Source organism: Neobacillus niacini (genome assembly GCF_019749295.1).
Lineage (GTDB): Bacteria > Bacillota > Bacilli > Bacillales > Cytobacillaceae > Neobacillus > Neobacillus niacini_D.
Genome location: NZ_JACWFG010000024.1, coordinates 1 through 57671, shown reverse-complemented (window position 1 = coordinate 57671; position 57671 = coordinate 1). Strand labels below are relative to the sequence as shown.

The window sequence follows — 57671 nt, the reverse complement described above, 5'->3', positions numbered from 1 at the left end:
CAATCCTGGTTTCTTCATTTCCTTTCTTAATAGGAAAAGAATAATAAGTAGTGCTAGAGTAAAGCTGAAAATTAACCAATAGGGAACAACATGCCCTTGATTCAGCCCTAAATATCCAAAGAGAAACATCAGCCCGGGAATACCGATTAGGCTTGATAGCTGCATTGCAATATAGACAATTAAAATAATCCAATATTCTCTTTTCAAATTGTTTTTCTCCTTTAGAAAGCCTTCATAAATATTCTAACCTATTCTCCATTCTACTAATAAAAGTAAGGTTGTTTCAATTTTAAAGATTATCTTTAAAAACTATGTATATTCTTGCGGGCAAACCGCATACTTGTAAGGTTGTAAAAAATTTTAAAAAAGTTAGCTTGATACTTGCAAATTTTATAAGCATTTATTATGATAATAATTGTGTTAGCACTCAAGTTAAGAGAGTGCTAATAAGTCAGAATTACATATCTATTTGAGGAGGTTGTTTGATTTGTTAAGACCACTAGGTGATCGTATTGTCATTGAGCTTGTTGAATCAGAAGAAAAAACTGCAAGCGGTATCGTTTTACCGGACTCTGCTAAGGAAAAGCCTCAAGAAGGAAGAGTTGTTGCCGTAGGTACTGGTCGTGTGCTTGAAAGTGGCGAACGCGTTGCTCTTGAAGTTTCTGTAGGCGATCGTATTATCTTCTCAAAATACTCTGGTACAGAAGTGAAGTTTGAAGGAAATGAATATTTAATTTTACGTGAAAACGATATCCTTGCTGTTGTAGGCGAATAAGGATTTTTTAAAATCAATCATTAGTCTAAAAAATACGAGGAGGTTTTTTGAACATGGCTAAAGAAATTAAATTTAGTGAAGATGCACGCCGCGCAATGCTACGTGGAGTTGATGCATTAGCAGATACAGTAAAAGTTACACTTGGACCTAAAGGACGTAACGTCGTTCTTGAGAAAAAATTTGGTTCACCACTTATCACAAATGATGGTGTAACCATTGCAAAAGAAATCGAATTAGAAGATGCATTCGAAAACATGGGTGCTAAACTAGTTGCTGAAGTTGCAAGCAAAACAAATGATGTTGCTGGTGACGGTACTACAACTGCAACTGTTCTTGCTCAAGCGATGATTCGTGAAGGCTTAAAGAACGTAACTGCTGGTGCAAACCCAATGGGTATCCGTAAGGGTATTGAAAAAGCAGTTAACGTAGCGGTTGAAGGATTAAAAGCAATTTCTAAACCAATCGAAGGCAAAGAGTCTATCGCACAAGTTGCTGCTATTTCTTCTGATGATAAAGAAGTAGGTCAATTAATTGCTGAGGCTATGGAGCGCGTTGGTAATGATGGTGTTATCACTATTGAAGAATCAAAAGGCTTCACAACTGAGTTAGATGTAGTAGAAGGTATGCAATTTGACCGTGGATACACATCTGCTTACATGGTAACAAACACAGACAAAATGGAAGCTGTATTAGAAAATCCATATGTCTTAATTACTGACAAGAAAATCTCAAGCATCCAGGAAATCCTTCCTGTTCTTGAGCAAGTTGTTCAACAAAGCAAGCCGTTGTTATTAATTGCTGAAGATATCGAAGGTGAAGCACTTTCTACTTTAGTATTAAACAAACTTCGCGGAACATTCAATGCAGTTGCTGTTAAAGCTCCTGGCTTTGGTGACCGTCGTAAGGCAATGCTTGAAGATATCGCTGCTTTAACTGGCGGTGAAGTAATCACTGAAGAGCTTGGCCGTGAATTGAAAACTGCAACAATCGCATCTTTAGGACGCGCTTCTAAGATCGTTGTTACAAAAGAAAACACAACAATCGTAGAAGGTGCAGGAGATACAGCTGCAATCGCTTCTCGTGTAAACCAAATCCGTGTTCAATTAGAAGAAACTACTTCTGAATTTGACCGTGAAAAATTACAAGAGCGTCTAGCGAAATTAGCTGGCGGTGTAGCAGTAATCAAAGTTGGTGCTGCAACTGAAACTGAATTAAAAGAGCGCAAACTTCGCATCGAAGACGCTTTAAACGCAACTCGTGCTGCGGTTGAAGAAGGTATCGTATCCGGTGGTGGTGTTGCCCTTCTTAACGTATACAACAAAGTGGCTGAAATTCAAGCTGAAGGCGATGTAGCTACCGGTATTAACATCGTGTTACGTGCGATTGAAGAGCCTGTACGTACAATCGCTCACAATGCTGGTCTTGAAGGATCTGTAATTGTTGACCGCTTAAAGCGCGAAGCAGTTGGAACAGGCTTCAACGCTGCTAGCGGTGAGTGGGTAAACATGATCGAAGCTGGTATCGTTGACCCAACTAAAGTAACTCGTTCAGCACTTCAAAACGCTGCATCTGTAGCGGCTATGTTCTTAACAACTGAAGCAGTTGTTGCTGACAAGCCAGAACCAGCTGGTCAAGGCGGCATGCCTGACATGAGCGGTATGGGTGGAATGGGCGGCATGATGTAATCTGCCCCAAATATAAAAAAAGAAGCTTTTCAAAAGTTCACTGAACTTTTGGGAGGCTTCTTTTTTTATTTCTTGTGATAGTCCAATTATCCCGATAAGGAGTGTGAAAACCGGCCCTATTCGTCCACGCGTGTATCATTTTTTAATTTTTTTAAATATTGTAAAAAAATCCAGCGTATGTTAATTTATTTGTATGTTAGGTTACCTTACATCATATGTTATATAAAGTGCAACTTGAGGTATATTGAAGGAAGGGGTGAAATAAATGAAGCTTACTTCGCGGGAAATGGAGAAATTGATGGTGGTTGTAGCTGCTGATTTAGCACGACGCAGGCAAAAACGAGGATTGAAGCTTAATTATCCAGAGGCAATAGCTATTATTACATATGAAGTCCTTGAGGGTGCGCGAGATGGAAAGACGGTAGCTCAGTTAATGCAGTATGGTGCCACGATATTATCAAGGGAAGATGTAATGGTGGGTGTTCCTGAAATGATTCATGATATTCAGGTGGAGGCAACTTTTCCGGATGGGACAAAGCTTGTGACGGTGCATGACCCAATTCGGTAATAAGAGGAGGAGTAGTGAATGATTCCTGGTGAGTATGTGTTGAAAAAAGAAGTGATTGTATGCAACGCAAATAAACAATCGAAGAAAATTCAAGTTCTCAATAGAGGAGACCGTCCGATTCAAATAGGATCGCATTTTCATTTCTTTGAAGTCAATTCAGGTTTACACTTTGACCGTGAACAAGCCTTTGGAATGCACATTAATATTCCTGCAGGTACTGCTGTACGTTTTGAGCCTGGAGATCAAAAGGAGGTAGAGCTTGTTCCGTTTTCAGGCGAACAAAAGGTCTACGGTTTAAATAACAAAACAAATGGTCCTGTAGGAAAAGAGGTAGAATAATGAGCTTTAAAATGTCCAGAAAGCAGTATGCTGATATGTTTGGTCCAACAGTCGGGGATGCCGTCCGTTTGGCGGATACTGAACTATTTATTGAGATCGAAAAAGATTATACAACATATGGAGACGAAGTGAAGTTTGGCGGGGGCAAGGTTATCCGGGATGGAATGGGGCAGCATCCCTTAGCAACTAGTGCCGAGAGTGTCGATTTAGTATTCACCAATGCCATTATTCTCGATTATACAGGCATTTATAAAGCTGATATTGGTGTGAAGGATGGTTATATTGCTGCTATTGGTAAAGCGGGAAACCCATTATTGATGGACAATGTTGATATTGTTATTGGTGCTTCTACTGAAGTAATCGCTGCAGAGGGAAAAATAGTAACTGCGGGTGGGATTGATGCCCATATTCATTTCATTGCTCCTCAGCAGATTGAGACTGCCCTTTCCTCTGGGATTACGACAATGTTAGGTGGAGGTACAGGTCCTGCAACAGGAACAAATGCAACAACTTGTACACCGGGACCATGGAATATCCATGGGATGCTTCTTGCTGCAGAAGAATATCCTATGAATCTAGGATTCTTAGGAAAGGGAAATTCTTCAGATGAAAAACCTCTTATTGAACAGGTAGAAGCAGGAGCTATTGGCTTAAAGCTTCATGAAGATTGGGGAACAACTGCCGCAACGATTGATACTAGTTTAAAAGTAGCGGATCGATTTGATATTCAAGTTGCTATCCACACAGACACCTTAAATGAAGGAGGGTTTGTGGAAGATACCTTAGCTGCTATTGATGGCCGTGTTATCCATACATACCATACTGAGGGTGCTGGAGGTGGGCATGCTCCAGATATTATTAAAGCAGCTGGATATTCTAATATTCTTCCTTCCTCTACAAATCCAACCCGTCCATTTACAGTAAACACACTTGAAGAACACCTAGATATGCTGATGGTTTGTCATCACTTGGATCCGAGTGTTCCGGAGGACGTTGCCTTTGCGGATTCAAGAATTAGAAAGGAAACAATTGCGGCTGAAGATATATTACACGACCTAGGTGTGTTCAGTATGATTTCATCAGACTCGCAGGCGATGGGGCGTGTGGGTGAGGTGATTTCCCGTACATGGCAAACAGCGGATAAAATGAAGAAGCAACGAGGCAAGCTGCAAGAGGACCTCACAGTAGGAGATAACTTTCGGGTAAAAAGATATATTGCCAAATACACCATTAACCCAGCCATTGTACATGGTATTTCGGAATATGTGGGATCTGTGGAGGCTGGTAAATTTGCAGATTTAGTTGTATGGGACCCTGCATTTTTTGGGGTGAAACCAGATCTTATTCTAAAAGGCGGGATGATTGCGCATAGTATAATGGGTGATCCAAACGCGAGTATTCCTACTCCTCAGCCTGTCTTATATCGCCCGATGTTTGCAAGTCATGGAAGCTTGAAATATCGAACATCCATAACGTTCGTTTCTAAGGCTGCATATGAAAACGGCGTTCATAAGAAGTTAGGACTTCAAAAAGAAATTAAGTGTGTTTCAGGAATCCGGAAAATATCAAAAAAATCAATGGTATTTAATGATGCAACACCAAATATTGAAGTTGATCCGCAAACATACGAAGTTCGTGTGGACGGGGAATTGATTACATGTGAACCAGCTGAGGTTGTTCCAATGGCCCAGCGTTATTTCTTATTTTGAGGTGAAGGATATGATAATTGAAAAAGTGCTAGGTAATGTCTCGACGATTGAAAAAAGAACTTCACATGTTGAACGTGTTTATTTGGAAAGTGATTTATTGGTCAAAAGAATCCAGCGTGTAATTACAGACCATGGGAGAGAAATTGGAATTCGTCTAAAGGATAATAAAGATTTGGCTGATGGTGATATTCTTCATATGGATGAAAAAAATATGATTGTTATTTCGGTGAAAGAGGATGATGTGTTAGTGATTATGCCAACTTCGATTGGACAAATGGGTGATATTGCACATCAGTTAGGAAATCGCCATCTTCCAGCCCAATTTGAAGGTGATGAAATGTTGGTTCAGTATGATTACCTTGTCGAGGAATTACTTAGACAGGGAAAGGTGCCTTATAAACGAGAGAATAGAAAAGTAGGTCAGGCGTTTCGTCATATAGGACATAGTCATGGATAATGATTTAATTCCTTTACTACAATTATGTGATTCTAATTTTCCTTCTGGGGCATTTTCGCACTCATTTGGATTAGAAACATATATCCAAGAACAAGTTATTGTAGATAAGGAAAGCTTTAAAACTGCCATTTCTACCTTTGTTGATAAACAATTAGTCTTCTCAGATGGACTTGCTTGCAGACTATCCTATGAAATCTTGGAATCTAGCAGAGGTATGAATGAGCTGCTCGAAATTGATCGCCTATTGTATGTGTCGAGTCTTGCGAAGGAAACAAGAGAGGGTAATCGCAGGATTGGGGAACGAATGGCGAAGCTGTGTATGGAATTATACTCTTCAACTACCTTAGGGGAGTATCTCCATTTTATAAAAAATAAACAGGGCTACGGTCATTCGGCACTTGTGTTTGCGTTTGTTGCACATCACTTGCAGATTGATAAGGAGAAAATTCTTTCAGCATACCTATTTGCCTCTGTGTCATCACTTATTCAAAATGCAGTTCGAGGTGTGCCGCTAGGTCAAACAGATGGTCAAAAGCTATTGGTCGAAATGCAGGTAAAGATTCACGAGGCCAAAAATAGAATTATGAAGCTAACAAAGGATGATTTAGGTGCGGTAAGCCCGGGTTTAGAAATTGCGCAAATGCGTCATGAGAGGCTGCCTGTACGATTATTTATGTCTTAATTAAAACTTATGAAGGAGAGCTGCAGATGGAACCGATACGAATTGGAGTTGGTGGTCCTGTTGGGGCCGGTAAAACAATGCTAGTCGAAAGATTAACGCGGGCATTAAATGAAGAGCTTAGTATGGCGGTTGTTACAAATGATATTTATACAAAAGAAGATGCAAATTTTTTAATTAAAAATGGAGTATTGCCTGAGGACCGTGTTATTGGTGTGGAAACTGGAGGATGCCCTCATACAGCTATTCGTGAAGATGCATCTATGAACTTTGCGGCCATTGATGAGCTAACAGAACTGCATCGGGATTTAGAATTGATTTTTGTGGAAAGTGGTGGTGATAATTTAGCTGCAACCTTTAGTCCGGAGTTGGTCGACTTTTCCATATATATCATCGATGTTGCCCAAGGGGAAAAAATCCCTAGAAAAGGAGGGCAGGGAATGATTAAATCAGATTTATTTATTATAAATAAGATTGATTTAGCTCCATATGTGGGGGCGAGTCTAGAGATTATGGAAAGCGATACGATTGCTGCGAGAGGGGAAAAGGCATATATCTTCACGAATTTGAAGGATGGAACGGGTTTAGATAAGGTAATTGATTGGATTAAAAAGAATGCATTATTAATGGGATTAGGTTCATGAGCTACACAGGAGTTTTAGATCTTTTCGCCTCTAAAAAGAATGAAAAAACGATTATCTCATCGTGCTATTATGAGGGTGCCTTAAAAATAGCACGTCCAATCTACCTTGAGGAAGATTCGCCTTCTATCTATCTCATTCATGTTGGTGGAGGGTATGTTAATGGAGATTCTTATTTCACTCAAATACAGGTAGATGACAATGCTCATCTCCTAGTTACTACACAATCGTCAACGAAGGTTTATAAAACTCCTACAGAACCTGTACGTCAGCAAACAAAAATAAAACTGGGATTTGGAAGTATACTAGAGTACATTCCAGATCCTTTGATTGCGTATGAAGACGCTCGTTTTATACAAGAAACAGAGGTTGAGATAGAACGTGATTCATGTTTTTTTTATAGCGATATCATTACTCCTGGCTGGGCAAAAGATGGGAGTTTTTTTAAATATGAATGGATTCGGTCCAAACTTAAGATTTATAGAGATGGACAGCTCGTGTTATTTGATCATCTTTTTTTAGAACCTGATCCTCAAATGAACGGAATCATGCAAATGGAAGGATATACCCATATAGGTACATTCATTCTTATTCATGAGCAGGTGAATAAAAAGTTTTTAGATATGCTTTATTCTCACCTTATTGAAACCTTTCCCAATGTTCATTTAGGATTATCAGCATTACCTGATCAAGGGGGGATTCTGCGATTATTAGCAAATCATTCTGGAATCATTGAAGCAATCATAGCAGAAGCCCAGACATATAGCAGGCGCGTGTTATTAAATAAAGAATCCATTCTTTGGAGGAAGTATTAGAAATTAACAGAGAATGCTTAAAATAGGTTGTAAGATAAAGCACTTGTTGTCTAATTAGGCATCAAGTGTTTTTTTGATTTTGGTAAAACCAAAAACCATGTCACATTACCTTACATGTTAGTGGAACATCATTTGCAGTGTTGTTATTATTTAGTTGTCAGAAAATTTTACATATTTAAATGGGGGGTTAAAAAAATGAAAGTAAAACCGTTTTATCTTTTTTTACTAATGGTAGCTTTTACAACGATCATTGCAGCGTGTTCAGGAGGTAATGGTGCATCCACCCCGGAAGAGGGAAGCTCTGGATCAACAGAAGGTACGTCTGGTTCAGATGATGAAGATGTGATTGAAGTAGGAATCCTACATTCTTTAAGTGGAACCATGGCGATCAGTGAAACATCTGTACATGATGCAGAATTATTAGCAATAAACGAAATTAATGCAAACGGAGGCGTTTTAGGTAAGCAAATTAAGCCAGTTATTGAGGATGGCGCATCAGATTGGCCAACATTTGCAGAGAAAGCGAAGAAATTATTACAGCAAGATAAGGTTGCAGCCATATTTGGGGGCTGGACGTCTGCGAGTCGTAAAGCAATGCTTCCGGTGGTAGAAGAAAGTAATGGGTTACTATGGTATCCAGTTCAATATGAAGGAATGGAAAGCTCTCCGAATATCTTTTACACTGGTGCTGCGCCAAACCAACAAATTGTTCCTGCTGTAGATTGGTTACTAGAAAATCGTGGTACAAAGTTTTACTTATTAGGATCAGATTATGTATTCCCAAGAACAGCAAATGCAGCAATTAAAGCACAACTTGAAGATGCGGGTGCAGATTTAGTTGGTGAGGAATATACACCACTCGGGCATACAGACTATAACACAGTCATTGCGAAAATAAAAAGTGAAAAACCAGATGTGATTTTCAATACGTTAAATGGTGATAGTAATGTTGCATTCTTTAAACAATTAAAGGATGCAGGTATTACGTCAGAAGATATTACTGTGCTTTCAGTTAGTGTAGCTGAAGAAGAAGTCCGAGGTATTGGTGCAGATGTTATTGCAGGTCATTTAACGAGCTGGAACTACTATCAAACTACTGAAACTCCTGAAAACAGTGAGTTTGTCGAAGCCTACAAAGCAGCTTATGGAGAAGATCGTGTAACAGCAGATCCAATTGAAGCAGGTTATTTTGGTGTTTATTTATGGGCTGCTGCAGTAGAAAAAGCTGGAACAACTGATGTGGATGCTGTAAAAGAAGCTGCTAAGGAATTAGAATTCCAGGCACCAGGTGGTCTTGTAAAGGTTGATGGTGAAAACCAGCATGTTTATAAGACAGTAAGAATTGGTGAGGTACAGGGTGATGGACAAATTAAAGAGCTATGGAATTCAGGTGAACCGGTAAAACCAGATCCATTCCTAAAGGGATTTGATTGGGCAAGCGGGTTAGCTGAAAGCTTAGGACAGTAGTCATTTTTACTAATGGCTTTTACAGCCCTTTATAATTAAATTAGGTAGAGGTTTGATTAGCCTCTATCTACTTTTTTTCTTTTTCGATTATAAAAGAATAATTGTTTGATATTTACGATACTCGTTTTGTAGAAAGGAGCAAGGATATGAGTGGTACAATATTAACTCTTTTCAATGGATTAAGCCTTGGTTCCATTTTATTATTAATTGCTCTAGGGCTTGCTGTTACCTTCGGATTAATGAAGGTTATTAACATGGCTCATGGAGAGTTAATTATGATTGGAGCATATGTAACATATGTGATTCAATCCCTTTTTTTAAAGTATGTTCCAGAATCATTTTTTGATCTTTACTTTTTGTTATCCATACCTATCGCCTTTTTAATTGCTGCAGGATTTGGCATTTTACTAGAAGTATCGTTGATTCGATTTTTATATAAACGTCCATTAGATAGCTTACTGGCAACATATGGTGTTGGTTTAATGCTTCAACAATTAGCAAGATCGATTTTTGGTGCGCCTAATGTTGGTGTACAGAGTCCTGGCTTTTTAAATGGAGGACTTACGATAGGTAATCTTGTTTTACCATACTCACGCATTTTTATTTTAAGTCTTTCAATTTTATGTCTTGTTGCTATTTTTCTTTATTTTTATCGGACGGCGAATGGCAGAAGAGTTCGTGCTGTTATGCAAAATAGACAAATGGCAGAATGCTTAGGTGTTCAAACAAGAAGGGTCGATTTAGGGACTTTTGCGATTGGCTCAGGCTTTGCTGGCATTGCAGGCTGTGCCTTAACCTTATTAGGTCCAATTGGTCCAACAATTGGGACCTATTATATTATCGATGCTTTTATGGTAGTAGTCGTTGGCGGAGTTGGTGCTCTTATAGGAGCAGTGGTTGGTGCATTTGGAATTGGATTTTTCAATACCATCTTTGAATTTTTCACTTCAGCAACAATCGGGAAAGTACTGGTATTTATGCTAATTATCGCATTTTTACAATGGAGACCATCTGGACTTGTAAGTTCTCGATCAAGAGCACTTGACGAATAGATAAGGAGCGGTGACTTTATGGGGAAAATAATGAATCAATCGATATTTAATAAAAAAAATCTTCTATTGTTAGGTTTTATCGTGTTACTTATAGCGCCCTTATTTCTAACAGATTTCCGTCTAAATCTTCTCGGTAAATACTTAGCTTTTGCTATTTTAGTCATTGGTTTGGACTTGTTATGGGGGTATACAGGTGTACTGAGTTTAGGACACGGGATTTTCTTTGGAATTGGTGCATATGCAATGGGGATGTATTTAAAGTTAGAGGCCGCAGGGACTACTAAACTCCCTGATTTTATGGCATGGAGTGGGGTGCAAGAGCTTCCATTCATTTGGGTACCATTTCAAAATCCAATCCTGGCAATCATATTAGGAATTTTCATTCCCGTAATGATTGCATTGTTACTTGGACTGTTAACGTTTCGTAATCGTATTAATGGAGTTTATTTCACCATCTTATCTCAAGCATTAGTCGTTGTGGTTGTCACTCTTTTTGTAGGGCAGCAAGGTTTAACTGGTGGAACAAATGGCTTGACGAGTTTCAATACAATTTTTGGATTTTTGTTAGCATCGACAACAACACAGACTGTTATTTATCTTATTACAGCTGCTGTTCTGGCAATGGTTTATTTTGCTAGTAAAGTGCTGATTAACGGACGCTTAGGGCAGGTGTTAATCGGTATTCGAGATGGGGAAAATCGTCTTCGGTTTTTAGGATATGATCCTGCCATCTTCAAAACCTTTATTTATGCTTTATCGGCTGGAATTGCGGGATTAGCTGGGATGTTATTTGTTCTTCAGGTAGGAATTATTTCACCAACCATGATGGGAATTATTCCTTCTATTGAAATGGTGTTATGGGTTGCATTAGGGGGACGTGGTACACTGATTGGTCCAGTGCTAGGAGCAATTTTAGTAAACTGGGCAAAAACAACCTTCAGTGAGTCCTACCCAGATATTTGGTTATATTTCTTAGGACTAATGTTCGTTATTGTCGTTGTGTTTTTACCAGACGGTTTGATGGGACTATTTAAGAAATTCCAAAAAAGGTGGAGTGGTTTACATGATAAGCAGCCAAACAGTACTAGAGTCGAAAAAAATTACAGTTGAATTTAGTGGATTTAAAGCAATTAGTAATTTGGATTTTAAGGTAACAAATAATAAAGTTCACTTCTTGATTGGACCAAATGGGGCAGGCAAGACAACTTTATTAGATGTTATTTGTGGGAAAACTCAAGTAAGTCAAGGAAAGGTTGTGTATATGGAGGATCAAAATCTAGTGAAACTAAAGGATTTTAAAATCGTCCACATAGGAATATCTCGGAAGTTCCAAACTCCTTCCATTTTTCAAAACTTAACTGTGTATGATAATTTAATCATTGCCTTAAAGCAGGATAAGGGACTTTGGGCAACAATTACAGCAAAAATAACAAAAAACCAACAAAAAGATATAGAGGAAATGCTTCATTTAACCGGATTAATAGATGAAAAGGATCAGCAGGCAGGAGCTCTATCACATGGGCAAAAGCAATGGTTAGAAATTGCGATGGTTTTATTACAGGATCCAGGTCTAGTGTTACTAGATGAACCTATTGCAGGAATGTCTAAAGATGAAAGAATGAAGACAGGAGAAATGATTCGTGAAATCGCAAAGGATCGAACAGTATTAATTGTTGAGCATGATATGGACTTTGTAAAAGAGTATGCAGATATCGTGACAGTGATGCATGGTGGCCAATTACTTTGTCAAGGTTCAATGGAAGAGATTCAAAATGATCCTCGGGTTCGTGAAGTATACCTTGGACGAAAGGAGGATTAATTAAATGCTAGAACTGGAAAATTTACAGGTTGGTTACGGTGAAAGCATGGTGGTAAGGAATATACAGCTAAAGGTAAAGGAAAGCCAAGTGGTTTGTATTATGGGACGAAATGGTGTTGGTAAAACAACATTAATAAAGGCCATTATGGGAATTTTATTACCGAAAAGCGGCAATATTCTTTTTAAAAATGATAATATCACAAAAAAAAGCCCTTCCCATCGTGCAAGAAAGGGGATTGGTTACGTTCCACAAGGCAGAGAGATTTTTCCGAAGCTTACTGTTTATGAAAATTTATTAATCGGTCTAGAAGCAAGTGGCGGGACAAAGAAGAACTTGATTCAAGAGGATATCTATGAATATTTTCCAATCTTAAAGGAATTTAAGAATCGAAATGGCGGGGACTTAAGTGGAGGTCAACAGCAGCAGCTAGCTATAGCCAGAGCTTTAGTTTCTAACCCATCGTTCTTGCTATTGGATGAACCGACAGAAGGGATTCAACCTAATATTGTTGCAGATATTCAAAGAGTTATTCGGGATATTAAAGAAAAGAATAAGACATCCATGATTTTAGTAGAACAAAATTTAGACTATGCGAAAAGTGTAGCAGATTACATTTATGTCGTTGATCACGGATCAATCGTGTATGAGAGCTCAGTAGATGAGTTAAAGGATGAAGACGTATATCGGTACTTGAGTGTTTAAGAATCTTGAAAATGCTAACATTTTCTTGAAAAAGGGTATTAATTAGAGGCTTGCCATGAGTTCTTTGAACTTTTGGGAAGCCTCTTTATTCATCTCTTTTGTTAGTTCAGGATTTAGCTCTGCTTTTTTCAATAAGTGTCTCAGACGTTTCTCTAATTTTTTATATAAATCGGGTAACCAGGTAGTTCCTAATCAAATAATCATCGGTGAGTTTTTGGATAATCATCCAAGGTCAAAATAAAATCTACCAGCACATCCCGATATTCTCTCACAGAATCGACAAAAACCATTTCGTTCTCCCCGTGCCAGTCGCTGCCAACGGGGCCAAATTCTACGGCTGAACCTCCGTACTTGTTGAAAAACTGTCCATCGTTGGAACCATGCTGACCGAATATGGTTACTTTTTCGAGCTGGGTAATTCGTTTAATTGATTCGCCCAATGCTTTTACATAAGGATTGTCTGCTTTTGTTTTGACAGGATTATTGAACATATGGATTGTTACTGTAGCATCTGTTATTGCCTGGATCTGATGAACAATATCCTCCGGAGACTGGTCTGGCAGATATCTGATATCCAGGGACATTTCACATAAATCAGGTACCTTATTATACACAGTTCCTCCTTGGATCTTTGCAAGATTGATAGATGGCTTAGTAAACATAGGGGAGCTTTCTTGTGCAAAAGGAAGCTCTAAAATATCTTCAAAGAGGTTAATCGCCTTGGTTATGGCATTCGTGCCTTCCCATGGACGACTCCCATGGGCTGATTTCCCCTGAACAGTAATATCGAGTTGAAGCACGCCTTTCGATTGGATCGCAATCCCCATATTTGTTGGCTCACCACAAATAATAAAATCTCCCAAGTAGCCATTTTTCGTTAAATATTTGGTTCCGTTAATGCCGCCGGTCTCCTCATCTGGAACAATTTGAAGCATGACCCTGGATGTTAAGTCCCTGTCTTTCAATTGTGCTGATGCCGCCATAAAAGCAGCCACGCCTGCTTTCATATCCACTGTACCGCGGCCATACATTTTTCCATCTTTGATATAGGGTTGGAACTGTCTTTCCTCCGCTTCAATGACATCGATATGTCCGTTTAATACAACCGTATGATCACCTTGCCCAATTTCACAAACGAGCATGTGAAACCCATTATTCTCTATTCTTTTAACGGGGAGGCCTTGGTCTGTTAACCATTGTTCACAATAAGCAATCGCTTTGTTCGCACCTGCTTTTGTAGAGCTGTTTATTTTTATTAGTTCTTCTAATAAGGGGATTGGATCGCCCATTTTATCCATCCTCCATTTTTTTAAGTTTGATTAAACGTTTTACTTTCAATGTTATTCTTAAAGTACTTCCATCACATTTTGTTTATCTATCGAAACAACAGTGTCATGTCGTGCTAGCTCTATATCAGGTTTTTGACGCAGCCATTCCTCTTGTACCTGTTTACCGGCAGTTAACGCAATGATTGCCGCTGGAATATCCGCTCCTGCTGAATGGGTAAAAGCATAACCGCCGCCAAAGCGGGGGTTGATGTCAATAATGTAATGATCGGTACCATTGAAATAAACATCAGTGTTCATATAGCCTGCATGGCCAAAGCCTTTACCTAATCGCTGTGCGATTTCTGTTAATTCCGGGACATTGACCGTAATGCACCGATCGATATCTCCGCCCCTCATACCTAGTTGCTTTCGAGCAAATGAAGTAAGAAAGCGGCCATTTAAATCGTTAAACATATCCAAACTAAATTTCTCACCTTCAATCACTTCCTGAATAATGACGTTGTCCTCCGGTCCTCTGGATGTGTCGCCATCCAATGGACTTTCCTTAATCTTTCGAACGACAAGCTGATAGGCAAATTCCATATCCTCTACATTATCGATAATTTCAACACCTATTGAGGCCGAACCGTTACGGGGCTTCACGATTAACGGAAAGGATACTTCTTGTTTTTCCAATGCCTTCTTCGCATCTTCAACATTGAGGTAGGAAAGCGGAGTCTTAACGCCAAACGGATCAAGCAGCTCCCGGTAATTTCCCTTGTCCCGTACCTTTTCGACAATATTTAAATACGGCGCAAACACCGATACACCTAGTTTCTCCAGTTCTTTTTTGTGTGCAGCTATTTGAGGCACTTCCCAATCATTCAATGGGACAAGACAGTCCACATGATGTTTCTTACAAATTTCCATAATTGATTCAATATAATTTGAATCCGTTTGCTGTGGAATTACATAGTTTTCGTCTCCTGCTTGGAGCGATGGGGCATTATATTCAGGGTCAGCAGTAATTACTTTCCCTTCGATACCAGCATTTTTTAAAGCATCCTGAAAAAATCCTACAAAGTCTATTCTTCTTGCAGTTGATGTCAATAAGATATTCAATTTTAATCTACTCCTCACTGTTTAAATAAGTTGCTAGAAAACAAGATACTAATATTTACCCGTCATGTTAAAATTTAACCCTGCTTTCTAGTAATAATTCTTTACGAGTGAATGTTTCATACTTATTATCAAAGGTTATATAATACTAAACGATAGATCTGAGGTGAAAAATATGAGTAGTAAAGATAATAAATCACCAAAAGAGAAAAAACAAAATACGGCTGAAAAGTTAGAAGGTCAGGAATTTGTTGATGAAATACCGTTAGAAGATTTGAAGATAGAGATGGAAGATGAAAGGGAAAAATATAAGACTAAGGATGATTCACAAAGTGAACGAAAGTATAAATGATAAACTGGCAAAGTTGTCAGAGAATTTGTCCGTGTAAATCTACATTAGAATAAGATAGATAATGGAGAAGGCCTTTCATCAGTTTATTAAACTGTTGGAAGGTCTTTTCCTTCTGGGAAAAAACGTCAATCCCCCAGTTTGCTAAAGTACTAATGCAGCGGGGGACTGACACACTAGCGCCTAATAGACAAACTCTTTAGACACTATCCATTAGAATCTATCAATATTCACACTATTGCTGTCAGTAGTGGCTTTTTCAGCTAGAAGCAGAATCATTCCGGAGTTTATATCCTGTTCATACTTTAATGCATCTGCTTCACTAATACCTTGAGCAATCAAATGATCATAATAGGTATTTCTGCCGTCAGCTTGGGCGGTATTATCCACAAACGGGGTAAACAGGCTTGCTAAGAACCCTAGGTGCTCTTCTGATGGTGGATTATTCTTTGTGGTTATCTCCTGGGAAGCCGCCCCTGTTTCCTCTTTGATGGTGGAAGGGATATCTGCTGTATTGGCAATAATTGAAAAGTCTTTCCTGGAATATCCTTCATTTTGGAATACCTCAATGGCCAGAATTACTTCATCACTGGAATTATAAACCCCTAAAACTGTTTTACTCATAGTGATAGCCTCCATTTCCCTTTTTGTTTGCTGATAATGCATACAAAATATACTTACCCGGTTTAATAACAATGGAAACAATTTTCTCGGTGTGAATAGCAAAAAGTAGGGTTTATCCATCAATTAAACAATCATAGCAATAGGGCAAATACGAGCCATCATTTGAGCATCATGCCCTGCACCAGATGTCATTCGTTATGATTGGAGTCCGCGCCCGCTTTAATGTTCCGGGCTTTGGCTCACAATGTACGTTCCCAGAAACGACCCTGTGCGATTCCTTCTATAAATTGCGTAATATCAGCCTTGGTTAAATCATATACACCAGGTGCATCTAACACCACACGACATCTTTCTAGGGCATTGTTATCTTCAACGGCTACTCCCAAAGGTTTGAAGTGTTTAAAGGTTGTTTCTATAAATTCCAATATAGACGGCTCTACTTCTGGGCTCGTACTAACCAATATGGCTGCATCATAAAGACTGGAGTCTGCCGTATCAAACGTATCTGTTACTTTTAGGACAGGACTAATCTTGTACATCTTTTTTGCCACAATACTATAATTGATATTATATTGCGCCAGCGTTCGAATCCAATGTGTTAATTTTTCATCGTCGGGCTCACCGTCTAACAAAATGGCGGTACATTTAGTAGCCGGTTGCTTCACTGTGTTTGCCATACTAAGGGCAGGGGACTTTTTATCCGATTTTACTTCTAAATCCTTCTCAGGAAGTTCTGCTCCAATATTGCCTGCGACCTCTTCCGCAATTTGCCAGTCGATATGATTTAATAGCGCGACTGCGTTATTTTTAACCATTTCCGATTTACATTTCCCTAACTCAAAGCTGAATGCATCCTTCAAGTGCTTTTGTTCATAGGGAGCTAAACTGTTATAGAATAACTTCGCCTGAGAGTAGAAATCTAGAAAACTCTCGCTTCGGCCTCTAATTTTACGACCTTCGATTTTTTCCTGATAAGATTCATAGCCTCCTAGTTCAACCGGTGCCGGTTCAGGCTGATTAGCATTTAAACCGTTCCGATGATAGCTTGTTTGTCCTTGATGGATTGCCATCTGATGCATTCCATCCCGCTGATTGTTATGAAATGGACAGACAGGTTGATTAATGGGAATCTGGTGGAAATTCGGACCTCCCAGGCGGGATAGCTGTGTATCTGTATAGGAAAATAAACGTCCTTGTAAAAGAGGATCGTTTGAAAAATCAATCCCTGGTACGACATGACCAGGGTGAAAAGCGACTTGTTCTGTTTCGGCAAAAAAATTATCAACATTTCGGTTCAAGGTCATTTTACCCACGATCTTTACGGGGACTTGTTCTTCAGGCCATAATTTTGTTGGATCTAAAATGTCAAAATCAAAGTTAAACTCATCTTTTTCAGGAATAATCTGCAATCCTAACTCCCATTCCGGATAATCCCCTTTCTCAATCGCTTCATACAAGTCTTGGCGATGGAAATCAGGGTTTTTACCTGCAATCCTCTGTGCTTCATCCCAGACGAGTGAGTGTACACCAAGAAGAGGCTTCCAGTGGAATTTGACAAAATATGCTTCGCCATCCGCATTAATCAATCTGAAGGTGTGCACACCAAAGCCCTCCATCATCCGCAGGCTGCGCGGAATGGCACGGTCACTCATGGCCCACATCACCATATGGGCGGATTCATGATTTTGGCCAATAAAGTCCCAAAACGTATCATGAGCACTGGCCCCTTGTGGAATTTCCGTATGTGGTTCGGGTTTAAGAGCATGTACAAAGTCAGGGAACTTAATCGCATCTTGAATAAAGAAAACAGGCATATTATTACCGACTAAATCAAAGTTACCTTCATCTGTATAAAATTTGGTCGCAAACCCTCGGACGTCACGAACCGTATCGCTTGACCCTCTCGAGCCTTGTACCGTTGAGAAGCGGACAAAAACAGGTGTAGTTTTGGAGGTGTCAGTAAGAAAATCCGCTTTTGTATATTCAACCATAGATTCATAAAGCTGAAAGATTCCATGTGCCCCTGTGCCACGGGCATGAACAACCCGTTCAGGGATCCGTTCATGGTCAAAATGGGTCATCTTTTCTCGAAAATGAAAGTCCTCCATTAATGTAGGTCCTCTTAACCCAGCCTTTAATGAAAACTCATCTTCAGATACTTTTAGCCCTTGGTTGGTAGTTAAAGGAGCAGTTTTTTCATTGTTAATGGTAAAGCTGCTTAATTGTTCAGTCTTCTTATTATCCATAGTGATCCTCCTTACAAAAATATGAAACCACAAAATAAAGAAAGAGCAGGTAAAGGAATTACACACTCCATTCGGTACCCTTTTTATAGGAAAGTGAAACCTAGTAATATAATCTTTATATTTCAAAATCTCCATGGCGGATATAGTCTCTCTACTTTTGTAAATAGATGCGGTGCCTGTCACCCTTAGAATTGAAGTGATAATAACGTAAAGAACGAGAAACAATAAAAGAAAAGTGAGATAAAGTGAGGAGTTTTATGAGAAAGTTTTTTCTATGTCTTCTTCTTTTACTGATTCCTTCACATGCATGGGCTCAAGGGAAGGTACCAATTTTGGTCTATCATTTCATCGATGAGTTTAAAGGACTGGGTTCTAAGGAGCTTTATGTAACACCGGAAAATTTCGAGAAGCAAATAAGGTATTTACGCGAACATGGCTTCACCTTATTACCCTTTGAACGCTGGCAGGACATTGATAAAGTAAACAAGCCTATTTTTATTACTTTTGACGATGGCTACAAAAACAATCTTAAGGCCTTTGATATCTTTCAAAAGCTGAGAACAGAACAATTTCAACCAACAGGAACCATCTTTGTTATTTCAGACTTTATTGGCCAATCGATTCGATTATCGGAATCGGATATAAAAAAAATGGTGGATTCCGGTATCATCTCTATTCAGTCGCACACTGCAACACATCCTGATTTAACAAAAATCAAAGATTATGACTATGAACTGAGAAAGTCCAAGGAAAAGATTCAAAAAATAACGGGTAAACCGGTGATAGCCCTTTCCTATCCATATGGAAACTGGAATAACAAGGTGGTAATGGAAACGAGGAAGTATTACAGGTTTGGGCTTACCACCACACCTGAGGCATTTACTAAAAAGGGAATAAAAGATGAGCTTTATCTTTTGCCGCGAATTTATGTGAAGTATTCGACCACCCTGGATGACTTTGCAAAAATTGTGGAGGGAGATTAATACTCGTGGCCTCCCTTACCTCCATTCCATAGGAAAGCTAAATTAATAATTGAAGCCCTATCCGATAATAAGTGGATAGGGCCTTGTGTATTTTATAACCATCTAAATATATAGAGTAGCTTAAAACCGCTTTGCGTAATACTGTTTAGGGGAAAAACCAGTAATCCTTTTAAAGGCTTTATAGAAGGTTGAATAATCTCCAAATCCGACAGCATGAGCTGCGTCTAGTGCTGTGCTTCCAGAGGTAAGCAGCTCCATGGCCCTCATAATTCTTTTATAGGTTATATACTCAATAACTGTAAATCCTGTATTTGTTTTAAAAATATGACATAAGTAATATTTGTTAACGTAAAACTCATTTTCCAGTAAATCTAGCGTGATTTTTTCATTTAGGTTTTTATTGATGAATTCTAAAATGGCGACTATTTTTTGATCATTTTTGTGACTAATCACAAAAGAGTTACTATTTTCCGAAGGAATTTTATTTATCGTGATTAGCATTTGTATAAAATATGTTTTCATCATAATCAGATTTTCCGGAGAGTCTTCTTGAGTAGTCCTTTCAATTCTATCCCAAAGATCAAATATCCCATCTTCGAGGACACTTTTTGCAGGTATTCTATTAAAATAACCTAACTTCCTTTTTTCTAAATAAGAAAGCAAGTTATATTCATCAGTTTGATAGGAGGAGATGAACTCAGGTTTAAAGTGTATATACTTTCTTTCAAAGCATGACTTGGAGTTAAACTCTATTCTATGCAGCTCTCGGGAATTAGTTAAAATCATATCGTATGGATAAAGCTTGTAAGCCTGCCCTTCAATATAGTAGGTGAGATCTCCAGAAATAAAGTAAAACAATTCATAGCAGTCATGTATGTGAGTAGCAATATCATTCGGGGATTCAGTTACCACATGGTTCATAAAAAAATTATTCGTAAGGTATTGCAGGATTACTTTGTCCACGACATCCACCTCTTAGAAATAGTTTAATAGGTATAATATTTTTCTTCAATATTTGAATACAAGAAAGAGCAATATTTGCAATGTATTAAGCAAGAATTACAATGATTAAATGTCATAGTTGCTATAGAATTCTAAATAATTAGAAAATAGTTGATAGCCGCAATAGGATAGGAGGGCAAAGAGGGTAACAGCAAATTTTCAGCATTTGCAAAGATTTTTTAATTTACAACAGAATCTATGATCTAAATAAGATTTACGGACATCTTAGTATTTCTAAGGGAGGTTAGCCCATGTTGCCTGTGTCAAAAATGACATCACAAGAACTTGCACAAGTCAAAAAGCCGAATAAATTACTTGTATTTTTAAATTCAAAAAAAGTAGTTCCTTATATTTTTGTGTTACCGTTCATACTATCTTTTCTAGTTTTTTCTTTATATCCTTCTGTACAAGCTATGATTATGAGTTTCCAGAAAGTATTGCCAGGTCAAGTTACTTTTATAGGTATGAATAACTATTCGAGAGTTTTTAATCCTATTTTTTATAAAGCGCTCTCAAATACGGCCATTTATGTTGTTTTAACCGTAGTCATTTTAACGATTGTACCTATCATACTTGCTGTTCTATTAGACTCAAAACTAGTGAAATTTAAAACATTTTTCCGTGCTTCGTTATTTTTGCCCTCTCTAGCTTCAACCATTGTAGCTGGTATGGTTTTCAGACTTATGTTTGGTGAAACCGATACAGCTGCTGCAAACCAGATACTTAACTGGCTGGGTTTTGAATCAATGGATTGGAGATACCAAGCGTGGTCTGCAATGTTTTTAATGGTACTGCTTTGCTGCTGGAAATGGATGGGAGTAAATGTCCTTTATTTCTTAGCTGGTCTTCAAAATGTTCCAAAGGAATTATATGAAGCTGCAGAAATAGATGGTGCTACAACCTTCCAAAAATTCACGAATGTTACCTTGCCTTTCTTAAAACCGGTAACCATCTTTGTAGCTACTATTTCTGTTATCGGCGGATTTAGAATGTTTGAAGAAAGCTTCGTGTACTGGGAAGCTGGTTCGCCAGGAAATATTGGTTTAACGGTTGTAGGTTATTTATATCAACAAGGTATACAACAAAATGACATGGGATTTGGTGCTGCAATTGGAGTTATCTTAATGCTGATCATCTTTGTAGTAAGCTTTATCCAGCTTATGCTGACAGGTGCCTTTAAAAAGGAGGGCCAATAGATGGAAAAGAAAAAATTTAAGCCAATTCCGTGGATTGCAAACATTGCGTTTTTAATGATCTCTCTTTTGGCACTGTTTCCAATTATCAACCTATTGATTTCTTCACTTAGACCTTCATCGGAATTGATGCGGAATGGAATTAGTATTACGTTTGATCCAAGCACAATAAGTGTTGAAAACTATCTATATATTTTTACACAGGGAGGGAATTACTGGAGCTGGTTTATAAATAGTTTAGTGATAACAACCATTACTATTGTACTTTCACTATTCTTCTCTTCGATGGTAGGATATGCATTGGCATTGTATGACTTTAAAGGGAGAAACCTAATCTTTGGCTGTGTGTTATTTATATTGATGGTGCCATTTGAAATTCTGATGCTGCCATTATTTCAGTTAATGATCAACTTTAATTTAATCGATACGTATGCGGCGGTTATTCTGCCTGCAGTTGTTGCACCAATGGCCGTGTTCTTCTTTAGACAGTATGCAATTGGACTTCCGAAGGAATTAATGGATGCTGCCAGAATTGATGGTTCGACTGAATATGGAATTTTCTTCAAAATTATGCTGCCGCTTATGACGCCATCTTTGGCAGCGATGGCGATCCTTCAAGGATTAGGAAGTTGGAACAATTTCTTATGGCCATTGATTGTTTTAAGATCAAATGACATGTTTACCTTACCAATTGGTTTAGCAACATTATTAACTCCATATGGTAATAACTACGATATATTAATCGCTGGTTCAGTGATGACTATATTACCAATTATCATTCTATTTATCTTCTTCCAGCGTTACTTTGTTGCAGGACTTACTGTTGGAGGAGTAAAAGGATGATGTAAGGCAGTAGATAAAGAGGTGGTGGCAAGTAAAATGAATGGAAAACAGATTGTATCAAAACTAGATTATTTATTTAATTGGATAGTACGCCTTGTTATATTGAATGGACTTTGGATCTTATTTTCCATCCTTGGATTGTTTGCAGCCGGGATATTCCCAGCTACGGCTGCTTTATTAGGTGTAGCCAGGAAGTGGATCATGGGCGAACAGGAAATTAATATATGGAATACATACAAACAAATTTTTCGGAGTGAATTCTCTTCTGCGAATAGTGTGGGATGGATCCTTTCCGTTATTGGAGTCATTCTTTATATAAATTATCGGGTGATTTTGAAACATGCTGATGAATTTGTTTTTGCTGTCCCATTTGCGTTTTACTTGCTGGTTTTTTTCTATATCATTCTCGTAATCTGGTCGTTTCCATTAATGGTGCACTACAAAGCTACTTGGAGGCAGCATTTTAAAAATGCCATCATTATTGGTGTAACCAAAATTCATTATACGATTCTTTGTGGTGTCACGGTCTTTGCAATCATCTATTTATCGCTTGGCTATCCCGGTATCATTCCCTTCTTCACAATAAGTCTAATTGGGATGACATGCATGTGGTTTACATTACAAATTTTTAATCAACTAGATGAAGCAAGAAATAATCAACCATTAAAAACTAGAAGAGAGTTTATTAATTCATAACAACTACAAAATTACTATTTAAACAATCAATATGAAAACGTTTACTAATAGAGAATCTACTGGCACCTAATTAGGGAGGTGATTATTCTCTCAGTTGAACGAACATCTCTTTCCATTTTTTAAAAAATAATATTAGGGGGAAGTACAAAAATGAAAAAGAAAAGTTTATTATCCATCCTATGTGCCTTAATGATGGTCATGTTAATGGCATGCAGCGGTGGCGGGAAATCAACCTCTGGAGAAAATGCGACCGATAAAGAAGTAATTGGTGGAGATGAAAAAGGGGCTACCGAATTAAAATTCTGGACATTTGCTGAATTGCATATGGATTTCTTTAAGGATGCGGTACCGCGCTGGAATGAACTAAATCCGGATAAGAAGATTAAACTTGTGGCCGAAACCTTCCCATTTGATCAGATGCACAATAACCTATTGCTAGCACTACAATCTGGTAAAGGAGCGCCTGATATCGTTGATATCGAAGTTGGCCGTTTTCCTAACTATTTGCAAGGTGAACCACAATTTTTACCTATGAATGAATTAGTTGAACCCGAAAAGGAAAGTTTCATAGAATCACGTCTGGACCTATATTCTAAAGATGGCAAATATTATGGTATGCCAACACACGTTGGAGCAACTGTCATGTACTATAATAAAGAAATTATGGATAAAGCAGGCGTTGATATCGATTCCATTAAGACATGGGATGACTATGTTGAAGCAGGTAAAAAGGTAGCCGAAAACACCGATGCTTTCATGACGAATGTGCAGACAGGAGATATTATTCAATTCCAGGCGATGATCGCCCAGCAAGGTTCGGATTTTACTGATGAAGAAGCTAATATCACACTTGATAATGAAAAGAATATAAAAACTCTTCAATTTTTAAGTGACATGGTTACTAAGCACAAAATTGCTGAGGCAATGCCAGGCGGAGATCCGCATGCTGAAGAATTTTATGCTTATATGAATGAAGGAAAAGCTGCTTCTGTTATTATGCCTTTATGGTATATGGGCCGTTTTACAGATTATATGCCTGACCTGAAAGGTAAAATGGTTATTCGTCCAATGCCTGCTTGGGAAGAAGGCGGCGGCCGTTCAGTTGGTATGGGTGGAACAGGTACAGTTGTTACGAACCAAACAAAACATCCTGAGCTTGCAAAAGAATTCTTGGCATTTGCAAAGTTGTCAAAGGAAGGAAATATCAAGTTATGGACAGTCTTAGGATTTGATCCTCCACGATGGGATGTTTGGGAAGATCCTGCTATTCGTGAAGATAACAAGTTTTATCAATACTTTGGTAATGACATCTTTGATACATTGTTAAGTATTAAAGATGAAATTCCAAATATTAATGTAAATGAAAATTATCCAGATGCTGTAACTGAAATAAATACAAACACATTGAACAATGTCCTTAGACAGAATGCACAAACTCCTGAAGAAGCACTTAAACAAGCACAAAAAACTGTAGAAGCAAACACAGGTCAATAAGATAAAGAAAAGGGTCGACTTTGACCCTTTTCAGCCAATTTAAATTCAAAGATTAATAGAGTATTATTCTGAGAGGGGAAAACAATGAGTAAAAAGGCAAAAATGATTTTGGAAAAGGATTTTAAAATTGCGGAAATTGATAAGCGTATCTACGGTTCTTTCGTTGAGCATCTCGGTCGAGCGGTTTATGGAGGAATTTATGAACCGGGCCATCCTCAAGCTGATGAAAATGGTTTCCGTCAAGACGTAATGGAAATGGTGAAGGAACTTCAAGTTCCGCTTGTTCGTTATCCTGGCGGGAACTTTGTTTCTGGTTATAACTGGGAGGACGGAGTAGGTCCGGTCCAGCAGCGTCCGCGCCGGTTAGACCTTGCTTGGCGTACAACTGAAACCAATGAAGTCGGAACAAACGAGTACATGAAATGGGCCAAACTTGTTAATGCGGAAGTCAATATGGCTGTAAATCTTGGAACACGCGGAATTGATGCAGCAAGAAATCTAGTAGAATATTGCAACCATCCAGGTGGTTCCTATTATAGTGATTTGCGTATTTCTCATGGATACAAAGAGCCTCATAAAATTAAGACGTGGTGCCTTGGAAATGAAATGGATGGCCCATGGCAAATCGGCAGCAAAACTGCAGTGGAGTATGGTCGAATTGCGGCAGAAGCGGCCAAAGTAATGAAGTGGGTTGACCCGACGATTGAGTTAGTTGCATGTGGAAGTTCAAGCCGTACGATGCCAACATTTGCAGATTGGGAAGCAACTGTATTAGACCATACATATGATCATGTTGAGTTTATATCCCTGCATCAGTATTACGGTAACAGAGACAATGATATTTCCAATTATTTAGCTAAATCTCTAGAAATGGATGACTTTATCAAATCGGTTATCTCCATAGCTGACTATATTAAAGCAAAGAAGCGCGGGAAAAAGAAAATCAATCTATCATTTGATGAATGGAATGTTTGGTACCACAGCAATGATGCGGATAAGAAAATTGAACCTTGGAGTATCGCACCGCCTCAACTTGAAGATCATTATAATTTTGAGGATGCCCTGTTGGTTGGATGTATGCTGATCACCTTATTAAAACATGCTGACCGAGTAAAAATTGCATGTATGGCTCAGCTGGTGAATGTTATTGCCCCTATCATGACGGAAGACAATGGAACTGCCTGGAAGCAGACAATTTTCTATCCTTATATGCATACATCTGTATATGGAAGAGGAATTTCTCTAAACCCAATTATTACAAGTCCAAAATATGATAGTAAGGATTTTACGGATGTTCCTTATTTGGAATCAACAGCAGTATACAATGAAGAGAATGAACAGTTAACGATTTTTGCTGTAAACCGTCATTTACAAGAAGGTTTGGAATTAGAATGTGATATTCGTAACTTTGAGGGATATCAGGTTTTAGAGCATATCGTGCTTGAGAACGATGACTTAAAACAAACTAATTCAGCTGCAGGTACACCGGTTGCTCCACATTCAAATGGTAACGCCGTGATTGACAATGGTCTGGTTACAGCTATACTACCGAAATTATCCTGGAATGTAATCCGTTTAGCAAAACGTCAATAGTTTTAAATCGAATTTCCATATCGTTTCCTTCTTACTGGAGGAAAGGGTATGGAAATAATTTTTTCTAAATAGTATTAATAGAAAAATAAAAGGTCTGGAGATTAAACATATGAGTAAAACCATTTTAACCAATCCCATTATGTGGGCAGATGTCCCTGACGTAGATGTGATAAGAGTCGGAACCGTTTTTTATATGGTTAGTACAACCATGCACACCATGCCTGGGTGCCCAATCATGAAGTCGGAGAATTTGGCAGATTGGGAGATTATTGGATATGTATTTGAAACCTTGGAGGAAAATGATGCTCATAATCTGATAGATGGAAAGAGCATTTATGGGGAGGGCTCCTGGGCGGCAAGCCTGCGCTATCATAATGAAACGTTTTATGTGTGTTTTTCAAGCAACGATATGGACCGGTTTTATATGTATCAGACGAAGAACATTGAAAGTGGAAAATGGAAGCGCTCTACCTTTGAAGGAAGATTCCATGATCCAGCTTTGCTTTTTGACGAAAATAGAGTGTTTGTTATTTATGGCTGTGGAGATATACGCATAACAGAACTGACAGAAGATGCAACTTCAATAAAACCGGGAGGGATAAATCAGTTATTATTTGTAACGGAAAAAGAAGATATTGGGTTGCGATGTGAAGGCTGTCATGCCTACAAAATAGATGGGCAATATTATTTATTATTTATTGAATGGCCAAAAAGCGGTAACCGCCGAAGAAGGCAGGTATGCTACCGCTCAGACCTACTTTTGGGAGAGTATGAACGTAAAGTGATTTTTGATGATGATATGGGGTACCACAATAAAGGAATCGCACAAGGAGCCATATTTGATTCGCCAGATCATGAGTGGTATGCCATGCTGTTTCAAGATCATGATGCAGTTGGCAGGATTCCCTATGTTTTACCGGTTAACTGGGAAGATGGATGGCCGATGATTGGAATCGATGGAAAGGCGCCAAGGGAATTGGAACTAAACATGCCTTCTTCCTCTAAATGGCCATTGGTGATCAGTGATGATTTTGATTATAAAGAAGATATACTGACATTGAATTGGCAGTGGAATCACAATCCGGACAATAAACTATGGTCATTCACGAAACGCCCGGGCTATCTTCGTTTGGAAACTGGCCATTTAACCAATAGTGTTTTGTATGCTCCCAATACGTTGACACAAAGAACGGAAGGACCTTTCTGCACCGGAATAATCATGATGGATATTTCAAACATGAAGACTGGCGATCACGCCGGGTTGGCTGCTCTCCAGAACAGCTTTGGGACCGTTGGGATTAAGGCAGGAGAGAAGGGATTCGACGTTGTGATGTGTGTAAATAGTGGTGATGGCAGTGAAGAAGTAGTTGAAAATATTCCATTTACTGGAAATTATATTTATTTAAAAATCCAATTTAACTTTGATGATAGTTTAGATTTAGCGGAATTTTTCTATTCTGAAAACGGAGAAGATTGGAGTAAAGTTGGTCGCCCATTACAAATGAAGTATACTTTAGATCATTTTATGGGTTACCGTATTGGCTTATTTAATTATGCCACTACACAAATTGGCGGTTATGTTGATTATGATTATTTCCACTATGAAAGGAATTCCATCTAAATATTGCAAAACCACTTCCTAAAAAAATTAGGCAGTGGTTTTTAGTTTATAATAATATCCGATTTTGTTTCTTTACAATGTTTTCAAATAACCTTCATTTTGAATATCTATTTGAAATTGAATATTCATTTTTAAATTTGGATAATATTCGGTTCTCCAGCTTTTTAACTCTGACCTAGGAATATGGGTGCGAAAATACTGTCCTAGTGCTAATATGTCAGCTTCACTTTTTTGTGTTTTTTCAAACATATGGGAGAAACGCTTTGAGAGATGCGCATTTAATTCCTTCTTAATAAATTTCCTCGATGGATCGCCTCTCGTCTCTAATATGACTACCTTCAAGTTGACCTTCCCTTCCATGAGAGGCTGTTTACCATTCATTTTGCTTTTTATATTCATTGAATTTCCAATTATTAATACACTAGCGTTTGTCATTACTTCTATTTGTCCATGTGTACTTTCCCCTTTGAACGCATTAAACAATAACGTTTCATCATTATCGATTCGTTCAACCATTTTTCCATTTTTAATAATTGCCGAGCCAATGTGTTCAATGCTCGTACTTTTTCCTGAAATAATGATGGGAATGGCAACATCATGTGTATAGGAATGGACGCTGCGGTATACTTCCCAAATCCTTGTTAGCGCGATTTGTGGGTCCCATCCTGCTCCTTTATCAAAGTTTTCAACCAGAGATGTACCGTCAGAAGTCATTGTTTTCTTTATATTCGTGAAAAAATATTCAATATCTTCATCACAAATCGCAATTAGTGCTTTTGGAGAGACCTCCCTCGACCTCATAAACCCTGAGATTATGTCTTTTACACCATCTTCAGCTGTTTCTTTATCAATTACGATTACTTTCACATGTAGTAAGTCTACGCTGCTCTCCATGTTTGTACTGATAGTGTCCACTGCTTTCGAGATTGTTTCTCCGGTCTGAGTTACAATTTTTAACTTTGTCGTTTCATTATCATGTACTTGAATTTTCAGAATTACTTTGTATTCATTGGCTTGTTTAGATATTCCAATCGCGAGCGGAAGGACTCTATGGTTTATATCCCTATTGTCCCAACATCCGGTTAACGTACAAATTATGCTTATCATACAAAGAACAAGCAGGACTCTTTTGTTTGACTTAGGTGTTTGCATTATTTTCCTTCCTTTTTGCCCGACGGCCAAAATAGTAAATGGATAAGGGGATTGCAAATAATACATAAAACCTTAATAATGTATTCCACAAAAATAGTTTCTCTACTTCTTTCCAATCTGATATAAAATGGCAAGTGATAAAGATGGCTAATGATAATAGGATCATACAGTAAGAGGAATGAATGGAGGGAATGTAATGATTAATAATCCTTACAGTTTTCCATATAACCAGTGCTAGATATAGCATTATAAATGAAATAAGACTTAATAAAAAAAACATTGTTACCCTGTCAAACATCAACCAATTAATGTTTATCGTATCGACAACTACAACGTAAGGGAGGAAAGTGGTTGCTGCAGTCGCTTGTCCAAAAGTAAGAATAGGAATGTAGACAGAAAATAGAAAGATAGGTATAAGAATCGCTGCGGCAATTAGAACCTTCTTTCTTTTGTAAGAAAAATAGGGTTGTATAAAGCCAAGAAATAAAAACCCCCCAGAAAATGCAAAAAAGCTCTCATAGTATGAGGGGCTACTCATAAACTTAAAATCAGTGTCAAAGGGCACAAAATAATGCCAATCAACATTTTGAAAAGAAGTGAAAAATATCATGACAATAAGTGGAAGAAAGAGTATCGCAAGAAGAAACCCAGTACGAAATATGGGTTCAATTCCATTTGCTGCAATGTATGTTGATATAAAAAGTATTAATAAAATGATTGCCCAAAGAGGAGTATTTGACAAAAATACGATTGTAATGATCTCAGCATATGCCCGCACTGTGATAAGAATAATCATAATGAAATACAGTAAAACCGGTATTAGAAAGAAGACAGCAGTTCCTTTTCCAATACTAGAATAAATGCTTATCACATCTTTTTTCGGAAAAAGTTCTAAACCCTTCATATAGATTGTTATAAAGACAAAATGTACAATAACTCCTATTAGAATGGGAAGCCAGTGACCTTGCTCAGTACTGTCAATGATATTTCCTGGATACATAAAAAATATAAGCCCCAAGTGGCTGAGTATGTATATCACCATGACATTTAAACTTTTATCCATTCATTTCATCCTTTTTTAAATTTACGTAAAGGTACGAGAAACCAAATGTGTTGAGGCTGGCAAAATAAGCACAAACTAATACCAATCCAGCGACCAGTCCTAAAATCCCAAAAATCGCAGAAAGAAGAACTACTACATATTTGAAAACCCTTATGGATACAGAGTTTTGAAAACTAACAACTGTTGAATTTGCAATTGTTGTAGCAGCAAGGATGATAATTAACAGATTGCTTACTAATTTTGCTTCAACAGCAGCCTGGCCAAGAATAATACCGCCAACCATTGTTATAGTTGGACCAATGCTTTTTGGGAGTCTCACACTTGCTTCCAAAATTAGCTCAAGAATCAAGAGCATTAAGATAATTTCAACAAGTGCGGGATAGGGCACACCTTCACGACTCCTCGCAATAGATAACGCCAGCTCGATTTGTAACACTTCAGGGTTAACCGCTACAAGAGCAACATATAATCCAGGACTTATTAAAGTAATTAAAATACCAATTACACGAACAGCACGGATTGCAATCATGATTGGTTTGGGAAAATTACGATCATTTTCCATCGCAAACAAATCCCAAAAGAAATTAGGAAGAATGAAAGCAAAAGGTAATTGGTCAACAAAGAGTACAACTCTCTCTTTATTTAATAAATGTACAGCTTGAAACGGAAGTTCTGTAGTATGGAATTTCGAAATAGCCTCCCAAGAGGAAAAACCCATTAATGTGGTTAGTCCTTGCATATTATTTATATCCATGTCCAGATTTGTTTCAATACGATTGACTATTTTTCTTACTAAATCTTTATCAGCTTGACTTTCTAAATATAATAAGGATATTTTCCTTTTCTGATTTTTACCCGTTGTAAACGATTGAACGAATAGGTCAGTTGTTATTAATTGCTTGCGCATAATTCCGATATTTGTATCGATATCTTCAGTAAAAGAATTTAATGCTCCTTGTAGCACATTTTCATTCTCTGGAGATTGTACTGAACGATTTAACGATTTTGGAACAGGTTCAAAAACAATATATTTCTTACTATTTTCAATTAGAATAATAAGCTTACCCTCGAGTAACGTAGAGGTGGCCATTTTAATATCTTTTTCCTTAACTTCGCCGATATTAAACAAAATTTCTTCAGAGGATTTACCTGCCGAAAGCATTGATTCGATATTTTTATATAAGACTGATTTAGTTTTTGTTAAGTCTAATAATGTTTTAAATCCTAAAAGGACTACAGGAGCATCCGAAACATAATCCTGAAGTAGAAAAAAGTCTTCATTCTTACCAAATAGACCTCTAATCTCCTGTATAAATGAATCCATTTCTAAATTCCTTTCATTACCAAAGTAATAATAATGTTCTCAATTTAGGAAATTTATATTCAATCTAGAGTTGTATAAAATGCACCTTTGTTTTCACGAATTTGTTCACAGTCAGTAGGGGGGGTGTTAGAGGCATTGGGAGAACTGCCCCCTATTAGAAATGTTTCAAAATCTCTATGGCGGATATAGTAATAGATATCATCTTTAAAGGAGGCTTTCTAACGTGGAGAATCTACTTCAAAATCAAGTTGCTCTTATTACAGGGGCTGGCTCAGGGATTGGAAAGGCTGCTGCTCTAAAGCTCGCTCAACATGGGGGAAAGATAGCTTTAATTGATTTGCATAAAAAAAACGTGGAAAAAGTGAAGGATCAGATTGAAGAAATGGGGAGTGAAGCACTTGTATTGGAAGCTAATGTTGCTCATCCCAAGGAAATAGAGAACTGTTACAAAAGAACCATTGATCAGTGGGGAAGACTCGATGTTGTCTTTGCTAACGCAGGGATTAATGGGGAAGTGGCGCCTATAGAAGACTTGGAGCCGGAAGAATGGGACTTAACGATTTCCAATAATTTAACGAGTACTTTTTTAACGGTAAAATATGCAATCCCGCATTTAAAGACAAATGGGGGAAGTATCATAATTACTAGTTCCATTAATGGGAACAGAATCTATAAAAATATTGGGATGTCTGCCTATAGTACATCCAAAATTGGCCAGATGGGCTTTGGGAAAATGGCCGCTCTTGAGCTTGCCAACTACGGTATTAGGGTCAACATGGTCTGCCCAGGTGCGATTGAAACAAATATCAATGAAAACACATGGAAAGAAAATGAACAACTAAAAAAAGTCGAAATCCCCATCGAATACCCTGAAGGAAATCAACCATTGAGGCACAAACCAGGAAAGGCTGAACAAGTCGCCGACCTAGTATTATTCCTTGCTTCTACCCAATCAAACCATATAACCGGAAGCGAAATTTACATTGACGGGGCAGAATCGCTACTATAAAGAAACGATATCAGTAATATAGCTATAAAAAAGGTATCTGACACCACAAAAAGATAGAACAAACAAAATGTCCATTTACAGATGGACATTTGTTTGTTCCATGATAGATTATAATGAAGCTTATTCCTTAGGAAGGTATGCCCAAACGGAAACGCAGCCTCCGTTAACCGGGAAAGTGGCATATCCATCTTCGTTGATAGTGATCTGGTCATCTCTTGAGTTTGTTAAATCCACCCATGTTTCTCCAGCTCGTCTTTCACTAACATACATTCTTTTCTCGCCATCTTCCCCATTGGAGATGACGACCGCACACCCTGAGTGTTTAAACTCTTTACTGCCCAGACGAACCCAGCCAATAGTATTTGGATGGTCGAAGTAATCATGCTGCTCCCCGTATGCTTTCTCGACTCTGGCAAAGAGAAGGCGATCAAGGATTTTTTTGTGTCCTTCTGCCGGCTCCGGTCCTCCGATTCCGTAATAATCCCCATAGAACAAACACGGATTTCCACCTTTTCTAAGGAGAATTAGGGCATAGGCACTTGGTTTAAACCAATCCTGAACCCATGATTCAAGAGATTCTTGGGGCTGAGTGTCATGGTTATCAACGAAGGTTACAGCATTATTAGGGTGAGAGTTGACAAGGGTACCCTCGAAAATGCTGGTTAAATCGAAATCACTGGCTTCGATGGAAGCTTGATGCAGCTTATAATGCAAGGGGACATCAAACAAATCAATCTGATAATGTACATGGTCAAGGTATTTTTGGCAGGCATGAAGTTCAGTCCGCCATACTTCACCGACAAAATAAAAGTCATCACCACGGTGTTTACGCATCTCTTCAACAAATTCACTGATAAAATAGTGATTAATATGTTTGATTGCATCAAGACGGTATCCATCGCAGTTAAGGGTATCGCTAAGCCATTTTCCCCATTCTATCATTTCTTTTTTTACTTCTGGATGTTCATAGTCAATATCGGCAAACATTAGATAGTCATAGTTACCAAATTCACTATCTACATGATTATTCCAATCCTTGTCATTCCCAAGGATTTTAAATATACCCGTTTTCTCTGTCTTATTATCAAAGTCAGTTCCAACAAAATGTTCATGCTCCCATACAAAGGAAGAATATTTTCCTTTCCGCTCTGGAAATGTAAATTTGGTAAAAGCATCAATTTCAAAGGGTTCAGATATTTCTTCCGTCCGGTCCTCCTGGTCCACTTCAATCACATTAATTAATTCCGTCTCGTCAGCACCTGCTTTATGGTTCATTACAACATCTATGTAAACTTTAATGCCGGTATTTTGACATGCAGCTATTGCCTCTATAAGTTCTTGTTTAGTCCCGTACTTTGTTCGGATGGATCCCTTTTGATTAAATTCACCCAGATCGAATAAATCATATGGGGCATAGCCATTATTTTTAGGAGAGATTGCCTTTGTCACTGGCGGTATCCAGATGGAGGTAATTCCTTTTTCTATTAATTCTGGTGCCTTTTCCTTCAGCTGTCTCCAGTGCTTGCCATCTGGTTCTATATGCCACTCGAAAAATTGCATTATTGTTTTGTTTCTTTTCATGTTCCTTTCCCCCAGTTCATTAATCTAAAGTATAAGAATATGTACCCGATTTGATAGAAAAAAAACTAGTGAAATCAAATATATTTAGCCTGGAAAGTATGGAGGTCTTTTGTTTGTTCGTTTAATTTAATAGAGGGCGGGAATATAAAGAGTGCAACAAATTAACCAAAAAGGGGTGCCACATACATTATGGGGCGCATTTTTTGCGTTGCCTTCTATGTAAATAGCTCATTGATTCTTACTCCGAAATGACAGTCGTATTGGCACCGTTGAATAAGCGGAGATTTTCCGTTTATATTCAGAATGGAGCTCGTTTAGGGATAAATAAGCGGAGTTTTTCCGACAATGCAAAGAAAAATTGCCCACTTTCGAATTTTTCAAGCTAATAGGCGGAATTCCTCCGTCTATTTAAGCACTTTTTATTAATAATTTTTAATTAAGCGGTATTTCTCCGTCTATTTATTCTCGGATGCTTTTCCTTTTGGCTTAACTATTCAGTTTAAGGTATTTCCTCCCCTTTTGTGGATAGATTCCATCGGTTTGAAACCACTCCCAAAGCAAGGTGCCGCTCTTTCGGCCAATACAGCCACTCATAATAAGTTCAGGAACGATTATATGGGTGGGCAAGCCTTTTACATAATAGGTTATATTGGTGTTAAATTCTTTAAATACAGTAATCTGGTCAATGATACTTGTAACCTCAAAAAGGCTATCCCATCTTTTCGTACATTGCTTGAAACTCTGGTTAGTTATTTCGATTTGTTGATGAGGGCTGAAATCTTTCTGATGGAGTTGTGGAAAGTCTCTCAAAAAAATAGCATTCAACACTTGCTCACATACTTTCAAGTCGGAAATTGCCTCTTTAGAATACTTATCAACAACTGCAAACCATGTTGTACCAACACGCTTATCAAGCCACTGGACAAATATCCTTAATTGGGAAAGGAAGGTTTCTACTTGTTTTTGATCAGGGGTAATTCTCATAACATGAGGAAAGTGGGTGAAAATCAGTTCTTCCCAGAACGGGCGCTTGCATTTTTTCCATGAGGGTGGACAGTCATCTTCCAAAACGGTGGTCATAAAGTTTGATAGAATACGGAGAAACTCATTGCGGTCTTTGTCATAGGGGCGTATAAGTTTATAGTCAATAAAATCCTTGCCATAATATAAAAAGTGCCCCCGGTGCCTCATGTCAAATTCATCACTTATTCTCATATTTTTTAATAGTTCTTTACGTTCTTCGGGATTTTCAAAGTGCTTCATTAATACTTTCATCTGAGGTTCTTTCTCGTCACAAATATCCCTTGTATTGTCGCTGTTCTTCATAAAATCAACCTGCTTCCATAGTGAATTGTTTTTTGGAAAAGAAAAGAGAGGGTTAAAGGAGAATTTTGCTGGGACTACTTGTATTATATCCTTCTCATAAAGGTATAAAATGGCTGAATTATGTTACTTTTGTGAAAAGTCGCTAACATTTTTGCTAACGCAATTCAGTGAAAAACATTAAAATCCCGTACTGATTACCAAAACCACTTATCAATATAAAATTTTTACGGATATTTCCTCGACAATAATTTTTTTAGAAAACAGATAAAAGACTGGTTTAAAAGGGTTTACAGCACTTTTAAACAAACGATTAGTTAGTATACAATTTGTTGCTATTTGCGGGAATATGTATTCTAATAGTTTCTATTGTCAATTTTGAAGAAAATTCCTAACAACCAAAACTATTATTCGACAATTATTTCTCTTGAAAATAGCCCTAAGTAGTTTATTTGAAGTGTTTACCCACTTTTCAATCAAACGTTTAATTAGCTAATTTAGTTTTAACCAAACGATTGATTAAAAAAACTATAAATGCTGTTAATCCTGTGTTTAATCCTCATTAGTTAGGCAGAATTTGTCGAGTAGTTGACTAGAAAAAACGGTGGTATCCATTTTAACTTAATTAACAGATTTATATCCCTGGGTTGAGATGGGCATTTATTGGTCCATTGGAAACCGCTGATTTTGGTGGACTTAACATTTGGAAGAGTGTGGATGAGAATCTTGCCCCAGTATTATCAAAAGAGATAAAGATTCCAGCTTTTGTTGAGGAAAAAGTTGCTCCATTGTGGATGGAGTAATATATGATACTATAAGAGTATATGAATTTGTAATGTTATGAGGTAGAGCACAATGAGTACGATTTTAGATATTGCTAAACTTGCGGGTGTGGCGAAAAGTACGGTTTCTCGGTATTTAAATGGCGGTTCGGTTGGGGAAGCAACGAAGAAGAAAATTGAACAGGCCATTAAAGAAACTGGTTATTCTCCAAATCCTTTTGCGCAGAGTTTGAAAGCGAAGAAAACGAATATTATTGGCACGATTGTCCCGCGGCTTGATTCCTATGCATCTTCACAGACGTTAATTGGCATTGATGAACAATTAAAGAAAATGAATTATCAGATGCTTATTTCAAATACAAGCCAAAGCCTGGAGCGGGAGATTGAAAGTATTTATAGCTTCGCCAATCAAAAGATGGCGGGGATTATTTTGCTTGCTACCGAAATCACAGATCAGCATATCGAGGCATTCGAAAGTGTTAAGGTTCCAGTCCTGTTAATTGGACAAGAGCATGAGGACTTTCATAGTCTGATTCATGATGATTTTCATGCTGGTTATGCCATGGGGCAATATGTCCTTGAAAAAGGTTATCGGAAAATTGCTTATCTTGGTGTAACGGAACGGGATATATCAGTAGGAGTAAAGCGAAAGCAGGGCTTTAAAAAGGCGATACAGGAAATAGACGCTTGTAATGTTCGCTTCTATGAGACATTATTCAATATTCCAGCTGCACAGGCTAGTGCAAAGGAAATTATCGATGAATTTCAGCCTGCCATATTTGTTTGTGCAACCGATAATATTGCTCTTGGGGTCTTGAAGGCGTCGTATTCAGAGGGGATTACGATACCGCAGGACTTAGCAGTTACAGGTTTTGGGGGCTATGATGTGACAGGAATCATACATCCGGGCATAACGACAGCGAAGTTTTTTTACAAAGAAGCAGGGGAGAGTGCTGCAAGACACATTGTAGAATTAGTCAATGAACGTCCTGTGGAAAAAGTAACAGTTTCTAAATTTGAAATTATCGAGCGGGAAAGCGTTGACAATATCATAGGCTCTATCCTATAATAAATCCAACGAAACCGGTTCCAATAAAGAGGACCTATTCATTTGGCAACAATTGAATTTGGTTTCTCTTTTAAACTAATTATTTTTTTAGTTACTTTCGGAACCGGTTCCACATAATAGGGATTTTATTTTTTTACCCTCAAATGGAACCGGTTCCCAATACGAATGAAAAGAGAGGGATTAAGATGGATCATAAAAAAATTGCTCAGGAAGTACTAGATGCCATTGGCGGTCAGGAAAACCTATCAGCTGCAGCACATTGCGCCACACGCTTACGTCTTGTTTTACATGATGAGTCAATCGTTAATCAAACAGCATTGGACAACATGGATGTAGTGAAGGGGACCTTTTCAACAGGAGGTCAGTTTCAAATTATTCTAGGATCAGGAACAGTGAATGTGGTCTATAAACACTTGGCGGAGATGTCAGGTCAAACAGAAATGTCAACAAGTGATGTAAAAGATGCAGCGTCCAAGAAACTAAATCCAATTCAGCAATTTGTCAAAATGCTTTCAGACATTTTTGTTCCGATTATTCCAGCTATTGTAGCTGGTGGTTTATTAATGGGGATCAACAATGTCTTAACTGCTCCAGACTTGTTTATTGAAGGAAAATCCTTAGTGGATGCCAATCCAGAAATGGCAGACTTAGCGGCTCTTATTAATACATTTGCAAATGCGGCCTTTGTCTTTTTACCTATTTTAATCGGTTTTTCAGCAACGAAACGGTTTGGCGGAAATCCTTTTCTTGGGGCTACTCTTGGAATGTTAATGGTTCATCCGGATCTATTAAATGGGTACGGTTACGGAGCAGCAGTACTGAATAATGAAGTACCAGTTTGGAATCTATTTGGCCTCGAAATAGAAAAGGTAGGCTATCAGGGAACCGTATTACCGGTACTTGCCGCTTCATTTATTCTAGCAAAAATTGAAACTTCATTAAGGAAGGTTGTTCCATCCGCTTTAGACAATCTATTAACACCGTTATTATCTATCTTTATTACGGGAGTTTTAACGTTTACTTTGGTAGGGCCGCTGACACGCTCTGCTGGTAATCTATTAACAGATGGAATCGTCTGGTTATATGACACAACAGGTGTCATAGGCGGAATCATCTTCGGTTTAGCTTATGCACCAATTGTTATTACAGGTATGCACCATAGCTTTATTGCAGTAGAAACACAATTGCTTGCCGATGTTGTAAAAACGGGTGGATCATTTATCTTCGTTATTGCGGCGATGTCAAACATGGCACAAGGTGGAGCGACTCTTGCGGTGCTAAAGACTACGAAAAACGCAAAAATCAAAGGAACTGCTTCAGCGGCCGGTGTCTCTGCCTTACTAGGGATTACTGAACCAGCGATGTTTGGAGTGAATTTGAAGTTACGCTATCCATTTATCGGTGCGATTATCGGTTCTGCCGTTGGATCTGGCTTCATTACGTTGTTTAAAGTTAAAGCCACTGCACTAGGGGCAGCGGGTATACCAGGAATCATCTCGATTCGCCCAGATACCATTATTTCTTATATTATCGGTATGGCGATTGCATTTATCACAGCATTTATCGTTACGATCGTTTTAGCGAAAAGAGATGAAAAAAAAGCAGTTAAACAAACATCTGATCAAGCAGCAGCATAAATAGAAAATGAAAAGGAGAATCCCGTGATTCTCCTTTTGCACATTAGGAGTGAACAGCATGGAATGGACAAAAGAGCAGCGATACAGAACCATGGAAGAAGTATCCGAAGAGGAAATACAGGGGTTAGCCAAACTAGTGAATCAATGCCCGTGGCGCCAGTCTTTTCATATTCAGCCGGAGACAGGTTTGTTAAATGACCCGAATGGTTTTAGTTATTATAAAGGGGAATATCATTTATTCTATCAATGGTTCCCGCTCGGGCCGGTACATGGGTTGAAGCATTGGTATCATACGAAGTCTAAAGACCTGGTTCACTGGGAAAATGTTGGAATGGGCATTAAGCCGTCGAATGAGTTTGATAGTCATGGGGCGTATTCCGGAAGCGGGATTGAGCATGATGGAAAATTATATTTCATGTACACGGGAAATACGCGCGATGAAAATTGGAATCGACACCCCTATCAATGTTTGGCTGTAATGAGTCGGGATTATAGTATTTCCAAAATGGATGCACCGGTGATTGCAGATGTTCCGAGGGGGTATACTGATCATTTTCGCGATCCAAAGATATGGAAAAATGGGGACCTCTTCTATGCAGTGATTGGTGCTCAAAGGGAAAATGAGACGGGAACTGTAGTTTTATTCCAATCTAGGGATTTAAAGGATTGGAAGTTTATGGGCGAATTGAAAACAGGGTTAGGTGAAGAGTTCGGTTATATGTGGGAATGTCCAGATTATTTTGAGCTGGCTGGGCAAGGCGTATTCCTATTCTCCCCACAAGGGTTAAAAGCGGAAGGTGACAGCTATCAAAATATTTATCAGTCTGGGTATGTAGTTGGAAGTCCAATAGATTTAGAACATAACGAATTAAAGCATGGAGCTTTTCATGAGCTCGATCAAGGTTTTGATTTTTACGCGCCGCAAACAACTGTGGATCACCAGGGAAGACGGATTTTAGTCGGCTGGATGGGATTACCTGAGATTGACTATCCTACTGATAGAAATGGCTGGGCACACTGTTTAACACTTCCTCGTGAGTTAAAGATTAAAGGCGGAAAACTAGTTCAACAGCCAGTTCCTGAGCAGAAATTGCTTCGCGGGAGAAAGGTAGAAACCATTAAAAGTGTTGAGAATGAAAATGTTCGTTTGGATCACTTTGAGGGAGACGTATATGAGCTTCTTGCGGAATTCTCTGATAGTACAGCTGAGGAGTTTGGTTTGGAACTTCGAGTTGGAGAAACGGAGAAAACTGTGATTAAATATGATGCAGCTGCGAAAAAGGTTGTGTTTGATCGGACTAGGTCGGGAGAATCTTTTGCAGAAGAGTATGGTACGATTCGGAAATGTACGTTGGAAGCTGAAAAGATTTCATTTCAAATCTTTGTTGATGTTTCCTCTGTTGAAGTGTTTGTAAATGATGGAGTGGAAGTGTTTACCGGGAGGATTTTTCCTGGTATAGCTAGTAATGGTGTTCGTGTGTTTGCTCGTGGAGGACAAACGAATGTAAAGGTCGTTAGATGGGATATAAAATAATTTTTTAAACGTACTAGAGGTGGGAAAATGGGAAAGCTATTTTCGATTGGTGAAGTGTTAATTGATTTTATTCCTCTTCAAAAAGGGGTTGCCTTAAAGGATGTTGTCGCATTTGAGAGAGCTCCAGGGGGAGCACCTGCAAATGTGGCTGCGGCTGTTGCCAAATATGGGCAGGAAGCAGCAATGATTTCTAAATTAGGGAACGACGCGTTTGGCGACTTTTTAGTCGAAAAGCTCGTCGAGGCCGGTGTTGAGACAGATAAAATATACCGGACTGGTGAAGCGAACACGGCCTTAGCTTTTGTCTCATTAAAAGAAAATGGGGAACGTGATTTTTCATTTTATCGTAATCCTTCTGCTGATTTACTGTTAAGCAAGGACGAAATCGAGACAGCGTGGTTTCAGGCTGGGGATATACTTCACTTTTGCTCGGTTGATTTAGTGGATAGCCCAATGAAACAAGCTCATAAAAAAGCGATTGCCGCTGTTTCCGCTGCGGATGGCTTAGTCAGCTTTGACCCAAATGTGCGGCTTCCGCTTTGGGAAGATCCAGAAGACTGTCGGAAGGCAATTCTCGAATTTTTACCGACTGCAGATATTGTAAAGGTTTCCGATGAAGAGCTTGATTTTATTACGGGAATAAAAGATGAGTCCGATGCAATACAATCTTTGTTTGTCGGAAACGTGAAGGCAGTTGTCTACACAAAAGGAGCTGCCGGAGCGGAGTTGATTTTAAAGGATCAAAAGTTTGAATCGAGCGGTTACTCTGTTAAAGCGGTAGACACAACTGGGGCAGGTGATGCGTTCATTGGCGGATTTTTATATCAATTACTAGAATTACATGCAAATCCGGAAAACATTGAAGAGGTATTGCGAGACCATCAGGCATCTATTCTCCAATTTGCCAATGCTAGCGGGGCTCTTACTACAACAGGAAAAGGAGCTATTTCTGCTCTGCCGTCAAAGGAGAAAGTTGAGATTCTTATAGAATACCGAAATTAATCGAGGCACCTCTCATAATTAAATTGGTAGAAAGAACATTTGTATGGAATTATTTTAAACTGCCTGATTCTTATACACTTTAGGAGACAGTAGGCGGAGAATTTCCGGCTATTGTTTATAGAGGAACCTTTAGAAGCAGAAATAAGCGGAAATACTCCGCTTAACTGCTTTAAATAAGACAAATTACAAGGCTTTGAATACTATAAGCGGAAAAACTCCTCCTATTATTATGGAAATATGGGTATCTCCCAATTTAAACGGAAATTCTCCGCTTATGTTCCAAACACAGTGAGATCAACATTTAGTTTTAACGGAGCCTTTGTTTAATACAGGGAACGGGGAATAGCATCAGCTGTGAAAGAATAGATCCAAAGAGGCTGTAAATGATTAGATATTGATCATTTACAGCCTTTTTGAAGAGTTAATTTTTATATACTTTTTGTAAATTTTTTGGAGAAAGATTGTATTCCTTTTTGAAGAGTCTGTAAAAACTTGAATAATCAGGGAAACCGCATTTCAAGGCAATTTCCTCTATAGATATTTGATTTTGTTTTATCATTGTCACGGCAAAAGATAGACGCTTTAAGGAAACATAACGGTAAAACGGAAGGTTCATGTGTTTTTTAAAATAATGAGAAAAATAATATTTATTTAAATGAAAATGACTCGAAACATTGTCTAAACTTAAATCAGATTGTGTCAAATGTAATTCAATGTATTCGAGTATCGACAGAAACCTTTCGTCTTGTTCATCCTTGTTACGCAGGTTTGGCAGCCTGCTTTCAGGATTGAGGATGACTTGGAGCGTTTGAAATAAAAGGTACTGTAAGGTGAAGGAAAAACTCTTCTCGCCATTTTTTATTCTATTTGTTATTTCATGAAGGAAAGAAATAATTTCTTGAAAGCTTGCAGCATTCAGATGCAGCACATAAGAACCTTGTGTCTTTTGATGAACAATATTCTCATTCAAAGAGGGTGAACTTGATACAAAGTCCGCCATTAAACGCTTACTAATATTGATGATTATCCGTTCATAGTGATCAATATTCTTAACAGTTGCTTGATGAACCGCATAAGGCGGCACCACCACAACATCCCCTCTCCTTAGTGTATAGGTCTTTCCTTCACAAAAAAATTCACAATCCCCGCTTAAAAATACGAGAATTTCGAAACAATCGTGAGTGTGTAAACGGAATAAAGGATCTAATTGATATAATTTTTCTGCAGATTCGTTGTATTTCTTGAGTAAATCATAAGATTGATTTTTTGTACTAAAATTATAAAATTCAAAGTCTTGATTTACTACTGGGATATGAATCGATTGCTTCATTTAAGCGGCCCTTTCATATAGCAACATTTACAATATTTTTAGCAATAAATGATATTTATTTACCTTTTTTTGTTGTTATTATAACACTGTAAGTGAATTCTAAATAATGATATACACGAAATTGTGCACCCTATTTTAAGGAATATTTAAATAAGATCAATACGTAGACTGTATGCACACCAACTTTAGGAGGCTATAAAGTGGAACATAATCATAAACAACCAGAATTAGAAGTGAGAGTCAAAAACATCATCGAAGTGGATGGATTAAAATTCAAAGACCTAAATAACAGCGGGAAACTAGAACCGTATAAAGATTGGCGCCTAAGTCCTAAAGAACGTGCAGAGAACCTAGTTACATTAATGAATATCGATGAAAAGATCGGCATGATGCTGATTAATACTCGTAGAATGGGGCTTTCCCAAGAAGATAAGAGTAAGACAAGTCATGATGGAGTACTTGATGAAGCAATCGTTGAAAAAGGTGAAAACATCTTTGCGATTTCAAAGATATATGGTACTACCCATACGATTGAAAACATGCATTTACGTCACTTTATTCATAGAGACAACCATAGTCCAGCACAGATGGCAGAGTGGATCAATAAAATGAATGAAGTAGCAGAGGGAACTCGTCTAGGTATTCCTTGTTTGATTACATCTAACTCACGAAATGAAAATGGTGAATCTATTTTTGGGATGAATGATGCAGTAGGGATTTTTTCAACTTGGCCAGGAACGTTAGGGCTTGCAGCTGCAGCGAAAGGTGATATTAAAAACGGCGGTGATGCATCACTAATTAGCGAATTTGCCCAAATTGCGCACGATGAGTGGGATGCTGTTGGAATCAGAAAAGGTTATATGTATATGGCTGATACCGCGACAGATCCTAGATGGCAGCGGACGTATGGCACCTTTGGGGAAGACCCGGGATTTATTTCAGATGTGATCGGCCGTATCATAGATGGATTCCAAGGGAAAGAGTTAGGAAAGAATAGTATTGCCATGACAACTAAGCATTTTCCAGGAGGCGGTGCACGGGAAAATGGTTTTGACCCTCACTATGCAGAAGGAAAATGGAATTTGTACCCAACTCCGGGGAGTTTAGAAAAATATCACTTACCGCCTTTTAGAGCAGCCGTTGAACATGGGACTTCTTCTATTATGCCATATTATTCAATACCAAGTATCGGTAAGAGTGTGGTTCAAGAATTCGAGGGTGAAGACATTCCATTCGAAGAGGTCGGCTTTACGTTTAACCACTATTTCTTACAACGTATCCTTCGAGAAGAACTAGGGTTTAAGGGTTATATCAATAGTGACAGCGGCATCACAAGTAAAATGGCCTGGGGCGTTGAGGATAAAACTGAGGCTGAGCGTTTTGCAAAAGCAATCAATGCCGGAACCGATCTTGTTGCGGATACAAATGATATTGAAAACTTGAAAATAGCCATCGAAAAAGGCTGGATTAGTGAAAAGCGTATTAACGAAGCAAATGTAAGACTTCTTACTGAAATGTTTACATTAGGATTATTCGATGACCGTACTTATGTATCTCCAGACCAGGCTGCTGAAGTTGTTAATACTCCAAAGCACTGGGAAGCTGCTTACGAAGCGCACAAGAAATCAGTAACAGTTCTTAAAAATTCAAATGGCACATTACCTTTACGTGCTGAAAAGCTTACGGATAAGAAGGTTTATGTAGAAGTATTCCATAAGGATCCAAAACTTGCAGCTATGTATTCGGAACAAGCAAGAAAAGAATGTCAAGAACTTGAAAGCGTCACTTTAACAGAGAACCACGAGGAAGCAGATACAGCTATCTTATTCTTGCAGCCAAAATCCGGATCCTATTTTAATGCAACACCCGGACTGCTAGAACTAGAATTATGTGAAGATAAAACGATAACAGCTTTAGATGGCAGTTCATACCAAGAAACTACTTTGAGTAATATGGCTCATCTAAAGGAAGTCGCAGACAGCGTCCATGTTCGCGGCGGAAACGTAATTATCAGTGTAAATGTCACATTGCCATGGATTCTAGGAAATGTTGAACCCTTAGCAGACGCGTTGATTGCTGGTTACGATACCTTCTTCAAGCCGCAATTTGAGGTTATCGCTGGCGAGTCCCAGCCGGTGGGAGTCCTGCCGCTGACATTACCGGCAAGTGAAGAGGTAATTGCTGTCGATGAAAATGGTGATTGTGTGTCGCCAAATGATGTTCCAGGCTATGATAAGGACAAATACATGCATGCAGGACTTTCATATGCGTATAAAGATAGTGATGGTAATATTTATAAACTTGGTCATGGATTAACTTATTAAAAAACAATACTCCTCAGTGATGTAGTATTTAGCCCCTCTAATTAGACACAGTCTGCCAAGAGGGGCCTTTTTTCCCTATAGCATTCCATACTGGTTTATTAGGTAATTCACCACATCTTCCATTCTGGCCGTGCGTGATCCTTTTACCAAAATAGTAGTTCCCGGTGATAGATTACTAAGGTTTTGATATAAAGTTTCTTTGTCTTCGAAATGAATGACGTTTTCTAGAGGTATCCCTTGGTCCAGTGCTGCTTGTGAGGCCAACTGTGAGTACTTCCCAATAGTATAAAGAATATCAACTTTTTTCATTGCTCCATATGAACCTACTTCCAAATGTGCCTTCTTTGTGATGACACCCAAGCCTTTCATGTCCCCGAGGACAGCCACCTTGGTTCCTTCTCCGCCTACATTCACTAGTACATCAATTGCAGCCTTCATCGCATTTAAATTTGCGCTGAAGGAATCATCTATTAACGTAATGTCTCCATTCAATTTACGGGTAACCATCCGCATTCTTGGTTTTTTATACTCTTTTAGACCTGTTGAAATTTCTTCATGCGAAAATCCGAGCCTGTCGGCGACTGCTATTGCAAATAGAGCGTTATAAACATTATGGACACCAAAAATCGGTATATAAAAAGGAATGGATCTTCCCCGCAGATTAACAGTGAAATTCATGCCTTCCTCACTATATTCAACATTTTCTGCCCGGTAGTGTCCAGGAGTATTTATACCAATTTTTATTATGGTTCCTGGGAAGGTGTGAGTAGGTAAATGCTTAGAATTAACATCATCACTATTGATTAGTAAAACTCCATTTTGGTCCATATGTTGAATAAGTTCTGATTTTGCACTGGCTAATTTGGTTATGTCACCTTTGAAGTTACCAATATGAGCGGTGCCAATATTGGTAATGACACCTATATTAGGCGTAATAAAACTGCAATGCTTTACAATGTGCCCATAGTAAGCCATGCCAAATTCTACTACCACAGCTTGGTGTGATTTTCTTATTCGCTTGGCGTTTTTCTCTGTATTGATAAATGCATTATTAACATCTTTAGACTCATAAATGAACCATTTTTGTCTTAATATTGAAGCAATCATGGACTTTGTTGTTGTTTTCCCAGCGCTTCCCGTCACCGCAATGGTTGGTCTCTGATTATTAAGGGACATATCGTTTAACCCCTGACTGTATTGATTCTCGTACTATTCTTTAGTTTATTCAAAGATAAATAAACCAGTGTGGGTATTAGTTTAAGGTGGAATTCCTTCATTTTCTGAAACATTTAGGATGCTTATACGTCTAATGTTTATTGTGTATTTGAAGATTGTGTGACTTTTTACAGGATTTTTTCAAGAACAAATAGAATATATAGATATATTTCTTAAATCCGCATTACCATGAGGAGGATGTAAATAGTGGCCCGCGAACAAATGAATCCTATTATAGAAAAGATTCTTTTAAATATTGAAAAGGTTATGATTGGAAAAAGAAATGTAGCAGAACTTAGTCTTATTGCGTTATTAGCAGAAGGCCATGTGCTGTTAGAAGACGTACCTGGCGTTGGGAAGACGATGATGGTTCGTGCACTTGCGAAGTCGGTTAATGCTAACTTCCGGAGAATCCAATTTACTCCTGACCTGCTGCCTTCAGATGTGACAGGCATTTCAATCTATAATCCAAAAGAGATGGAATTTCAATTTCGGCCTGGACCCTTGATGGGAAACATTATCCTCGCAGACGAAATTAACCGGACTTCTCCAAAGACCCAATCAGCCCTTCTTGAAGGGATGGAAGAGGCGAGTGTAACCATCGATGGAATTACCCATCGTCTGCAAAAACCATTCTTTGTTATGGCTACACAGAATCCAATTGAGTATGAAGGTACGTATCCACTGCCTGAAGCACAGCTCGATCGCTTTTTACTAAAAATGAAAATGGGCTACCCAGAAGTAGACGAAGAAATAGAGGTTCTAAATCGGGCGCAAAAAGTCCCGCCAATTGAAGAACTTTTCCCAGTAATTGACCTAGAAGGGTTACTAGCGCTGCAAAAAGAAATAAAAGAAGTGTATGTGGACGATACCATTAAGCGTTATATCGTTGATATCGTTAATATGACAAGACGCTATCCCGGGGTCTACCTTGGCGCCAGTCCTAGAGGATCGATTGCACTGATGAAAGCTGCCCAAGCCTATGCCTTTATGTACGGCCGTGACTATGTCCTTCCAGATGATATACAATATTTAGCACCGTTTGTTTTATCGCATCGAATTATATTAAAGTCCGAGGCGAAATTTGAAGGAACGTCTGCAGAAGAAATTGTCAACCGCGTGATTGCGAGAATTCCAGTGCCGGTCCAAAGGCTAGTGAAGTAATCATGAAGAAGGTGTGGAATCCATTCAAAAAAGTATGGAAGTTTGTCGTTCTACTATTTTTGATTCTGCTTACGTTTTCATATGCCATGTTTCAAGGCGGCTTTGTAAGCTGGTTTTTATTTTATAGTTTTTTACCGTTTGCTCTTTATTGCGTTGGTCTATCATTCTATTCTTTGAATGAGCTGGAAATTAGTCGTCATATACCTAAAGATGATTATAATGCCGGAGAGTCTCTAAAGGTTACTGTAAATGTAAAGAGAAACTCTTACTTTCCTATATTTTATTTATTAATTGAGGATCAATTGGACGAAGTCTTAAGGAACTCCCAACAGAATAAGAAAGCGAAGACATTAGTATTGCCGGGTTTTAGGAAGGAATTTTCCTATGAATATATGATCGATGAACTGCCGCGAGGGGAGCATTTATTCAAGAGCATTATGGTTCGGACTGGTGATCTTCTTGGTTTAGTTGAAAAGGAAAAAACTCACCAAAGTGAGAGTAAAATTATCGTCTATCCAGCGTATACAGAGTTAATTTACCGGCCTTTTGAAACCCACTTTGATCAGGGGATGACTGCCTCAAGAGAACGAGTACAGCGTGATACCACACTTGCGATAGGTGTAAGGGATTACCAGCCAGGAGACCGTTTCTCATGGATTAACTGGAAAGCCTCTGCAAAACGTAATGAGATCATGACGAAGGAATTTGAACAGCGCCAATCGCATGATGTGTATGTTGTAATGGATTGCACACGTGATAACCACTTTGAAGGTATTGTTTCCTTTACGGCATCTTTAGTAAGAGCTGTTCTGAAGAAAGGGGCACAAACGGGGCTCTTAACGATTAGCGAAGAAAGAGCTGCATTTCCTATAAGAGGCGGAGAAGGTCAATTACATCAGCTATTTTATCATCTCGCTAGAATAGTACCAAACAGCCCTACCACGTTTGAGAAAGTATTAGAGACCGAAGGAATGTTTGTGCAGCAAACGGTTTCCTTCTTACTAGTGACTGGCCAATTAACAAAACCCTTAATAGAAAAGGCTGGCTTTCTAGGGCAGAGAAAAGGAAAAATCACTCTTTTTCTCATAAAAGGGGAAAGTCAAGCTCCTACCCAAACTGAAAAGTCCCTTATTGCACTTGCAAATGCACGAAATGTACGTGTGTTAATGGTTCATGAAGGGGAATTTGCTTCAGCCTTTGCGGAGGTGAATTTACGATGAAACGAAATCTCCAATCTTTTCTGATCTACTTATTTGGCTTTTTGCTTTTATGGGAATGGTTACGTCCAGTAGAGCAATTAACTACAACAGACCATATTGAAATGTTTATACTTTTTATTCTCCTCTCCTTTGGAGTATCCTTCTTAAGGGTTAGGTGGATATGGAGGTTAATCTTAAAAATATGGTTTATTCTTTATTCGGTTAATAGTTTTCATTATGATTTAGGTTTCTTCCAAACTAGCTGGCTGCTTTCCTTCCTTCAGGATATATCTGCTAATTTTAGTGTGATACTAGCTCAAGATTGGACAGGGATCAATAATGAACTTCGGACTCTTTTGTTTTTTATTCTGCTTTGGTTAATGGTATACCTGATACAGTATTGGCTCATTAACAGAAATAGAATTTTTGTATTTTTCTTTATGACACTGATTTATATAACGGTCTTAGATACTTTTACTCTCTATAGTGCAAATACAGCGATTGTCCGAACAGTGGCAGTGGGTTTTGCTGTCATGGGGATGTTAACCTATTACAGAATCCTGGTTAAGGAAGAAGTAGGTGCTAATTCTTCTGTCACTCGAAGGTGGATGAGACCATTAGTAATCATGATCGCTTTTAGTGTTATTGTTGGATTTGCTGCGCCAAAATTCCAGCCAATCTGGCCAGACCCTGTTCCATATATAAAGGCTGCAGGCGATAAAGGCGGAGATGATAAGATTGGGACTGGTGTGAGTAAGGTTGGTTATGGCACTGACGATTCCCAATTAGGCGGTCCTTTTATTGGGGACAACAGTGTTGTTTTCAGAAGTGAAGCAGAGCAAAAGAATTATTGGAAGGTAGAAACCAAGGATCATTATACAGGGAAGGGCTGGATACCCTCAGGCTCGACTTCGTTCCGTATAGACGGCGATGAGTTAATACCCGTAAACTCTATCCCATCGACAGTGGAAACCAGGGATGAAAGTTCTAGATTGTATTTATTTATGGATTATGATCACCTTATTTATCCGGCTGGTATTCAAAGGGCACAATTTGAACGTGAATATTCCCTGGAGGTCGATTCGATAAAGGAAAAAGTCTCGATTTTTGGTTTCAATAATAAGCCTATTGCTCCTGATGCCTATACTGTGGAGTTTAAGATTCCTAAATATGAAGCAGCTGAATTGAGGGAGACCAGTGCTGCAAATCCTGGACAGATGGATGCTGAATTTATCGCCAGGTATACACAGCTGCCAGAAAATCTTCCAGAAAGAATAAAGGAACTAGCAGAAAGTATTACAGCAGATGAAACAAACTGGTTCGATAAAGCAAAAGCGATAGAAAGGCATTTTGGCGGCTCTGAGTTTCGCTATGATCAGAAAGATGTTGCTGTTCCTGGTGAGAACGATGATTACGTGGATCAATTTTTATTTGATACAAAATCAGGGTATTGTGATAATTTTTCCACTTCAATGGCAGTCATGCTCCGAACACTAGGAATTCCTGCCCGCTGGGTAAAGGGATATACAGGTGGAGATTTTCAGGAGTATAGCGACGGTGATTCTTCAAAATCGGTCTATGAGATTACTAATAATAATGCTCATTCATGGGTGGAGGTTTATTTTCCAAATCAAGGTTGGGTTCCTTTTGAACCAACAAAGGGATTTACCAATGATGTGTCCATTAATTTTGCAAATCCTGATGGAACACCAGCGGCTGCAGAAACAACTGCTGCGCCCGCTCCAAAACCACAGCAGAACGTGAGGGATGAAAGCGGTACTTCACCAGAAAGTGATAACTCTTTTTCATTCAATCTTTTCTGGCTTAGCGTAAAAATATTTTTCAGTAATAACTGGAAAATGATTTTCATTTTATCTGTAATCGTTATTAGTGCAGCGGGCCTCATATTTAGGTTACGAGGAAAGTGGATACCGCGCTTGTATCTGCTCCAATTCCGATTAAGAAAAAAGGATGAAAATATGGGCAAGGCTTACCTTGTTCTATTAGAACAGTTGGAACGGTACGGTCTAAAACGTAAAGAAGGCCAAACGCTGAGGAATTATGCCGCATACATTGATACATTTTATGCCTCTAAAGAGATGTCTGTACTAACCGACAGATATGAGCGATATTTGTACCATCAGAAGCTTCCGGAGGGCACCTGGAAAGACTCACGAGAGTTGTGGGAAAATTTAATTAAAAAGACAATAGCTTGACCAGAAAAACACCCTATTGGTACAATGTGTTAAGAATTTAATACATTTGCTAATCTTCATATATCCTCGAAAATAGGTTCGAGAGTCTCTACCGGGTCACCGTAAATGATCTGACTATGAAGGCGGGAATTTCTGTTAAAAGTAATGATTAGAACTAGAATTCTGCCTTCTCGGTATTTGAGGGGAGAATTCTAGTTTTTTTTGCTATTTTTGTAAATACTAACAGTATTATTTTGGAAGAGGTGGCCATTTTGACAGGTACGCAGGATATGATTGTTGTTTTAGACTTTGGAAGTCAATATAACCAATTGATTACACGCAGGATTCGTGAGTTTGGTGTATACAGTGAACTACACCCGCATACCATTACAGCAGAGGAAATAAGAAAAATGAACCCAAGTGGAATCATTTTTTCTGGTGGTCCTAATAGCGTTTATGATGAAAATTCATTTCGCTGTGATGAGGAAATTTTTGAAATGGGTCTGCCTATTTTAGGAATTTGCTATGGCATGCAATTAATGACCGTTCACTTCCAAGGGAAAGTTGAAAAAGCGAAGAATCGTGAATATGGGAAGGCGGTAATGAACCTTCAAAATCAAAGTAAGCTTTTCCAAGATATGCCCGAAGAGCAAGTAGTTTGGATGAGCCATGGGGATTTGGTTGTTGAAGCACCAGCCGGCTTTACGGTTGACGGAACCAACCCGCACTGCCCAATCGTGGCAATGAGTGACGAAGCAAGGAAGCTTTATGCTGTTCAATTTCACCCGGAAGTTCGTCATTCCGTATACGGAAATGAGCTGCTTAAGAATTTTGTTTTTAATGTGTGTGAGTGTAAAGGCGATTGGTCAATGGGGAACTTCATTGAAGTGGAAATGGCAAAAATCCGTGAGCAGGTTGGTGATAAGAAAGTACTTTGCGCACTCAGCGGCGGAGTAGACTCTTCTGTTGTTGCGGTACTCATTCATAAAGCAATCGGTGACCAGCTGACATGTATTTTTGTTGACCATGGGCTTCTTCGTAAAAATGAAGCGGAAAGTGTCATGAAGACTTTTGCTGAAGGCTTCCATATGAATGTTATTAAGGTAGATGCAAAAGAACGCTTCTTATCTAAATTAGAAGGTGTATCTGACCCTGAGAAGAAACGGAAAATCATTGGCAACGAGTTCATTTATGTATTCGATGATGAAGCAACGAAGCTGGAAGGAATTGAGTTTTTAGCTCAAGGAACACTTTATACCGACATTATCGAAAGTGGAACTGCGACTGCGCAAACCATTAAGTCTCATCATAATGTAGGCGGTTTGCCTGAAGATATGCAATTTAAATTAATTGAACCATTGAATACGCTTTTTAAAGATGAGGTCCGTGCGCTTGGTACTGAGCTTGGAATTCCAGATGATATTGTTTGGAGACAGCCTTTCCCTGGACCAGGTCTTGGAATTCGTGTCTTAGGAGCGATTTCTGACGATAAGCTTGAAATTGTCCGCGAATCTGATTGGATCCTGCGGGAAGAAATCAAGAAAGCTGGTCTTGATCGTGAAATATGGCAATACTTTACGGTACTTCCGGACATTCGCAGTGTTGGTGTCATGGGTGATGCGCGGACATACGATTATACCATTGGTATCCGTGCTGTTACTTCCATTGATGGAATGACTTCGGATTGGGCACGTATCCCATGGGATGTACTTGAAAAAATTTCAACCCGGATTGTTAATGAAGTAGCTCACGTTAACAGAGTGGTCTATGACATTACCAGCAAGCCGCCTGCAACGATTGAGTGGGAATAAATTTTAAATAACGCTTCTAAAAGCGAACGTTTTTAAATATTATTTAAAAAACGTTCGCTTTTTATGTTTACAAAGGGGGGAATCCCTGATAATATAAAGAAGAAGTAAATAATATGTCGATTTAACTCGTATAATCTTGGGAATATGGCCCAAAAGTTTCTACCGAGCCACCGTAAATGGCTTGACTACGAGGCAGTGTATAAAACAGGAGTTATTCCTCTGTTATTTACACTTGCCCCAAGTCAAGCGTTCCGGTAGATATCGGAGCGTTTTTTGTTTTTTATATAAGATAGATTCATAGGGGGAATTGTAAATGCAGAAGTATTTTATGTTCAAAGAATTAGGGACGAATTACCGCCGTGAGTTTATTGGCGGCGTGACTACCTTCTTGGCTATGGCCTATATATTAGTGGTTAACCCGCTGACATTAACACTATCGAGTATACCTGACCTCCCAGATGCACTTCGAATGGATTATGGCGCAGTATTTGTAGCAACAGCATTAGCTGCAGCGATTGGTTCCATCATTATGGGACTTTTAGGGAAGTTTCCAATAGCTTTAGCGCCTGGTATGGGATTGAATGCCTTCTTTGCCTACACGATTGTGTTAGGAAGTGGTATCCCTTGGCAGCATGCTCTAGGTGCAGTTTTCATCTCAGGTGTATTTTTCTTTTTATTAACATTAACAGGATTGCGTGAGAAATTGATAAATGCGATTCCGATAGAATTGAAACATGCTGTTGGTGCAGGTATTGGTTTATATATTACCTTTATTGGATTACAAAGTGCAGGTATTGTAGTAAATAATGATGCAACACTAGTTGGCTTAGGTGATTTATCAGCCGGACCGACGTTACTAGCTATTTTCGGTATAATTGTAACGGTTATTATGATGACCAGAGGTATTAATGGAGCAGTATTCTTCGGAATGATTATTACTGTTATCGTAGGAATGATCTTTAACTTAATTGAGACACCAGATAAAATCGTCGATTCTGTACCAAGTATAGCCCCTACATTTGGAGCTGCATTTTCTTCTTTAGGTGATAGTTCGTTTTACACAATGACGATGCTCGGAATTATCTTAACCCTATTGTTTGTTGATTTCTTTGATAATGCTGGGACACTTGTAGCAGTTGCGAATCAGGCAGGAATGATTAAAGACAATAAATTACCTCGTGCAGGAAGAGCATTACTTGCTGACTCGGTAGCAACAACTGTCGGTGCAGTTCTTGGTACTTCAACGACAACATCTTATATTGAATCATCTGCTGGGGTAGCGGCAGGTGCAAGAACAGGTTTTGCTTCACTAGTAACAGCAGCATTGTTTATTCTTTCACTGTTCTTCTTCCCGTTATTATCGGTTGTAACTTCAGCAGTTACAGCGCCGGCGCTCATCATTGTTGGGGCGTTAATGGTCGGTTCTTTAGGGAAAATTGAATGGACAAAATTTGAAGTGGCTGTACCAGCCTTCCTTACAATGATTGCGATGCCTTTAACATATAGTATTGCCACAGGGATTGCGATTGGGTTTATCTTTTATCCAATCACAATGATTGTTAAAGGACGTATGAAAGAAATTCATCCAATCATGTACTTCTTCTTTGTTATTTTTATTCTATACTTCTTATTCCTATAAAAGATAGTTGAAAGAGTCTGTGTTATCACAGGCTCTTTTTTAATACTGTGAAAAATAATGTTGTCGAATATTGTCGTTGACTTCTTGATTTGTCTCTTATAACATGAGAATAAAGGAATTTGGACAATATCGGGGAGGAAGGCAATGGCAAAGCTATTAATTGATAAAGTATTAAATAATAATGTTTTGATTGCTGAACATCCTTCCTATGAAGAAGTCGTCTTAATCGGTAAAGGGATAGGCTTTAATCGAAAACATGGAGATTTTATTGAAACAGATTCGGTAGAAAAGCTTTTTGTACTTAAAAATGAAAAGGAACAACAAAATTATATTAAATTACTTCCTTTTATTGAAAATGATCTGCTAGAAGTGATTATTTCTGCTATTGGACTGATCAAACAAAGGACTCATACACAGTTAGATGAGCATATCCATGTTGCACTAACTGATCACTTAATGTTTGCGATTAACAGGATTTCTAAAGGCATGGAAATGAGTAATCCGTTCCTGGTAGAAACAAAAACACTTTACCGGCATGAATATGAAATTGCTTCTGAGGTTGTTGAATTTATCAAGGAAAAAACAGGTATATCACTGCCTGTGGGGGAAATAGGATTTATTGCTCTCCACATACACAGTGCCATGACGAATAGAAACTTATCTGAAGTTAATCAGCATTCACAGCTAGTCAGCAGATTGGTACAAATGGTCGAAGAGCAATTTGAAATTGATATTGATAAAGAAAGCATTGATTATATGAGGCTTGTTCGCCACCTGCGATTCACCATTGAGAGAGTAGTTAAAGGGGAAAAAGTAGAAGAACCAGAAAAAATAAATTCCCTATTGAAACAAGAATATCCTGTATGCTATAATCTCTCATGGAAGCTCATTAAAGTGATGCAACAAACATTAAAAATGAAAGTATTTGATGCAGAAGCCGTGTATTTAACGATGCACTTGCAAAGGATACAGAAAAAATTTAAATAGCAATTATTTTTTACGTGTTACTGATTCGATCAGGCATGAGTGAAAAGTATTAATTGAAACAAAGGTAATGGGGTAATCTATACCCGTAGCCTTATTCAGTTGAACTTTTACTCATGCCTTTTTTGTGTTTTTGTGGTAAATGAAAACGCTTAATGAGCCATATAAAAAATTGGAGGTATGTTATATGTTAAAAAATGCTTTTGGCGTCTTGCAAAAAGTCGGTAAAGCCTTAATGCTCCCGGTGGCGCTTTTGCCTGCTGCAGGTATTTTGCTTGCTTTAGGAGCGGCACTCTTAAACCCAGCACTCATAGAATTAGCACCATTCTTAGATAACAGTACGGTTGAATTGATTGCTTCTGTTATGCAGAATGCCGGGAATATTATCTTTGGAAACTTACCGCTCTTGTTTGCGGTTGGTGTTGCTGTCGGATTAGCCGGCGGTGAAGGAACTGCGGGTCTAGCCGCTATTATCGGGTACCTAGTAATGAATGTAACAATGGGAACAGTACTTGGTATTACAGCTGAAGATGTTAACGGTTTAAACTATGCGAGTATACTAGGGATACCTACTCTTCAGACTGGAGTATTCGGTGGTATTATCGTCGGTATATTAGCTGCGTCAATGTACAATAAGTTTTTTGAAATTGAATTACCATCTTATTTAGGTTTCTTCGCTGGTAAACGTTTTGTACCTATTATTACTGCAGCAACTGCTCTTGTTTTAGGGATATTAATGATTTTTATTTGGCCGCCAATTCAAAATGGTCTAAATGCTTTCTCGCAAAACATGGTACATGCAAACTTAACGATTTCTGCTTTTATTTTCGGAGTTATTGAACGTTCATTAATTCCATTTGGTTTACACCATATCTTCTATTCACCATTCTGGTACGAATTCGGGGAATACGCAACAAAGGCGGGAGACGTAGTTCGTGGAGATCAGCGTATCTTCATGGCACAAATCACAGACAATGTTCAAAATTTAACTGCTGGAACATTTATGACAGGTAAATTCCCATTCATGATGTTTGGACTTCCTGCAGCAGCTCTAGCGATTTATCATGAAGCAAAGCCTGAAAAGAAAGTGTTTGTCGGCGGGTTGATGGCATCAGCTGCGCTTACGTCTTTCTTAACAGGTATCACAGAACCAATTGAATTCTCATTCTTATTCGTAGCACCGGTGCTATTTGGTATCCATGCGATTTTTGCAGGATTCTCGTTTATGATTATGCACATGTTAGATGTTAAAATCGGTATGACTTTCTCCGGCGGTTTAATTGATTATATTCTATTTGGACTAATCAACCCGCAAACAAATGCTTGGATTGTTATTCCGGTAGGTCTAGTCTTTGCAGTTGTTTATTACTTTGGTTTCCGTTTTGCAATTCGAAAGTTTAATTTAAAAACTCCAGGACGTGAACTTGAGGAAGATGAAAATCAAGCTCCAACAGGAAAAGCGGGATCTGGTGATTTGGCAACGAATATTTTAGATGCGATGGGCGGTAAGGAAAATATTGCTCACCTGGACGCATGTATTACTCGCCTCCGTGTTTCAGTTAATGATATTAAAAATGTCGATAAAGACCAATTGAAAAAACTTGGTGCTGCAGGTGTCTTAGAAGTAGGAAACAATATCCAAGCAATCTTTGGACCTCGCTCAGAAACCATTAAAGGACAAATGAAAGATATAATGGAAGGAAAGAGACCACGCACAAACGTTAAGCCGCCAGAAAAAGGCGTAGAACAGCAAATTGAAGAAATAAATCCAGAAGCACTTCAGACTTCTCGTAAAAGTGAAGATGAAGGATTTATGGCACCATTAAAAGGTGAATTAAAGCCAATCACTGAAGTTCCTGACCAAGTGTTTGCCGGGAAAATGATGGGAGACGGATTTGCGATTGTTCCGGCGGAAGGTACTGTTGTGTCACCAGTGAGTGGAAAAATAGTCAACCTTTTCCCAACTAAACATGCTATTGGGATACTTTCTGATACAGGACGTGAAATTCTTATCCATGTAGGAATTGATACTGTTAACTTGAAAGGTCAAGGGTTCGAAACATTAGTATCGGAAAATGACATTGTAGATCAAGGTCAGCCATTACTAAAAGTCGATTTAGATTATATTAAAGAGCATGCTACATCAACAATTACACCGGTTGTGTTCACAAACTTAGCAGAAGGCGAAAAGGTAGTAATTGAAAAGTCTGGTCAAGTAGCTCTGAAACAAACAGGAATTATTAAAATTACGAAATAAATAAGCGGCCGGCTCTAACGTTAGAGTCGGCTTCTTTCTATATATAAGGAGGCGAATTTAGGCTGGATAATTTAATTATAATATTTTGTTGACGTAACCTAGTTAAAGGTGTTATTATATTTTAGCAGTCGTTAATGACAAGTTAACAACACGCAAGCGTTAATAACTTTTTGAAAAAAAGTATTGACTCGAAAGTTTTGAAATGATATAGTAATAGAGTTGCTTCTGACACAAGGTTGTCTGTGAAGTGAGCTTTGAAAAATTGCTCTTTGAAAACTAAACAAACAGTAACGTCAACAAACAATTTTTTAGCTTTTTATAAAAGCTAAGCCAACGT

48 protein-coding genes and 2 riboswitches (1 of these 50 running past the window's edge) are annotated in these 57671 nt (G+C 38.4%); of the genes, 36 read left to right on the top strand and 12 right to left on the bottom strand.

Annotated elements, in window-relative coordinates:
• A protein-coding gene (locus H0184_RS24525; protein WP_221829424.1) for a CPBP family intramembrane glutamic endopeptidase crosses the window boundary here: on the bottom strand, positions 1-207 show its start. It extends 516 nt beyond the left edge of the window; 207 of the gene's 723 nt are visible here — the first part of the coding sequence; its start codon is at positions 205-207; the stop codon falls past the left edge of the window.
• A 280-nt stretch (positions 208-487) separates the two neighbouring features.
• Between H0184_RS24525 and groES the strand changes: the two genes are divergently transcribed.
• From groES to urtE, 14 genes are all read left to right on the top strand, one after another.
• Positions 488-775: a co-chaperone GroES gene (gene groES, locus H0184_RS24520; RefSeq protein ID WP_090765908.1), complete on the top strand. Its 288-nt coding sequence runs from the start codon at positions 488-490 to the stop codon at positions 773-775.
• A 53-nt stretch (positions 776-828) separates the two neighbouring features.
• Positions 829-2460, top strand: coding sequence for a chaperonin GroEL (groL, locus tag H0184_RS24515; RefSeq protein WP_221829422.1), 1632 nt, complete (start codon positions 829-831; stop codon positions 2458-2460).
• A gap of 265 nt (positions 2461-2725) precedes the next feature.
• Positions 2726-3028: an urease subunit gamma gene (locus H0184_RS24510; RefSeq protein WP_221829420.1), complete on the top strand. Its 303-nt coding sequence runs from the start codon at positions 2726-2728 to the stop codon at positions 3026-3028.
• An 18-nt stretch (positions 3029-3046) separates the two neighbouring features.
• Entirely contained in the window at positions 3047-3367 is a 321-nt protein-coding gene (locus tag H0184_RS24505; protein WP_221829418.1) for an urease subunit beta, read from the top strand.
• Entirely contained in the window at positions 3367-5076 is a 1710-nt protein-coding gene (ureC, locus tag H0184_RS24500; RefSeq protein WP_221829417.1) for an urease subunit alpha, read from the top strand. Before H0184_RS24505 ends, ureC begins: the two co-directional genes overlap by 1 nt.
• A gap of 10 nt (positions 5077-5086) precedes the next feature.
• Complete coding sequence (ureE, locus tag H0184_RS24495; RefSeq protein ID WP_221829415.1) at positions 5087-5533, top strand: urease accessory protein UreE; 447 nt, start codon at positions 5087-5089, stop codon at positions 5531-5533.
• Complete coding sequence (locus tag H0184_RS24490; RefSeq protein WP_221829413.1) at positions 5526-6215, top strand: urease accessory protein UreF; 690 nt, start codon at positions 5526-5528, stop codon at positions 6213-6215. Before ureE ends, H0184_RS24490 begins: the two co-directional genes overlap by 8 nt.
• 26 nt (positions 6216-6241) lie before the next feature.
• Positions 6242-6856 (top strand): urease accessory protein UreG, encoded by a 615-nt coding sequence (gene ureG, locus H0184_RS24485; RefSeq protein ID WP_221829411.1) that lies wholly within the window; start codon positions 6242-6244, stop codon positions 6854-6856.
• Positions 6853-7668 carry an urease accessory protein UreD gene (locus tag H0184_RS24480; RefSeq protein ID WP_221829402.1) on the top strand — a complete coding sequence of 272 codons (816 nt, stop codon included), beginning with the start codon at positions 6853-6855 and terminating at the stop codon, positions 7666-7668. Before ureG ends, H0184_RS24480 begins: the two co-directional genes overlap by 4 nt.
• 195 nt (positions 7669-7863) lie before the next feature.
• Positions 7864-9135 carry an urea ABC transporter substrate-binding protein gene (gene urtA / locus H0184_RS24475; protein ID WP_221829400.1) on the top strand — a complete coding sequence of 424 codons (1272 nt, stop codon included), beginning with the start codon at positions 7864-7866 and terminating at the stop codon, positions 9133-9135.
• A gap of 146 nt (positions 9136-9281) precedes the next feature.
• On the top strand, positions 9282-10187 hold the full coding sequence (urtB, locus tag H0184_RS24470; RefSeq protein WP_221829398.1) for an urea ABC transporter permease subunit UrtB: 906 nt from the start codon (positions 9282-9284) through the stop codon (positions 10185-10187).
• Positions 10188-10205: 18 nt separating this feature from the next.
• Positions 10206-11297, top strand: a complete 1092-nt coding sequence (gene urtC, locus H0184_RS24465; protein ID WP_221829396.1) for an urea ABC transporter permease subunit UrtC — start codon at positions 10206-10208, stop codon at positions 11295-11297.
• Positions 11251-12006 carry an urea ABC transporter ATP-binding protein UrtD gene (urtD, locus tag H0184_RS24460; RefSeq protein WP_221829394.1) on the top strand — a complete coding sequence of 252 codons (756 nt, stop codon included), beginning with the start codon at positions 11251-11253 and terminating at the stop codon, positions 12004-12006. The genes urtC and urtD overlap by 47 nt, the downstream gene beginning before the upstream one ends.
• 4 nt (positions 12007-12010) lie before the next feature.
• Entirely contained in the window at positions 12011-12709 is a 699-nt protein-coding gene (gene urtE, locus H0184_RS24455; protein WP_221829392.1) for an urea ABC transporter ATP-binding subunit UrtE, read from the top strand.
• Between the two features lie 200 nt (positions 12710-12909).
• Here urtE and H0184_RS24450 read toward each other — a convergent pair whose 3' ends face one another.
• Entirely contained in the window at positions 12910-13998 is a 1089-nt protein-coding gene (locus H0184_RS24450) for a M20 family metallopeptidase (RefSeq protein WP_221829390.1), read from the bottom strand.
• A 57-nt stretch (positions 13999-14055) separates the two neighbouring features.
• Entirely contained in the window at positions 14056-15099 is a 1044-nt protein-coding gene (locus tag H0184_RS24445; protein WP_221829388.1) for an ATP-grasp domain-containing protein, read from the bottom strand.
• A gap of 172 nt (positions 15100-15271) precedes the next feature.
• On the opposite strand from H0184_RS24445, the gene H0184_RS24440 reads away from it, so the two are divergent.
• Positions 15272-15448 carry a hypothetical protein gene (locus tag H0184_RS24440; protein ID WP_221829386.1) on the top strand — a complete coding sequence of 59 codons (177 nt, stop codon included), beginning with the start codon at positions 15272-15274 and terminating at the stop codon, positions 15446-15448.
• A gap of 210 nt (positions 15449-15658) precedes the next feature.
• Here H0184_RS24440 and H0184_RS24435 read toward each other — a convergent pair whose 3' ends face one another.
• Complete coding sequence (locus tag H0184_RS24435; RefSeq protein ID WP_221829384.1) at positions 15659-16069, bottom strand: general stress protein; 411 nt, start codon at positions 16067-16069, stop codon at positions 15659-15661.
• Between the two features lie 239 nt (positions 16070-16308).
• Entirely contained in the window at positions 16309-18315 is a 2007-nt protein-coding gene (locus tag H0184_RS24430) for a catalase (RefSeq protein ID WP_221829382.1), read from the bottom strand.
• Positions 18316-18572: 257 nt separating this feature from the next.
• On the opposite strand from H0184_RS24430, the gene H0184_RS24425 reads away from it, so the two are divergent.
• Positions 18573-19298: a polysaccharide deacetylase family protein gene (locus H0184_RS24425; RefSeq protein WP_221829380.1), complete on the top strand. Its 726-nt coding sequence runs from the start codon at positions 18573-18575 to the stop codon at positions 19296-19298.
• 120 nt (positions 19299-19418) lie between these two features.
• Here H0184_RS24425 and H0184_RS24420 read toward each other — a convergent pair whose 3' ends face one another.
• Positions 19419-20261, bottom strand: coding sequence for an AraC family transcriptional regulator (locus tag H0184_RS24420; RefSeq protein WP_313771825.1), 843 nt, complete (start codon positions 20259-20261; stop codon positions 19419-19421).
• A 290-nt stretch (positions 20262-20551) separates the two neighbouring features.
• Between H0184_RS24420 and H0184_RS24415 the strand changes: the two genes are divergently transcribed.
• The 6 genes from H0184_RS24415 to H0184_RS24390 all read left to right on the top strand — a co-directional run bounded on the left by H0184_RS24415 (position 20552) and on the right by H0184_RS24390 (position 27740).
• Complete coding sequence (locus H0184_RS24415) at positions 20552-21496, top strand: carbohydrate ABC transporter permease (protein WP_221829379.1); 945 nt, start codon at positions 20552-20554, stop codon at positions 21494-21496.
• The gene (locus H0184_RS24410; RefSeq protein WP_221829377.1) at positions 21497-22336 is read left to right on the top strand and encodes a carbohydrate ABC transporter permease; all 840 of its coding nucleotides are present in this window, start codon (positions 21497-21499) and stop codon (positions 22334-22336) included.
• Positions 22337-22372: 36 nt separating this feature from the next.
• On the top strand, positions 22373-23032 hold the full coding sequence (locus H0184_RS24405) for a YesL family protein (RefSeq protein ID WP_221829375.1): 660 nt from the start codon (positions 22373-22375) through the stop codon (positions 23030-23032).
• Positions 23033-23182: 150 nt separating this feature from the next.
• Complete coding sequence (locus tag H0184_RS24400) at positions 23183-24526, top strand: ABC transporter substrate-binding protein (RefSeq protein ID WP_221829373.1); 1344 nt, start codon at positions 23183-23185, stop codon at positions 24524-24526.
• Positions 24527-24610: 84 nt separating this feature from the next.
• Positions 24611-26119 (top strand): arabinosylfuranosidase ArfA, encoded by a 1509-nt coding sequence (arfA, locus tag H0184_RS24395; RefSeq protein WP_221829371.1) that lies wholly within the window; start codon positions 24611-24613, stop codon positions 26117-26119.
• Between the two features lie 109 nt (positions 26120-26228).
• Entirely contained in the window at positions 26229-27740 is a 1512-nt protein-coding gene (locus H0184_RS24390) for a glycoside hydrolase family 43 protein (protein ID WP_221829369.1), read from the top strand.
• A 72-nt stretch (positions 27741-27812) separates the two neighbouring features.
• On the opposite strand, the gene H0184_RS24385 is transcribed toward H0184_RS24390, so the two are convergent.
• From H0184_RS24385 to H0184_RS24375, 3 genes are read right to left on the bottom strand one after another with little or no spacing between them, the layout of a single operon-like run.
• Positions 27813-28892 (bottom strand): Ger(x)C family spore germination protein, encoded by a 1080-nt coding sequence (locus tag H0184_RS24385; protein ID WP_221829366.1) that lies wholly within the window; start codon positions 28890-28892, stop codon positions 27813-27815.
• On the bottom strand, positions 28879-29955 hold the full coding sequence (locus tag H0184_RS24380; RefSeq protein WP_221829365.1) for a GerAB/ArcD/ProY family transporter: 1077 nt from the start codon (positions 29953-29955) through the stop codon (positions 28879-28881). The genes H0184_RS24385 and H0184_RS24380 overlap by 14 nt, the downstream gene beginning before the upstream one ends.
• Positions 29948-31279, bottom strand: coding sequence for a spore germination protein (locus tag H0184_RS24375; protein WP_221829362.1), 1332 nt, complete (start codon positions 31277-31279; stop codon positions 29948-29950). Before H0184_RS24375 ends, H0184_RS24380 begins: the two co-directional genes overlap by 8 nt.
• A gap of 223 nt (positions 31280-31502) precedes the next feature.
• Between H0184_RS24375 and H0184_RS24370 the strand changes: the two genes are divergently transcribed.
• Positions 31503-32288: an SDR family oxidoreductase gene (locus H0184_RS24370; RefSeq protein ID WP_221829360.1), complete on the top strand. Its 786-nt coding sequence runs from the start codon at positions 31503-31505 to the stop codon at positions 32286-32288.
• A 120-nt stretch (positions 32289-32408) separates the two neighbouring features.
• On the opposite strand, the gene H0184_RS24365 is transcribed toward H0184_RS24370, so the two are convergent.
• Positions 32409-33869 carry an alpha-amylase gene (locus H0184_RS24365; RefSeq protein ID WP_221829358.1) on the bottom strand — a complete coding sequence of 487 codons (1461 nt, stop codon included), beginning with the start codon at positions 33867-33869 and terminating at the stop codon, positions 32409-32411.
• 615 nt (positions 33870-34484) lie between these two features.
• On the opposite strand from H0184_RS24365, the gene H0184_RS28125 reads away from it, so the two are divergent.
• The 5 genes from H0184_RS28125 (at position 34485) to H0184_RS24340 (ending at position 41216) form a co-directional block, all read left to right on the top strand.
• Positions 34485-34805: a hypothetical protein gene (locus tag H0184_RS28125; RefSeq protein WP_221829356.1), complete on the top strand. Its 321-nt coding sequence runs from the start codon at positions 34485-34487 to the stop codon at positions 34803-34805.
• A 1242-nt stretch (positions 34806-36047) separates the two neighbouring features.
• A complete protein-coding gene (locus H0184_RS24355; protein WP_221829354.1) occupies positions 36048-37043 on the top strand; it encodes a LacI family DNA-binding transcriptional regulator in 996 nt (331 codons plus the stop codon).
• Between the two features lie 185 nt (positions 37044-37228).
• Positions 37229-38680, top strand: a complete 1452-nt coding sequence (locus H0184_RS24350) for a sucrose-specific PTS transporter subunit IIBC (RefSeq protein WP_221829352.1) — start codon at positions 37229-37231, stop codon at positions 38678-38680.
• Between the two features lie 58 nt (positions 38681-38738).
• Positions 38739-40214, top strand: a complete 1476-nt coding sequence (locus tag H0184_RS24345; protein WP_221829349.1) for a sucrose-6-phosphate hydrolase — start codon at positions 38739-38741, stop codon at positions 40212-40214.
• A gap of 27 nt (positions 40215-40241) precedes the next feature.
• Complete coding sequence (locus H0184_RS24340) at positions 40242-41216, top strand: carbohydrate kinase family protein (RefSeq protein WP_221829347.1); 975 nt, start codon at positions 40242-40244, stop codon at positions 41214-41216.
• 421 nt (positions 41217-41637) lie between these two features.
• On the opposite strand, the gene H0184_RS24335 is transcribed toward H0184_RS24340, so the two are convergent.
• Entirely contained in the window at positions 41638-42546 is a 909-nt protein-coding gene (locus tag H0184_RS24335) for an AraC family transcriptional regulator (protein ID WP_221829345.1), read from the bottom strand.
• Positions 42547-42746: 200 nt separating this feature from the next.
• On the opposite strand from H0184_RS24335, the gene H0184_RS24330 reads away from it, so the two are divergent.
• Positions 42747-44870 carry a glycoside hydrolase family 3 protein gene (locus H0184_RS24330; protein WP_221829342.1) on the top strand — a complete coding sequence of 708 codons (2124 nt, stop codon included), beginning with the start codon at positions 42747-42749 and terminating at the stop codon, positions 44868-44870.
• 75 nt (positions 44871-44945) lie between these two features.
• Here the strand turns inward: H0184_RS24330 and H0184_RS24325 are convergent, their stop codons facing one another.
• Positions 44946-46046, bottom strand: coding sequence for a UDP-N-acetylmuramoyl-tripeptide--D-alanyl-D-alanine ligase (locus tag H0184_RS24325; RefSeq protein ID WP_221829340.1), 1101 nt, complete (start codon positions 46044-46046; stop codon positions 44946-44948).
• Positions 46047-46307: 261 nt separating this feature from the next.
• Here H0184_RS24325 and H0184_RS24320 point away from each other — a divergent pair, with 261 nt between their 5' ends.
• The 7 genes from H0184_RS24320 (at position 46308) to ptsG (ending at position 57334) form a co-directional block, all read left to right on the top strand.
• Positions 46308-47249 carry an AAA family ATPase gene (locus tag H0184_RS24320; protein ID WP_260631773.1) on the top strand — a complete coding sequence of 314 codons (942 nt, stop codon included), beginning with the start codon at positions 46308-46310 and terminating at the stop codon, positions 47247-47249.
• 2 nt (positions 47250-47251) lie between these two features.
• Positions 47252-48469: a DUF58 domain-containing protein gene (locus H0184_RS24315; RefSeq protein ID WP_221829336.1), complete on the top strand. Its 1218-nt coding sequence runs from the start codon at positions 47252-47254 to the stop codon at positions 48467-48469.
• Positions 48466-50664, top strand: coding sequence for a transglutaminase TgpA family protein (locus H0184_RS24310; RefSeq protein WP_221829334.1), 2199 nt, complete (start codon positions 48466-48468; stop codon positions 50662-50664). The genes H0184_RS24315 and H0184_RS24310 overlap by 4 nt, the downstream gene beginning before the upstream one ends.
• Before the next feature lie 36 nt (positions 50665-50700).
• A riboswitch (purine riboswitch) is annotated at positions 50701-50801 on the top strand.
• A gap of 132 nt (positions 50802-50933) precedes the next feature.
• Complete coding sequence (guaA, locus tag H0184_RS24305) at positions 50934-52454, top strand: glutamine-hydrolyzing GMP synthase (protein ID WP_221829453.1); 1521 nt, start codon at positions 50934-50936, stop codon at positions 52452-52454.
• A gap of 106 nt (positions 52455-52560) precedes the next feature.
• Positions 52561-52662, top strand: a riboswitch (purine riboswitch).
• A 105-nt stretch (positions 52663-52767) separates the two neighbouring features.
• On the top strand, positions 52768-54093 hold the full coding sequence (locus H0184_RS24300) for an NCS2 family permease (RefSeq protein WP_221829332.1): 1326 nt from the start codon (positions 52768-52770) through the stop codon (positions 54091-54093).
• 144 nt (positions 54094-54237) lie between these two features.
• Complete coding sequence (gene glcT / locus H0184_RS24295; protein ID WP_221829330.1) at positions 54238-55080, top strand: glucose PTS transporter transcription antiterminator GlcT; 843 nt, start codon at positions 54238-54240, stop codon at positions 55078-55080.
• A gap of 184 nt (positions 55081-55264) precedes the next feature.
• Complete coding sequence (ptsG, locus tag H0184_RS24290; protein ID WP_221829328.1) at positions 55265-57334, top strand: glucose-specific PTS transporter subunit IIBC; 2070 nt, start codon at positions 55265-55267, stop codon at positions 57332-57334.
• Positions 57335-57671: the final 337 nt, after the last annotated feature.

What these genes read in the sequence shown, in the direction of transcription:
- groL (WP_221829422.1), top strand. Translation starts at nt 829, where the DNA reads ATGGCTAAAGAAATTAAATTTAGTGAAGATGCACGCCGCGCAATGCTA.
- H0184_RS24510 (WP_221829420.1), top strand. Translation starts at nt 2,726, where the DNA reads ATGAAGCTTACTTCGCGGGAAATGGAGAAATTGATGGTGGTTGTAGCT.
- H0184_RS24505 (WP_221829418.1), top strand. Translation starts at nt 3,047, where the DNA reads ATGATTCCTGGTGAGTATGTGTTGAAAAAAGAAGTGATTGTATGCAAC.
- ureC (WP_221829417.1), top strand. Translation starts at nt 3,367, where the DNA reads ATGAGCTTTAAAATGTCCAGAAAGCAGTATGCTGATATGTTTGGTCCA.
- ureE (WP_221829415.1), top strand. Translation starts at nt 5,087, where the DNA reads ATGATAATTGAAAAAGTGCTAGGTAATGTCTCGACGATTGAAAAAAGA.
- H0184_RS24490 (WP_221829413.1), top strand. Translation starts at nt 5,526, where the DNA reads ATGGATAATGATTTAATTCCTTTACTACAATTATGTGATTCTAATTTT.
- ureG (WP_221829411.1), top strand. Translation starts at nt 6,242, where the DNA reads ATGGAACCGATACGAATTGGAGTTGGTGGTCCTGTTGGGGCCGGTAAA.
- H0184_RS24480 (WP_221829402.1), top strand. Translation starts at nt 6,853, where the DNA reads ATGAGCTACACAGGAGTTTTAGATCTTTTCGCCTCTAAAAAGAATGAA.
- urtA (WP_221829400.1), top strand. Translation starts at nt 7,864, where the DNA reads ATGAAAGTAAAACCGTTTTATCTTTTTTTACTAATGGTAGCTTTTACA.
- urtB (WP_221829398.1), top strand. Translation starts at nt 9,282, where the DNA reads ATGAGTGGTACAATATTAACTCTTTTCAATGGATTAAGCCTTGGTTCC.
- urtC (WP_221829396.1), top strand. Translation starts at nt 10,206, where the DNA reads ATGGGGAAAATAATGAATCAATCGATATTTAATAAAAAAAATCTTCTA.
- urtD (WP_221829394.1), top strand. Translation starts at nt 11,251, where the DNA reads ATGATAAGCAGCCAAACAGTACTAGAGTCGAAAAAAATTACAGTTGAA.
- urtE (WP_221829392.1), top strand. Translation starts at nt 12,011, where the DNA reads ATGCTAGAACTGGAAAATTTACAGGTTGGTTACGGTGAAAGCATGGTG.
- H0184_RS24450 (WP_221829390.1), bottom strand. Translation starts at nt 13,998, where the DNA reads ATGGGCGATCCAATCCCCTTATTAGAAGAACTAATAAAAATAAACAGC.
- H0184_RS24440 (WP_221829386.1), top strand. Translation starts at nt 15,272, where the DNA reads ATGAGTAGTAAAGATAATAAATCACCAAAAGAGAAAAAACAAAATACG.
- H0184_RS24435 (WP_221829384.1), bottom strand. Translation starts at nt 16,069, where the DNA reads ATGAGTAAAACAGTTTTAGGGGTTTATAATTCCAGTGATGAAGTAATT.
- H0184_RS24430 (WP_221829382.1), bottom strand. Translation starts at nt 18,315, where the DNA reads ATGGATAATAAGAAGACTGAACAATTAAGCAGCTTTACCATTAACAAT.
- H0184_RS24425 (WP_221829380.1), top strand. Translation starts at nt 18,573, where the DNA reads ATGAGAAAGTTTTTTCTATGTCTTCTTCTTTTACTGATTCCTTCACAT.
- H0184_RS24415 (WP_221829379.1), top strand. Translation starts at nt 20,552, where the DNA reads ATGTTGCCTGTGTCAAAAATGACATCACAAGAACTTGCACAAGTCAAA.
- H0184_RS24410 (WP_221829377.1), top strand. Translation starts at nt 21,497, where the DNA reads ATGGAAAAGAAAAAATTTAAGCCAATTCCGTGGATTGCAAACATTGCG.
- H0184_RS24405 (WP_221829375.1), top strand. Translation starts at nt 22,373, where the DNA reads ATGAATGGAAAACAGATTGTATCAAAACTAGATTATTTATTTAATTGG.
- H0184_RS24400 (WP_221829373.1), top strand. Translation starts at nt 23,183, where the DNA reads ATGAAAAAGAAAAGTTTATTATCCATCCTATGTGCCTTAATGATGGTC.
- arfA (WP_221829371.1), top strand. Translation starts at nt 24,611, where the DNA reads ATGAGTAAAAAGGCAAAAATGATTTTGGAAAAGGATTTTAAAATTGCG.
- H0184_RS24390 (WP_221829369.1), top strand. Translation starts at nt 26,229, where the DNA reads ATGAGTAAAACCATTTTAACCAATCCCATTATGTGGGCAGATGTCCCT.
- H0184_RS24385 (WP_221829366.1), bottom strand. Translation starts at nt 28,892, where the DNA reads ATGCAAACACCTAAGTCAAACAAAAGAGTCCTGCTTGTTCTTTGTATG.
- H0184_RS24380 (WP_221829365.1), bottom strand. Translation starts at nt 29,955, where the DNA reads ATGGATAAAAGTTTAAATGTCATGGTGATATACATACTCAGCCACTTG.
- H0184_RS24375 (WP_221829362.1), bottom strand. Translation starts at nt 31,279, where the DNA reads ATGGATTCATTTATACAGGAGATTAGAGGTCTATTTGGTAAGAATGAA.
- H0184_RS24365 (WP_221829358.1), bottom strand. Translation starts at nt 33,869, where the DNA reads ATGAAAAGAAACAAAACAATAATGCAATTTTTCGAGTGGCATATAGAA.
- H0184_RS28125 (WP_221829356.1), top strand. Translation starts at nt 34,485, where the DNA reads ATGGGTGGGCAAGCCTTTTACATAATAGGTTATATTGGTGTTAAATTC.
- H0184_RS24355 (WP_221829354.1), top strand. Translation starts at nt 36,048, where the DNA reads ATGAGTACGATTTTAGATATTGCTAAACTTGCGGGTGTGGCGAAAAGT.
- H0184_RS24350 (WP_221829352.1), top strand. Translation starts at nt 37,229, where the DNA reads ATGGATCATAAAAAAATTGCTCAGGAAGTACTAGATGCCATTGGCGGT.
- H0184_RS24345 (WP_221829349.1), top strand. Translation starts at nt 38,739, where the DNA reads ATGGAATGGACAAAAGAGCAGCGATACAGAACCATGGAAGAAGTATCC.
- H0184_RS24340 (WP_221829347.1), top strand. Translation starts at nt 40,242, where the DNA reads ATGGGAAAGCTATTTTCGATTGGTGAAGTGTTAATTGATTTTATTCCT.
- H0184_RS24335 (WP_221829345.1), bottom strand. Translation starts at nt 42,546, where the DNA reads ATGAAGCAATCGATTCATATCCCAGTAGTAAATCAAGACTTTGAATTT.
- H0184_RS24325 (WP_221829340.1), bottom strand. Translation starts at nt 46,046, where the DNA reads ATGTCCCTTAATAATCAGAGACCAACCATTGCGGTGACGGGAAGCGCT.
- H0184_RS24320 (WP_260631773.1), top strand. Translation starts at nt 46,308, where the DNA reads ATGAATCCTATTATAGAAAAGATTCTTTTAAATATTGAAAAGGTTATG.
- H0184_RS24315 (WP_221829336.1), top strand. Translation starts at nt 47,252, where the DNA reads ATGAAGAAGGTGTGGAATCCATTCAAAAAAGTATGGAAGTTTGTCGTT.
- H0184_RS24310 (WP_221829334.1), top strand. Translation starts at nt 48,466, where the DNA reads ATGAAACGAAATCTCCAATCTTTTCTGATCTACTTATTTGGCTTTTTG.
- guaA (WP_221829453.1), top strand. Translation starts at nt 50,934, where the DNA reads ATGATTGTTGTTTTAGACTTTGGAAGTCAATATAACCAATTGATTACA.
- H0184_RS24300 (WP_221829332.1), top strand. Translation starts at nt 52,768, where the DNA reads ATGCAGAAGTATTTTATGTTCAAAGAATTAGGGACGAATTACCGCCGT.
- glcT (WP_221829330.1), top strand. Translation starts at nt 54,238, where the DNA reads ATGGCAAAGCTATTAATTGATAAAGTATTAAATAATAATGTTTTGATT.
- ptsG (WP_221829328.1), top strand. Translation starts at nt 55,265, where the DNA reads ATGTTAAAAAATGCTTTTGGCGTCTTGCAAAAAGTCGGTAAAGCCTTA.